A 57671-nucleotide genomic window follows, 5' to 3' on the forward strand; every position below is an offset into this window, starting at 1 on the left:
GCCGTTCTGTTTCCACCACAAAGCCAAGACTGGCTGCGTCGCCTACTTTGGCGGCAATGGCACCGCAAACAAAGGCACCTGCGTACCAAAGTGGGTTAAGCAGGCTCAGGTGTGAGCCGAGCTCACTAATCCGGTGCGCCGTCCAAGCCAAATGATCTTCTTCTTCGCGCCCGGCTTGCACAAATTGCAGCTGCAATTCTTTGCTATGCGAAAAAAGCCCTTGTGACTGATATAAGGCTTGCGCGCACACTTCACCAACATGGTTTACCCGCATTAAGCCGGCACTATGACGACGTTCTTTGTCATCAAGTTGGCTGTCCGCACTATTTTCTATTATTTTTTTAGCTGGATTTGGCCGGCTGTCTGTCGCCACGCCATTGACTACACGTAACGATTTGTCCAGCATCGCAATAAATAAATCAGTTTTATTTAACAAGTCATTACCTATCATTTTAATAATAAATTGTTGTCCAATAACAACGATTTGGTGGTTGGTTTGGTATTTTAATCATATTTCCTTTGCCCCGCGACAAGAATTTTGATGAAATAGCGGCCTTTGCAGGTTATTGCAGGTTATTACAGATAACTTTTATAAAACAGCAGACCGGTGGGGTTCAGGCTAAATAACTTTAGCCCAGTTTCAAACCACCCTAACTGCTTACGTAGTATTAACACTTTTTGGAAAATATTTCATGAAAAAATCACTTTTAGCCATCGCCGTTTTAGCTTCTTTTGCTGGTGCAGCATCTGCACAATCTTCTGTAACCGTATTCGGTACTTTAGACGCTGGCATGACATACGCAAACACTGGTACTCAAGCACCACTGAACACTGCTAACGACAAATGGTCTATGGACAGCGGCGTTTCACAAGCTTCATTCATCGGCTTCAAAGGCGTTGAAGATTTGGGCGGCAATTTGAAAGCTATTTTCCAATTAGAAGCTGGCATTCAAATTGACAACGGTACTAGCTCACAAGCTAATACATTGTTCAACCGTGCTTCATGGGTTGGTTTGTCTGGTGACTTCGGTACTGTAACTGCTGGTCGTCAATTCACACCATTGTATGAAGCAGTAAAAACTATCGATCCATTCCAATTGGGTATGGCTGGTTCAGCATCAAACTTGATGAGCACTGGTGGCGCGAGTATCGTAAACGGCGCAATTGTTGCCGGTAACTCAGTTACTAACGTTGCTCAAAACAACTCATTGCGTTATGCATCACAATCAGTAAGCGGTTTGTCTGCAATAGTTAACTACTCATTCGGCGAACAAGCTGGTAACACTAACGCTGGTCGCGATATCGGCGCTACTGTTAACTACGCAAATGGTCCATTGTCATTGTTGGTTTCTTACGATGGCGTAAAAACATTGGATGACACTACAACACTGCAAACAACTTTGTTGGGCGGCGTAGCTGACTGGGCACAATTCGGTTTCCCACTGAAAACTAGCATCGGTTATGCAATCAACAAGGGTTCGGATGTTGTTGGCGTTGCAGATGTTGATTCACGCGATTTGATCATTGGTTTGCGTTTGCCTATGGCTCAACATGAAGTGTTAGCTTCATTTGTTCACAAAGATGACAAAACTACTGCTGATTTGAATGCTGAACAATTCGCTTTAGGTTACACATATGCAATTTCCAAGCGTACTGTGTTGTACACATCAGTATCTAAGATGATCAACAAAAACGGTGCAGCTTACACAGTTGGCAATGCAAGCAACACTGGCTACGGCGTTAAAGTGTTTGATTTCGGTATCCGTCACTCGTTCTAATTTATTAAGAGACAAGCAACCTCGGTTACTTTAATCTTAATATGAAAAACGGCAGCTCAGGCTGCCGTTTTTTTATGGGTTAATCGTTTATTCAACGATCCCCAATATGAATAAAGTTTAATGAAAGCAATATCGCGCTCACACTATAATCCAATCTACCGTTAATGGCCTGAGGAAACACACTCATCGGCATTATCGGCAATTAGACTCTTTGTGATGAGGTATATAAATGCTTTGGTTTGTTCGAATCGCACTAAAACGCCCGTACACGTTTGTCGTGTTAGCGTTACTCATACTCATTTTCGGTCCGCTGGCAGCACTGCGCTCGCCGACCGATATTTTCCCCGATATTAAAATCCCCGTGATTAGCGCGGTGTGGACGTATTCAGGTTTATCACCTGAGGATATGTCGGGGCGGGTTGTTTATTACTATGAACGGCAGCTTAGTTCGACCGTGAATGATATCGATCACATTGAATCTCAATCATTGGCCGGCTATGGGATTGTGAAGATATTTTTTCAGCCGAATGTGGATATCCGTACCGCGACGGCGCAGGTTACTTCCATTTCCCAAACCGTGCTAAAGCAAATGCCGCCCGGCATTACACCACCCTTAATCCTGAATTACAACGCCTCGACTGTGCCGATCCTGCAACTGGCGCTGTCCAGCATTCAAGAAACAGAACAAAAACTTTTCGATTTTGGGCAAAACTTTATTCGTCCACAACTAGCCACCGTGCCAGGTACGACGATCCCATCGCCTTACGGCGGCAAAGTACGACAAATTCAGATCGACGTGAATCAGGAGGCGCTACAGGCCAAGCGTCTGTCGGCGGAAGATGTTGAAAACGCGTTAGCCGCGCAAAACCAGATTATTCCGGTCGGTACGCAAAAAATTGGCAAGTTTGAATACAGCGTCAAATTGAACAATAGCCCGGACGCCTTTGAAAAGCTCAGTGATTTACCGATTAAGGCTGTCGACGGCACCATTATTTACATGCGTGACATCGCCAGCATCCGCGACGGTAATCCGCCGCAAACTAATATTGTGCGGGTCAATGGCAGCCGTGCGGTGTTGATGACGGTGTTAAAAAGTGGTGCAGCTTCCACGCTAGATATCGTCAGCAACGTCAAAAAATTACTGCCTACGATTGAAGAAACTTTACCGAAATCAGTGCATATCAATGCGATTGGCGACCAGTCTATTTTCGTTAAAGCAGCTGTCAGCGGCGTAGCGCGAGAAGCGGTGATTGCCGCATTGCTAACCAGCTTGATGATTCTGCTGTTTTTGGGTAGCTGGCGCTCAACGCTGATTATTACTGCCTCGATTCCATTGGCGATTTTATCCTCCATTGCAGCGCTGTATGCAATGGGCGAAACGCTCAACATTATGACCTTGGGCGGGCTGGCATTAGCAGTCGGGATTTTAGTCGATGATGCGACGGTCACTATTGAAAACATCAACTGGCATCTGGAGCAAGGTAAAGAAGTGCGCACCGCAATTATGGATGGCGCACATCAGATTGTCGGCCCGGCGTTTGTGTCTTTACTGTGTATTTGTATCGTATTTATCCCGATGTTTTTCTTGAGCGGGGTAGCGCATTATCTGTTTGTGCCGATGGCAGAAGCGGTGATGTTTGCCATGATCGCCTCCTTCATTTTGTCACGTACCTTGGTGCCGACCATGGCGGCGTATTTGCTGCGCATGCATAGCATTGATGGCCATCCGTCCGGCGAACTACTCCAGATGATGCAGCCGAATCACATCACACCGTCTCATTCAAAAAACCCTCTGGTACGGTTTCAGCAAGCGTTTGAGCGCTTATTTATTCGAATACGCGATGTGTATTATGATTTTTTACGGCTGGCGATGGAAAACCAGCGCAAATTCGTGATTGGCTTTTTGAGCATTGTGTTGCTGTCATTTGCGCTGGTTCCATGGTTAGGCAGAGACTTCTTCCCTGCGGTCGATTCCGGTCAAATTAAATTGCATGTACGAGCGCAAATCGGTACCCGGATTGAAGAAACCGCCAAATTGTTTGATCAGGTTGAACAGCAAATCCGGACCACAATTCCAAAAGAAGAGCTGGGCAGCATTGTAGACAATATCGGTTTGACCGTCAGCGGTATTAACCAGGTCTACAACAATACCGGTACCATCGGCCCGCAAGACGGCGATATTTTAATTTCGCTCAATGAAGGTCATGCTCCTACTGACGACTATGTGACGAAGCTGCGCAAACAATTGAGTCAACAGTTCCCCGGTACGACCTTCTCGTTTTTACCTGCCGACATCATTAGCCAAATTCTTAACTTTGGCGCGCCAGCACCGATTGATGTACAGGTAATGGGGCCAAATGGCGAGGCCAATATGGCTTATGCACAAAAGCTGTTACGTGAGATCAGTAACATATCCGGCATTGCCGATACCCGGATTCAGCAAGCAAATAATTACCCGCAGTTGTTAGTGGATGTGGATCGCACCCGCGCCAAACAGATGGGTATTACCGAGCGTGATGTCACTAATAGTCTGGTTGTCACCATGGCCGGTAGCGGTCAAGTGGCACCGGCGTTCTGGTTGAATAAGCGTAACGGCGTGTCTTACCCGGTCGTGGCCCAAACACCTGAATACCGGATTCAAACTTTATCCGATCTGCAAAACATACCTATCGCTGGCGACAATGTGAAAGGCCCGCAAATTTTGGGCGGCTTAGCTACAATTACCCGCAGCAGCACGGCGGCGGTCGTTTCGCACTATGCCGTTCAACCGGCGATTGATATCTTCGCAACGCCGCAACATCGCGATCTGGGCGGTGTTGCTTCGGATATTGAACGCATACTCAAGGCCAATGAAAAAGACCGCCCTAAAGGATCCACAATCAGCTTGCGCGGCCAGGTGCAAACCATGAATACCGCATTTAGCGGCCTATTGTTCGGCTTGCTGGCGGCGGTTGTTCTGATCTACCTGTTAATCGTCGTCAACTTCCAGTCCTGGAGCGATCCTTTCGTGATCATCACCGCGTTGCCTGCGGCATTGGCCGGTATCGTCTGGATGTTGTTTGCCACGCACACCACGTTGTCGGTACCTGCTTTAACCGGCGCGATCATGTGCATGGGGGTGGCAACAGCCAATAGTATTCTAGTGATCAGCTTTGCCCGTGAACGCTTGCAACATACGGGTAACTCGACCAAAGCCGCATTGGAAGCCGGTTTTACCCGCTTCAGACCGGTGGTGATGACCGCGCTTGCGATGATTATCGGCATGGCACCGATGGCGCTCGGTTTGGGCGAAGGCGGCGAGCAAAATGCACCATTAGGCAGAGCCGTTATTGGTGGTTTAATGGCCGCCACGGTAGCTACTCTTTTTTTCGTACCTATTGTTTTCAGCATGGTACATAGACACTATCAACACACTCAATCGAATGAAAATACGTCGGACGGAGAAACAAATGAGTTCTAATGAAATCAAGACCCCGGCGCCCCGTCGTCTGCCAGGTAATTTAAAAGTAATCGCACTGATTATCGTCGCCATTGCAGGTGCAGTTGTGGCCTATGGGCTGATCAGCCGCTCCAGAGATAAGGCCGCATTGGTGAGCCAGGCTCAAGAACGCTTAATTCCAATAGTGAAGGTCATACAGCCAGCCAGCCGCGCGGATGCCCAACCGTTGACGTTACCGGGTACCTTGCAGGCATTTTATTCAGCCACCGTGTATGCAAGGGTCAGTGGTTATTTAAAACATTGGTCAGTGGATATTGGCGCGCCGGTTAAATCAGGACAACAACTGGCTGACATTGAAACGCCGGAACTCGATCAACAATTAAAGCAATCGGAAGCGAATCTGGAAACCGCATTGGCGAACGAGCGCTTAACTGAAATCACCAGTAAGCGCTGGCAGCATTTATTAGCCAGTGACTCGGTATCGCAGCAAGAAGCGGATGAAAAAAGCGGCGACTATGATGCAAAAAAAGCACTTTCTTCTGCTGCACGCGCCGATGTTGATCGGTTACGGGTGCTGGAGTCATTCAAACGTATTACCGCGCCATTTGACGGCGTCGTAACAGCCCGTAAAACCGATATTGGTGCCTTGATTAATGCCGGACATGATTCTGGACATGAATTATTTACCGTCGCAGACGTACACAAACTGCGCCTCTATGTGAACGTACCGCAAAGCTACGCCAATTTAATTCAGGTCGGCATGAAGGCCAAACTGGATGTACCGGAACATCCGGGGCAAACGTTTGATGCCTTGCTCGCCAATAATTCACGCTCAGTGAGCGAAGGCTCAGGAACCATCTTGGTTGAACTGGAAGTGGATAATAAAGACGGCAAACTGCTACCCGGCGAATATGGCAATGTGCATTTTGATCTGCCGCGTGACATGAAGGCAGTGCAAGTACCAGCCAGTGCCCTGTCGTTCCGCAAAGAAGGGTTAACGATTGCCACCTTAACGCCAGATAACCGCGTGGCATTCCGCGTAGTTAAGATCAGCCATGATTTAGGCACGGTAGTTGAAATTGACTCCGGCCTGGCCGCCACAGACCGGCTCATTGACAACCCGCCAGATTCATTGGAAAACGGTGATCAGGTACGTCCAGCAGCCGAGCCGGCTCCTTCATCAACTGCATCGGCAGGAGGAGCCAAGTCATGAGAGTTAAGCGCTGGACCGCAATGGCAGCAGGCGTCGCTATTTTAGGCGGTTGTTCGCTGGCTCCGGTTTATCAAACCCCGGCCGTGAGCATTGCCACCGATAGCTGGAAAGACCAGCCGTGGCAATCTGCCCAACCCGCCGACGATCTGCCGCATGGTCAGTGGTGGCAGATTTACGGCGACCCAACTCTGGATGCCTTAGAAGCCAAAATTGATCAGGATAATCCGACTTTGGCAGCTGCTCTGGCGCGCTACGACCAAGCCACAGCCTATATCCGCCAATCGCAAGCTGCTCAGTTACCAACGCTTGATTCAGGCGCCAGTCTGACCCATAACCGACAATCCGATCACCGGCCATTACGTGGCTCCAACCAACCTGACGTGTATTCAGCCAACACGATAGGCGTTGGCTTGAATTACGAGTTGGATGTATGGGGCCGGGTGCGTAATTTGGTGGAGTCAGCCAAAGCCGGAGCGCAAGCCAGCGCCGCCGATCTGGAAAGTGTTCGTCTAAGCTTGCATGCGCAGTTGGCCGACAATTATGTGCGCCTGCGCGGCGTGGATGCACAGGCCAAATTACTTAATGACACGGTGAGTGCGTACACCCGCGCGTTGAGTTTGACGCAAAACCGTCATGCAGGCGGCGTCGCTTCCGGGCTGGATGTGGCACGAGCAGAAACACAATTAAGTTCAGTACGGGCGCAAGCTGCGGATATTGCCTCGCAACGTGCGCTTTTTGAACACGCGATTGCCAGTCTGACCGGGCAACCGGCAATGAATTTTTCACTACCAATGTTATCCGGCACGATGGCGATTCCTCACACGCCGGTGGGAATGCCATCAACATTACTACAGCGCCGGCCAGATATTGCCGCGGCTGAACGGCGCACAGCAGCAGCCAATGCCAATATTGGCGTCGCCCGCGCAGCATATTATCCGAGCATTTCTTTGGGCGCTCTGTTTGGGGTGCAAAATACCGGCCAGGCAGGTTTGCTGAGTGCGCCGAATAATTATTGGACACTGGGCCCGTCAGTTGTTTTTAATCTGTTTGACGGTGGACTACGTGATGCTAAAGTAACGGAAGCGCGCGCCGCTCTAGACCAAACCGGTGCTGAATATCGTGCCACGGTGCTGGCCGCTTTTCAGCAGGTGGAAGATGATTTGTCGCGCCTGAAGTACGACCATGAAGGTGAACTTGATCAGAACGCCGCAGTCCAATCGGCGGAAAAAACGCTCACGCTGGCGTTTAACCGTTACCGCGAAGGGGCAGTCAACTACCTCGAAGTAGTGACCGCACAGGCAGCGGCGTTGGCTGCCGAACGTAGCGCGCTGGATTTACACACGCAACAATTACGCACCAGCGTAGATCTGATTCGCGCCTTGGGTGGTGGCTGGTCTCAAGAACCGGACCAAAATCAAGCGACGGCAAAAACAGCCATGCAACCCTAAACTACCAACTCGACCAACTTAGGATTCATCTCAACTATGGCAACCTCCGTGGCAAACCCACTCGCACTCCGAGTTCTCACGATTGAAGATGATCCGATTACGGCCGAAGAAATTGCGGCCGAATTGAGTGCGCATGGATTTTCCGTTGAGATTGTGAGCGACGGCACCATCGGTTTAGACAAAGCCTGCAAGGGCAACTATAACGCAATCACTTTAGACCGCATGTTGCCCGGCCTAGATGGCTTAAGCATCGTTACCCGCTTGCGCGCCGCGGGTATTAACACACCGGTATTAATGATCAGTGCACTCAGCGATGTCGATGAACGAGTGCGCGGCTTACGCGCTGGCGGCGATGATTACCTCACCAAACCCTTTGCCACCGATGAAATGTCGGCTCGCCTGGAAGTATTATTGCGACGCAGACAAACTCCCGCATTGGTCGTTACCTTGCAAGTCGCCGACCTTTCCATGAATTTAATGGAGCGCAGTGTGCGGCGCGGTGAATTAACTTTAGAATTAAAAACCACCGAATTCCGTTTACTCGAATACATGATGCGTAATTCAGATCAAGTGCTTACCCGCAGCATGATCTTTGAAGCGGTCTGGAATTACCACTTCGACCCTTACACCAACCTCATCGAAGTTCACATGGCGCGCTTACGCAAAAAAATTAACTTACCCGAGTTAACTCCACTGATCCATACGGTGCGCGGCTCAGGCTACTTACTTGGTGTGCGATGAAGAACACGCTGCTTGAACACTGGCGTGTCTCCACCTTCAGGCTGGCGATGCTATTTGGCGTGCTGTTTATTATCGGTAACGTCGCCTTACTCAACTTGATTTACTGGCAAACTTCCAGCTACCTGGTGCATCGTATCGACGATAGTATTTATACGATGTCGGCCAATTTTAAAAATTTATCACCGGAAAAAGTACTGATTCAAGTCAACGATGCACTGGAATACGATTTACGAAAATCAAATCTATACGGCTTATTTAGCGCCGATAAAAAAGTCATTTCAGGCAATATGGACTCCTTCCCCAACGGCTTGTCCGTGGATGGGAAAATTCATCAATTCGCCCACCGTGGTATTTCCCCTTACCTTCCGAATGGTGCTGCACCGGCCGACGTTACCAACTCAAATATCGGCTTAGCTCGCGCTCTGGTGCAGCGTTTGCCCAACAACGACATTCTGATCATCGGCCGCGACTTTACGCAACTCGCCGAAATTAAAGCGATTATCCTGAACGCCTTAATCGGCAGCGGTGCCGTCATTTTATTCATCGGCCTACTCAGTGGCTTTGCCTTAAGCCTCAGCCCGTTACGCAGAATTAATGCGATACGCACGACTAGCCGACGCATCATGCAGGGCGAGCTAAGCATGCGCATGCCGGTTTCAAATCGGCATGATGAGCTGGATATGCTGGCAACTATCGTCAATACCATGCTGGAAGAAATTGAACGTTTACTGACTGAAGTAAAAAGCGTCACCGACACCCTTGCGCACGATCTGCGCACGCCACTAACCCGGCTGCGTTTAATGCTGTACCGGGCACAGCAACAACTGCCATCGGACAATCCCCAGCACTATCTACTGGAAAATGCACTGACTGAAACGGACGCCTTGCTTGGACGTTTCCGCGCCCTGTTGCGCATTTCTGAAATTGAAAATCGCCACAGAAAATCAGGCTTTAAATCCATCAACCCAAGCGATGTGCTGCATCAACTGATCGAATTATTTGAGCCGTTAGCCGAAGATGCGTCAGTCACATTAAGCCTGCAATGCGACGCCACCGACAACATAGATGCCGACCCCGATTTACTGTTTGAAGCCATCAGCAATCTAGTCGATAACGCGATTAAATTTACGCCAGTCGGCGGCTCGGTACTCATTCAACTAAGCCAGCCGAACGACACGCCGCGCATTGATATTATTGACACCGGTTGTGGCATTCCCATTGCCGAGCGCGAAGCCGTATTACTGCGTTTTCATCGTAGTAATCAACCTGGTCTGCATCAAGAAAAAGAAGGCTATGGACTGGGGCTAAGCATTGTTGCCGCTGTCGTGCGTTTGCATGGATTTAGCTTGCAGTTTCAGGAAGCTGAAACTGGCACGCATTTGACGGTGTTGTGTACACGAGAATGACATTAATGACGGCAGGCGTATGCAAGCTAGCCGGTCCTCATCAAATCAAATACCGTCATTCCATCAAACTTCGTCATCCCCAAATGCTTTAGTCGGGGATCCAGTGCACTCGTGCAAAGCACGACTGGCCAAACCGCACTTTTTAGGGACACCGGGCACAAAATGCCTTCAATGCCCGATTAACGAGCTCCTGGATTCCAACCTGCGCAGTAATGACCGTTTATTAAGGTATAGCTTTTTAACGTGTTGAGCTTAACGGAACGGCGTTACCCACGACATAAAATAGCTGCGTTTCACCATAAAAAAATGCCGTTCAATTTACATTGAACGGCATTTTTAACGTTGTTGGCTTGTGAAAGCCATCAAATCATTATCAACAAATTAGAACTTTGTACGCAGACCAACAGCGTAGATGTAGTTACTTGTGTTGTAGATCAATGATGAATACGCATCACCTTTGTATTGTGAGTACAACACGCCAGCATAAACGTCAGTACGTTTAGTGAAGTGGTAGTCAGCTAACAAAGAGTATTCATAGATATTGCCAGATGGTTGAGTAGCAAAACCATTTACTTTGTTTGGCGCGCCAGTTGCTGACAAACCTGTAAAGTCTGAAGATGATTTTGACTGGATATCATAGAAACCAACAGCCAAGTTAAATGCTGAAGTGAAGTTGTAGTCACCACCAGCAAACAAAATGTCTGTAGTTTGGTTAGCTGCATTAAAGTCTGCAGTATTTGCCGCTGCAGTTGGGATGTTACCAATTGCATAGCCATTGATTGTTGTTGCGCCCAAAGCAGCTAAGCCATTTGACGGTGCTTTGAGTGTGAAGCTTTCATAGCCAGCACGTACAGTTGCGTCGCCGAATGCATATTTAGCAGCAACGAAATACGATGTTGTATCGTAGTTAGTTACGTTGATATCGTTAGCTGTTGCACTGTTAGTTTCTTTCAATGCATCTGTGTAAGCTTGGTATGCAGCGTCGATGCTGAAACCAGCAGCACTGTAGCCACCGAAAAATGCGTAGCCTGATTCTGCAGATGACTCACCAGCAACGCCGCCAACTTTGTACATAGCACCAATTCTGAAATCACCGATAGTGTTTTTGTATTTGATGCTGTTGTCTTGACGAGTATTTTCAGTAACACCACCGCCGCCACCGTAAGTTCCTGAGAAACCTAATGGTGAGAACAATTGCGCATTTTGTACTGGATCGTAAGCTACAGCCATATCGTAGATCGGAGCATAGTTACGACCTAAAGTGATAGTACCCCATGCTGCATCTGACAAACCAACGAAGGCTTGGCGGTTAAACAATTGGCCATTCAATGATGAAGGAGCTGAAACTGTACCGGTAGTACCGTTTCTGTTGTTTGCCAATGAAGCTGCAGCGTTGTTGATGTTACCAGTTGGTAAGTTGAAGCCTGATTCCAATGTGAAGATAGCTTTCAAACCGCCGCCCAGATCTTCAGAACCACGGATACCCCAACGTGAATCAGAGATACCGCCGTTAAACATACCGGAAGTTGAGTTATTTACACCTGGTGTAACAACGCCAGTTGCTGAAGTTTGTGGAATTTTAGTCGCGCTGATTGGATTTACAGTACCTGGGAAATTTGCATCGCCAGACAAAGAATGATTAACCGTACCGATAGCTGCATCTAATACGCCATACAATTCAACTGATGAACCGTTTGATGATTGCGCATACGCGCCATTTGCGGCAAACAGCATAGCAATGCTTAAGCCGATAATTTTCTTGTTCATTGTTCGTCCTTTAAGATGTGATGAGAAAGTAATTCGTTATTTTGTCTGGGCAATGCATGCAATCAGGTTTAGCTTGATCGCTACATTCCCTTTATGGAAACAGAGCTTAGTTAAAACCATTAATTAATTCGGTAGCAAGGCTAAAACGAGTCTACAAATTGGTGTTTCGCTTAGTGCAGGTCTGTTAATTCGGCCATTACTGAATCAAGGCTGAACTATAATAACCAATAATGACAACTCGATGACATTTGCGTTGCAACAAAACAACAATTTCTTTATGATATGTTAAACAATGCGATTACCTCTGCGCATCGCAGCAATCCTTAGAACATTCGAAAATAGTCATCTTATTTAAATATGAAATATGTCAGTTACATGACATGTGCACCGCAACAAAACGACAATGTAGTAATCAGTTTCATGACATGAATATGCTGTTTTCATTTCAAAAATGACAAATACGGCGTCACAATCGTTAAATTTTCCAAACCCACATACTCCCCCTGTTTTTTATAAAACTTAACGTACTGAATGCTTTCCCTGTCGATTAAAAAACTATTTTCGACAGTATATTTAAAGCTCGCTGTGAATATTTGAAGATTCACTAATTTATAAAAAATAATACCGGGGTATGCCAAATAATTATTCCACACTTTCGGCTAGCACTCATTCCCGCTCGATCGGGAATGAGGCTGTTTGTGTTTTGAAGGTCGGAGTAAAACCGCAATGACAATCTACGGTTTGATATTGAGGGGAAAATTAACTCTAATGCGCCTTATCCCAATTCGGCCCCACGCCCACTTCAGCGATTAAAGCCACTTTTAAGGTAGCAACCTGTGCCATCAGCTCAGGCAATTTTTGCTTAACCAGCGCCAATTCATCTTCCGGCACTTCCAGCACCAATTCATCATGCACTTGCATAATCATCTTGGATTTTAAGCTACTGGTTTCCAACCACTGCTGCACCGCAATCATTGCCAGTTTAATTAAATCAGCCGCAGTACCTTGCATTGGCGCGTTAATCGCCGCACGTTCAGCGCCTTGGCGACGCTGTCCATTGGATGAATTAATTTCAGCCAGCCACAAGCGTCGTCCAAACACGGTTTCGACATAACCCTGCTCACGAGCCTTCACCTTGGTCTCGGCCATATAGTGCGCAACACCGGGATAGCGGCTGAAATATTTGTCGATATAACTTTGCGCTGCCGCCCGTTCAATGCCTAAATTACCAGCCAGACCAAACGCGCTCATGCCGTAAATCAAACCGAAATTAATCACCTTGGCATAACGGCGCTGCTCACTACTTACTTCAGCTGGAGTAATCCCAAAAATTTCAGCGGCAGTAGCGCGATGCACGTCTTCGCCTTCGGCAAAAGAGCGTAACAAACTCGCATCACCAGAAATATGCGCCATGATGCGTAATTCAATTTGTGAATAATCCGCCGACACAATCACACTACCAGCCGACGCGACAAAGGCTTCGCGTATCCGCCGCCCTTCCACGCTACGAATCGGAATGTTTTGCAGGTTTGGATCATTCGACGCCAAACGTCCAGTAACGGCGACCGCTTGCGCGTAATTGGTATGCACCCGACCAGTGGTGGCATTCACCATTTTCGGCAATTTGTCGGTATAGGTGGATTTCAATTTCGCCAAGCCACGGTTTTCTAATAACACTTTGGGCAAGGGATAATTTTCCGCCAGTTTCTGCAGCACTTCTTCGTCCGTTGACGGCGCACCGGAAGGCGTTTTTTTAACAACTGGCAATTGCAACTTACCAAATAAAATCTCGCCTAACTGCTTAGGTGAATTCAAATTAAATGGCTGCCCGGCTAACTCATACGCCTGCTGCTCTAACTCCAATAAGCGCGTGCCAATTTGATTGGATTGGGTCGCCAATAATTGCGCATCAATCAGCACGCCATTACGCTCGATTTTTTGCAGCACCTGCGCAGTTGGCAATTCGATCGCCTTATATATATACAGCAGCTTGGCATCGTTTTCGACTTGTGGAAACATCGCCTGATGTAGTTGCAAGGTGATATCAGCATCTTCGGCAGCGTAGTTAGTTGCCAGAGCAATATCGACCTGGTCAAAACAAATCTGGTTAGCACCTTTGCCGCAGACTTCTTCAAAACTAATCGTTTTGCGCTCTAAATGGCGCATCGCCAGGCTGTCCATATCGTGTGATTTATGCGACTCAAACACGTATGATTGCAGCAGCGTGTCGTGCGCAACGCCGCGTAACGTTACGCCGTGATTGGCAAAAATATGACTATCGTATTTTAAATTCTGACCGACTTTACGTTGCGTATCATCTTCCAGCCACGACTTTAAACGTGCCAAAACAAAGTCACGCGACAACTGTTCCGGCGCATCGGCGTAACGATGCGCGACTGGGATATAAGCCGCATGACCCACTTCGCAACACAAGGAAATTCCCACGAGTTGCGCGGTCATCGGCTCTAAGGACGTAGTTTCAGTATCGATAGATGTCAATTCAGCTTGCTGGATTTTTTCCAACCACTGGTTCAATGCAGCTTCGGTCAAAATTGTTTCGTAATTAGTAGCAACAGCGGGCTTCACAGTCACTGGAGCTACTTGCGCTGAAACCTCAGGCACATTTGTTTTTTCTGAAGCGCTTACTTCTGCTCCCCCGGCTTGCTGCGCTGTCGCATCACGTAACCAGCTTTTAAATCCGTAGCGGGTGAAAAAATCAATCATGGCCGCGTTATCTTCAGGCTGCGCCACTAACGATTCAGTAATGGACTTGCTGTGCGCAGATAAATCGCAATCGGTTTTAACCGTCACCAACACACGCGCTTGCGGCAACCAATCTAAGGCCTGACGCAAGTTTTCACCCACCACGCCGCTGATTTCATTGGCATGCGCCATCACGCCATCCAGACTGTCGTACAAACCCAGCCACTTCAATGCTGTTTTAGGGCCGACTTTGGCAACGCCGGGTACGTTATCGACGGTATCGCCGATCAAGCTTAAGTAATCCACAATCCGGTTCGGCGGCACGCCAAATTTAGTGACGACACCAGCCACATCCAATTTTTCATTAGTCATGGTGTTAATCAACGTAACGTCCTGATTAACCAATTGCGCCAAATCTTTATCACCGGTGGAGACGATGCATTTCAAACCTAGCTTGACCGAATCGACTGCCAAGGTCGCAATCACATCATCCGCTTCCACACCTTCCACCATTAAAATCGGCCAGCCCATATTACGCACCACTTCGTGGATAGGAATAATTTGCGCTGCTAAATCTTCCGGCATGGAAGGACGCTGGGCTTTATATTCAGCGTATAAATCGTCACGAAATGTTTTTCCTTTTGCATCGAATACACAGGCCATGTATGCTGAAGGATAGTCGCTGCGCAGACGGCGCAACATCGAGATCATGCCGTAAATGGCACCAGTAGGCTGATTCGTTGCATTGCGTAAATCTGGCATCGCATGAAAAGCACGGTACAAATAACTGGAACCGTCGACTAACAATAAGGTTTTTTGCATAAGGTATCTAATGAGTGAGAATCGAAAAAATATTTTAAAGCTAAGACAAGTCACCGACCAGCAACGCTCAACAACCGTTAAAGCCAGTGAATCATGGAATTTGTTGACGATTATGGCAGAATTTATCGAGTCTACCGAGCGTTTATCTGAAGTCCGTCCGGCTGTTACTATCTTCGGTTCTGCGCGTACTAAACCCGATGATCCGTTCTATCTGAACTGCGTTGATTTATCCAGAAGGTTATCGGACGCCGGATTCTCCGTCATTTCCGGCGGCGGCCCGGGCATTATGGAAGCCGCTAATAAAGGTGCGTTTGCTGGAGCTTCATCGTCTATCGGGCTCAATGTTGAATTGCCTCGCGAACAAAAACCTAATCCCTGGCAAGACATTTCCATTTCATTCCGCCATTTTTTCGCTCGCAAAGTCGCCTTCGTGAAATATGCCGATGCGTATGTCATTTATCCAGGCGGTTTTGGCACCTTGGATGAAATGACGGAAGTGTTGACCTTAATTCAAACTGGAAAATCACGCCATATTCCAGTTATTTTAGTTGGCACTCAGTTTTGGAGCGGCTTGCTTGACTGGCTGCACAGTGCCTTATTAGGTAATCAGATGATCGCTGAAAAAGATTTAGAATTAATTCAGTTAATTGATGAGCCCAGTAACATCATTGATGCCATTTTTGCTTTTTATGAAGCGCAGGACATTGAAGCTGTCGATGATGGATTACATCGTTTATTGTAGGTTTATTGTAATTCTGAGTCTTTATTATCTGGGTACTTTGCTACAATGCAGCATAACTACTGCAAACAACCAAAAAATATTATGAAAACAACTTCTAAGTTAGTTTTAGCCCTGGCATTTTTTTGCATCGGCATGGCAGGTGTAGCGGTGGCAGCAGAGGCGCCACCGGCTGACACTCCGCCAAAAATGGATAATTTAGATGAGGGCGACCCTGCCGTCACCAACCTCAAAAAAGCCAACGTCAAACAGACTCAGCAAACTATCCAAAATGGTGAGCAGACTGAAGTTAAAGTCACCAACGGCATTGGAACCTATATAGTCAAACCAAACCAAGGCGTAGGCACGTCTTTGCCAGGTGACGCGTCAAGTAGCAGCAATCATGCAGCGCAATGGGTTATCAAAAGCTGGGGCGGAAGTAAAAATACTGAGCCTGCTGACGATGCGCCACCAACATTGCAACCTAATCCAAATGCGCCTCCGAGTAGCACACCCAAAAAATAATGGGTGCTCGACTAGTTCATTCTTACTTTCTAAATCTATCTCATGGCAGTATTTACTCCGGTCAGCTTAGCTGACCTAAGCGCTTGGTTGCTCCAATTCCCACTCGGACGCGCCCACGCTATCAAAGGCATTTCATCCGGCATTGAAAATAGTAATTTTTTCATTACAACCGATGCCGGTGACTATGTGCTGACGATTTTTGAAAATCTCAGCTTTGAACAGCTGCCTTTTTATCTGCATCTAATGGATCATCTGGCGCAGCGCGGCATTTTAGTCCCTGCACCGGTTGCCAATAATGCCGGTCAACTAGTCAGTCTGCTACATGGCAAACCCGCGGCAATTGTGAGTAAATTAAGCGGAACTAGCCAGATGGAGCCAAGCCCGTTGCATTGCGGAGAAGTAGGCACAATGCTGGCGAAAATGCATTTAGCCGGCCAAGATTATGATCTACAGCAAGACAATTTGCGCGGCTTAGCATGGTGGACCGAGACCGCACCGAAAGTTCGGGACTTTCTGAGTCCTGAGCAATTACAGTTATTATCAAGCGAGCTGCAACATCAGCAGACTTATGCAGCAAGCGCGCCGTACCAAACCTTAGCGCGCGGCCCCATCCACGCTGACTTATTCCGCAACAATGTCATGTTCGATGGAACCAGACTGACCGGTTTTTTTGATTTTTACTTTGCCGGCTGGGATACGTTAATTTTTGATTTAGCTGTCACGATCAACGATTGGTGTATACATTTAGAGTCCGGGGAACTCGATCCGGCGCGTGTATCTGCATTGCTGAATGCCTACCAACAAGTGCGCCCGTTAAGCACTGAGGAACAAAGCGCCTGGCCAACAATGTTACGTGGTGCTGCACTACGTTTTTGGCTATCGCGCTTATTTGATTTTTATCAGCCGAGAGAAGCGCATATGCTGACTCCGCATGATCCTGCCCATTTTGAACGAATTTTACGCAAACGTTGCGAACAATAATTATGAACAAACTTCCCGCAAATACCGGCTGGCTCTGGGTAAAACAAGGTTACCAGTATTTTAAGCAGCAACCGATGGAATTCTCTTTGCTCTTTTTGAGCTACCTGTTTTCAGTACTGATACTTGGATTTATTCCTTTCCTAGGGCAATTATTAGCCTTTATTTTCTTACCTTTATTTACCCTCTCGTTTATGCAAGCATGCAGGGAGATAGATCAAGGCGCACGGGTTCATCCCAGATTATTGCTTTTTGGATTTCGCTCACCGCAAGTAGTCAAATTATTGCAGCTTGGCATGCTGTATTTAATTGCAGCCGTCACCGCACTTGGCGCATCCACACTGATTGACGACGGCGTGCTTTGGCAAGTCGTTACTGGTCAAATGGAATTAACGGCAAAAAACGTGGAAGGCACTAATATGTCCGCCGCCATGCTGTTTGCCATGCTGATCTACATTCCTGCGCTACTGGCATTTTGGTTTGCCGGGCCGCTGATTGCATGGCAACAAATGCCTTTATTTAAGGCGATTTTTTATAGTTTTATTGCCTCAGTCAGGGCAGCACGTGCTTTTTTTGTGTATGGCATAGCCTGGTTTGCCGTGGGCGGAATCTTGCCCACGATATGTAGCGTGCTAATTGCCGCCATCATCGGCAATCCAAATATGATTTTTATGATCGTGATGCCATTGTCTATGGTACTCACCATCATTTTGTATTGCTCGTTTTACCCAAGCTATAAATCAATATTTGGTCAGGCCGATGCTATTGAATCATCCACTATTTCATAACTGTGGGTGATTTCAGCGGTTTTTTCCAACATGATCGACGCTGAACAGTATTTCTCGTGCGACAACTTAATAGCCCGCTCAACTGCACTGACCTTAATGTTGCTGCCAGAAACCGTAAAATGAAAATGAACCTTGGTAAATACCTTAGGTTCTTTTTCAGCGCGTTCGGCAGTTAATTTAACATCGCAATTGGTAATCGTCTGACCACCTTTACGCAAAATCAACACCACATCGTAAGCAGTACAGCCACCAGTACCCAACAAAACCATTTCCATTGGACGTGGCGCTAAATTACGGCCACCGCCATCTGGAGCGCCATCCATCGCTACGACATGACCAGAACCTGTTTCTGCTAAAAAAGTCATTCCCGACTGCCCGGTCCAACGCACTGTACATTCCATCGCCCTGTTTCCTCATGTAATTTGATCGAACTTTATTGTAGCTTATAGTTTCTTAGCAAATATTACTTTAGGCCTAATTCATCTAACGTTTGCGGCGTTGCAATATCTAATCCATAGAATGAAAATAATTGAGTTCCCCCTCTATTTAGCCAAAATATCTTGCGCTGCACAATTTCCTCACCTATACTCATTTCATCGCTAGTTTCTGTGAATGCCGGAACTAGCAAGCTTTGTCTCCTCCACCTCCAAAAGGTGGACTTCAACCCGAAATAAAACTATTTCGGGTTTTTTTTCGCCTATTTCCTGCACATTTTTTAAGCTTTCCTTGACACTAAGTCTTTGAAAAGATTATAATTTGCGGCTTTCCATCTCGCTTATGGGAAAAAGATACAAGGATGAGTCTGTAAATTGCTTATTATTTACGTTTTAAGCAAAAGAACAGAACCGCCATTTAAGCGAATTAACTTTAATTAGGAAGTCATCATGAAAACCTTCTCCGCAAAAGCACACGAAGTGCAGCGCGATTGGTTCGTGATTGACGCGACGGATAAAATCCTCGGACGTGTTGCCAGCGAAGTGGCACTCCGATTGCGCGGCAAACACAAACCAGAATTTACACCACACGTAGACACCGGCGATTTCATCGTTGTTGTTAATGCAGGCAAACTGCGCGTGACTGGTACTAAAGCTCTGAACAAAACATACTATCGCCACACTGGTTACCCAGGTGGTATCTATGAGACTAACTTCCAGAAAATGCAAGAGCGTTTCCCTGGTCGTGCTCTGGAAAAGGCTGTTAAGGGTATGTTACCTAAAGGCCCACTGGGCTATGCCATGATCAAAAAGCTCAAAGTGTACGCTGAGGCAACTCATCCACACTCTGCCCAGCAGCCTAAAGTACTCGAACTCTAAGGAATAGACATGATCGGTAACTTCAATTACGGAACCGGCCGTCGCAAGAGTGCAGTAGCTCGCGTCTTCCTGAAATCCGGCAGCGGCAAGATCGTTGTTAATGGCAAACCAGCCAATGAATATTTTTCTCGTGAAACTGGCTTGATGGTTATCCGTCAACCGTTGGAACTGACTAATCACCTCGAAACTTTCGATATCATGATTAATGTTCACGGCGGTGGCGAATCTGGCCAAGCTGGTGCAGTACGTCACGGTATTACTCGCGCGTTAATCGATTACGAAGCAACATTGAAACCAGAATTGTCAAAAGCTGGTTTTGTTACTCGTGATGCTCGCGAAGTTGAACGTAAAAAAGTCGGTCTGCGTAAAGCACGTCGCGCTAAGCAGTTCTCGAAGCGTTAATCTACCAACGCTACGCAAAAAGCCGCCAAGTTTCGACTTGGCGGCTTTTTTGCGCACTTTTTTTATTTTACAAATCAAATTAAATGCCGTAATGTCACCAAATCAACTTCATTTCAAGAAGTAAATCTCAAGCAACGATCAGTTTCTTGCTGTTAAAATTATGCAGAATTTTTTTGCTGGGAAAAAGACATGATTAAAGTAGGCATCGTAGGTGGCACCGGATACACAGGCGTCGAATTGTTGCGCATCTTGGCTGCGCATCCTGAAGTACAACTCACTGCAATAACCTCACGCAAGGAAGATGGTTTGCCCGTAGCGGAGATGTATCCGTCTTTGCGTGGTCGCGTGGCATTAAAGTTCAGCTCCCCTGACAAAGCCAACTTAACGGAATGTGATGTCGTATTTTTTGCCACGCCGCATGGTGTCGCCATGGCACAAGCACCGGCGCTGTTGGCGGCGGGCGTTAAGGTCATCGACCTGGCGGCAGATTTCAGGCTACAGGACGTCGCACAATTTGAGCAGTGGTATGGAATGCAGCATAGCTGCGCCGACCTGCTCAAAGAAGCTGTGTATGGACTTCCAGAACTCAATCGCGAGGCAATCAAATCAGCGCGGCTGATTGGTAACCCGGGCTGCTATCCAACCACGATGCAATTAGGCTTTTATCCTTTGTTAAAAGCTGGCATTATCGATGCGGATAATTTAATCGCCGATTGTAAATCCGGCGTTTCCGGCGCCGGCCGCAAAGCGGAGATTAGCCTGTTATTTTCAGAAGCCAGCGACAACTTTAAAGCCTATTCCGTCGCAGGACATCGCCACATTCCTGAAACAGTAGAGCAATTGCAAAAAATGAGTTCAACTCCGGTTGGACTTATTTTCACCCCGCATTTGGTGCCGATGATACGCGGCATGCACTCTACGTTATATGCAAAACTCAACACAACTATCGACAATGCGGCGCTTCAGGAATTGTTTGAAAAAACCTATCAAAACGAAGCCTTTGTGGATGTAATGCCATTTGGCAGCCACCCTGAAACACGCTCTACACGCGGTTCAAACACATTGAGAATTGCTCTGCACCGGCCGGGCAATGGAGCAACTTTAGTGATTTTAGTGGCGCAAGATAATTTAATGAAAGGGGCATCAGGACAAGCAGTGCAATGTATGAATTTAATGTTCGGTTTGCAAGAAACTTGTGGTCTAACTCAACTACCTATTCTGCCTTAATGCGAACTCACAATGAAAAATAATAGCTCACGATACAAAACCATTTCGACAATAAAAGTGGTGGAAGACAAAAACACATGGCTGCGATTTGCCATGATTGTTTTAGTTCTTCTTGGTTTGTTTGCGGCATTTTCTTTTTTCACTTATCAATTAGGCGGTACGATTAGCGGCACAGCGCCCGCCAAAGAACAGCTATCGGAATTAAAGCAACGCGTTGAAAAGTTAGACAGTGAACGCGAACAGCTGTCCAGCACGGCTAATAGTGCGGATAGCGAATTAAATATTGAACGCGCCACGCAAAAACAGCTAGCAACACAGGTACAGGCTCTCACCGCAGAAAATAATAAACTGAAAGAAGATTTAGCTTTTTTTGAAAATTTGATACCAGCGGCAAAGGGGCAAGAAGGGATACGAATTGGGGCGTTTAAAGCAGATGCTAGTAATCGCTTACAAGTCCAATATCGCATCTTGGTGATGCAGGGTGGGAAAAGTGTGCCGGACTTTGTTGGCGAATTGCAGTTCACCGCAACAGTATTGCAAGGCGGAAAAACTGTCACGCTTACGTTCCCAGAAGCAAAAGAAGGTGATGCAGGCAAGTTGAAATTATCTTTCAAATACTATCAACGTATGGAAGGTACGCTCACTCTTCCTGAAGGAGCCATCATCAAAACGTTACAAGCACGTATTTTGGACAAAGGGCAACTCCGCACCTATCAGTCCATTAATTTCTAGAGGAAGTTCATGTTTAACCGCAAAAACAAAAGCACGATTGACAGCTTGATCGGGCTTTCAACCAACATAGATGGCAATCTGTATTTTAAAGGTGGGCTTCGTATCGATGGCAGTGTTAAAGGTAATGTGATTGCTGAAGACGAGCATGGCAGTATGTTAATTATTTCAGAAAATGCCATGATTTGCGGCGAAGTTCGCGCGGCACATATTGTGGTAGATGGCTCAATCCTTGGCCCGGTATTTTCATCGGAATTGCTAGAATTACTACCTAAAGCACGTATTACTGGTGACGTACACTATAAAGCACTGGAAATGAATAGCGGCGCGACGGTAACTGGGCAATTAACCCATACACAAACTAGCAATAGCACCGAATCCGTGTTGCAACTTTCTTCATCGCAAGCGTAAAAATGAGCATAAGCAAGAGATGCAGCAACGCGCTATAATGACGAAGTCTATCGCGCATGAATGTTATTTTAAGCAATTAAATCATTTTGTGCCGTATTATTAGTTTAAGCAGAATTTAGTAGCTAAGGGAGTTATATATGAACGCCGTCACCGAAATGCCAGCACCGATTATTTTTTCGGATAGCGCGGCCCAAAAAGTTGCTCAATTAATCGAAGAAGAAGGCAACCCTGATCTCAAATTACGCGTCTTTGTGCAAGGCGGAGGTTGCTCTGGTTTCCAATACGGATTTACCTTTGATGAAATCGTCAATGAAGATGACACCACCATGACCAAAAATGGCGTGCATTTATTGATTGATTCAATGAGTTATCAATATTTAGTCGGTGCAGAAATCGACTATAAAGATGATCTTGAAGGCGCACAGTTCGTGATTAAAAATCCGAACGCCACCACCACTTGTGGCTGCGGCTCTTCTTTCTCGGCATAAGCCAGGTCAGTAGCTCAGTAGCAAATCAAAAAGGACGCAGCTGCGTCCTTTTTTTATGCCTTCACACTATTCAAACCGCGCTGATAACCAAACTGCCATTGCGCTTCGATCATCTGCACATAAGCCGCATAAGTTGGTGGCGTGACGATATCGATTTTATTTTTATACCAGATTATTTTTTGCCGAATCCGCTGATTTAAGAAAAACTCTTCCATGTCGGACGTATCTACCCACATTTCAGCAGGCTGTTGAAACACTTGATGCAAACGCTGATTGCCATCAAACCCCAACACTGTGCGAATAGCGGGCAAACCGTAGGTTTTATCGTAGCCAGCTTTTAATTCCATGATGACGTTTTCCGCCAGACAACCAGCCACTTCAATCGGGAATAAATCAATCACCCCACCGATGTAATCACCCGAGGTATGTGAATGGCAGCGGAAGTAAAACATGTCGGCAATCGAGGCACGTGCTGCGTCACCGATCGACATCGTCACGTCGGTGAGCAATTGCGGCGCAACCGCATTATCACCATACATAGGCGCGCTTAACGGGGCTTCGAGTTGCGACTGGTTTAATAATGCTGCGGCACGCTCATCACAAAAAATCACTTCAGAAAATAATTTGCGCTGACCACGCCGCTGCCCTACTTCATTTTCTGCATATAATAATTTACCGGCGACGATAGCTACGGCAACGTCTTCTTCTGCCTTATCTGACGTGCGCTCAGGAAGTGGTAACTGAGCCGGAATTTCAAACATATAATCGTTAAACAAATCAGGGATATGTTCGGCATTCCCGCCCAAAAAGCGTCGCTTCATCGCGCCAATAAAAGAGCCTGCAAGTGTCGCGTTTTGTTTTGATTTGAGCCCACGCCAAAATTGATACATTTGCGGTGCACTCAGCCACGCTTTACGTTCTGCGTCATCCGGCAATGCTTGGATAATGGCCGCAGCTATCGCGCCACCGCAACTAGCCAAAATCACATCTGGCGTTTTTTTTAATTCACGCATCGCGGCATACATACCGAGATAATAACCGAGATGAAAACCACCACCAGCCATGACCATACAACGTTGATATTTTTTTGATTGAGCCATTTTTTTAGATAAAAGCGTGATTAAATCACGCAGGTTGAATTTATTGTTTTGAAGAGCGAATAACAGGGTATTCTAAAATAAAAACTGCAAATCATTTCGCATTATTTGGATCGCTAGCCAGAGCGCCATTGTAGCGATATTAAGTAATTATTCTTATTCACTCACTTCCGCAAACGTAACAACTGGCTGGGCAAGTAATTGAATAGTTTGATTAACCACCGCATTTGCCATGGAAATATGCTGATGGCTAGCCGACGATGGATAGCGTCAACAATATATTCAACCGCCTTTTCCTCGGTCAAAATAAACGGTTTATGGCTCGCGTCACCATCATTCAACTGACGCAGTTTTTCCGTATCAACATAACCGGGAACAATGGCGGTGACAGCAATTGAAAACGGCGCTAGCGCAATTCGATACGTTTCACAAAGACTAAGCACGGATCGTTTGCATGCACTATAAAGCGACGCGCCCGGATAATCCTTGAGCAAACCGGCCACCGAAGAAATCGCCACTAAATGCCCGTTTTTTTTGCTCAGCATATGTTCTGCGGCAAGTTCAAATGCCGTGTTTAAGCCGGATACATTGGTTTGCAACATGCGCAGAGTGGTAGCAGCATCCAGTGTCTGATGTCGATCATTGAAATAAAAACCGGCGCTGACAATCAGCAAATCAAGACTTTCCTCAGCAAACACCTCAATTGCCTTGGCAAGCGCGACATTATCGGCAATATCCAACTGAGTACAACTGAGCATTGGGTAATGATGGTCGGACGTTAAGCGTTGCAAATCGCGGCCACACACCATCACATTGTGCCCGTCGCGTAAATAATGCTCTGCCAGCGCCCAACCAATGCCACTGGTTCCACCAATAATCATGATATTCATTTTATTCATTCACAAAAATTCAGCATGTTAGAATCATCGCCATTCATGACTCCACTACGCGAGAGCACCATTTGATAGCATCATCACCAATCACAGCAGCTACCTGGTCGCAGCGCTTGCGCCATCTGTTACTCAACCTACTGGTGTTTTCCCTTTGCTACCAAACCGCCAATTGGATGGCGGAATCTAACCATATTCAACGCAATATTGCTTTTAATTTTGAAACGCAAACACCTTTTATTGCGTGGATGATTATTCCGTATTTAAGCTCAGGCCTCTTTTTTATTGGAAGCTTTTTCTACGTTACGAGCTTTGGCGATCTACGAGTATTAAGCCATCGAATAGTACTGGCAACCGTCATTGCTACGCTAATTTTTATGGTTTATCCGCTGCAATTCAGCTTACTCAAGCCAATGATTAATACGCCGTTGTACGCTACATTATTTCAATTTTTATCGATTGCTGACCGACCGTATAATCAATTTCCTTCCCTGCATATTGCCTACTGTGTTATTTTTTGGCAGTCGCTCCATCCCAACTTACGCCAACGCCCCGCAAGAATAGCATTAGCGATGATACTTTTGCTGATTGCAGCATCCACGCTATTCACCTACCAGCATCATTGTCTGGATATTGTCGGCGGGCTTTTGCTTGGTTTAAGCACGCTGCAACTGATTCGATCAGATTCGCGGCAAACCAGCGTAGCGTTCTATTATTTCATTGCAGCCACTATCGTAGTGTTGATCGGCTCCCTAGCGCTAACTTATTGGTTTGCGTTATACATTAGCTTTTCTTTGTTATTAGTAGGCTGGGCATATCACCGTCACAATCGGCATTTTTTGCATAAGAAGGCAGGGCAACATCCCCTATGGATCTGGCTGTTATTTGCACCCTATCTGGCAGGTTACTGGATCACCTGGAAGCTCGTGCAGTACAAGGAAAGACAGCACCCTGCATTTACCCAATTTAGTCAGCAGCTTTGGATAGGACGTCGTTTAACACCACATGAAGCAAAGCAATTACCCAGCGACTGTGTAGTGTTCGATCTATCACCCGAGCTGAGTGAAGCCAGTTGTTTGAGCAAGCAACATTACTGGCATTTCCCTATCTTGGATTTAATACATCCGCCCACACAATTAATCGCTGAAATTGCAGCATCTATTCATCACGAAATTGCGCTTGGGCGCGTTGTATATCTACATTGCGCCATGGGTTATAGCCGTTGTAAATTAGTCGCCAACCACGTTTTCTCAGAGACAAAAGCCATCCAATGAAGTTTTCTATCTATCAAATCAAACCGCAATTTCAACGATTGCTTAGCCCTGTATTGAATACATTAATTTTCTGCCGGGTGACGCCCAACCAAATCACCGTATTGGCAATGAGTTTGTCGCTATTGTTCGGCGTAGCGTTAACCGTATTCCCCCAACATCGCTGGCTATGGTTTGCCTACCCTGCTTTTATGCTGCTGCGCATGATGCTAAATGCGATTGATGGGATGCTGGCAAATGCGACCGGACAAAAAACCAGCTTGGGCGCCATGCTGAATGAAATGGGCGACCAGGTCTCTGATGTTGCGCTGTATTTACCCTTTGCTTTCCTGGCAAATGTATCTGCGCAGCTGTCCGTCATGGTCGTCATATTGGCGTTGTTAGCAGAATTTGCCGGAGTTATTGCGATACTGACCGGCTCTACGCGCCGCTTTGATGGCCCGATGGGTAAAAGCGACCGGGCATTTTCATTTGGTGTGCTGGCGTTATTAGTCGCCTTTAACGCAGCATCATTTTGGCTGAACGGCGTACTCAGCCTGATGATGCTGCTGCTCGTGTGGACGATTTTTAATCGACTGCACCACCAAATTGTGCCACCGACACCGTAAAAATTCCGGAAATGCCAATTTGGGTATGCACTTTACGGCAACCGATAGCCGCTACCAGCGCATCCATTTCCACTTGCGGTCTTGGTCGCATCTGCCATGATTCACCCAAATGATTGTTGAGTGTTTTAGCAATCAACAACAACTGAGGATGCCAGGGTTGTCCCGTATAAATCACATGCCCACCTTTTTTTAATTGCTGACGTATTCCTTGCAGCGAACGCATAATCGGCGCATTTTCACTAAACAGTTCATAAAGGCCAGAAACGATAACGATATCGTAGGGCAGTTCAGATTCAGGGTAACTGTCACTGGAAAACGCATCCCGACACTGATATTGAATTGGTGTCGTCAAATGCAAATGCGTGGCAAGCTGCTTGGCCTGCTCTAAATTTTCCGGCACGAAATCACGCAAGGTTAATTGAATTTCTCTATCTTGAAAACGTTTGATAGTTTCCAGCACGTAGCGACCTCCACCGGCAGCAATGTCCAATATCCGTAACGGCTGATCTTGGGGATGTTGTGCGATCAATTTGGACAACGCTTGTTGCAAATGAATTTTACGTTGCCGAATACCGCGCCACCCTATCGCATCCAGATAACCCCGATCAATTGACTTACCTATCCCCAGCCGCCCACCAGCCTGATTACGATACACATAATCCAGCGATGAGCCGGAATCAAAACCATGCGTTAACCCTATCTTCATTCCATCACTTAATGGTCCCAACACACCCAGCATCATTTTTTGCATGCCATAAAACATATTCAGCAACGGCGACCCCAATTCGCCTTGCTGCAATGCCTGAAATTGTTGCGCACTAGCGCTGTGACTATCCGCTTTATGATGCTGCTGCACTGGCGCTGCCGGCAGCTCAAAACAGTCATTGATAAATTGGCGCGATGCCTGCATAGCCTGCTCCACTTCCTGCTCATAAAAAATGGCATGGAAACAGTTTTTGATTAATTCAAAGCGCTTTAATGGCGAAGCCAAACGATCAAAAAATTGACGCTGCGGCGTCAGTGCCACCACATAATCGTTCTCCGCCGCCAGCATTAATACCGGCACATCAATGGCGCTCGCATCATGCACGATGCGCTTGGCGGTATCGGCCAAACCGAGTAACACCCGTGCCGAAATACTTTTGGCGATCAACGGATCTTGATCGTACTGAGCCGCTTGCTGTTTCGAATGTGTGAGCATCGAAGACCGGATATAACTGGTGACAAATAAATCGGGTTTAAAGCAGGTCGCCAGGCGCAAACCGGCTTTAGCAAACGGAATATATAATTTGATTTCAAACGCTGCCGCCGCCATGATAACGCCGCGCACTTTTGGTGCGTAATCATGTAACCAGGTTGCCGCAATTACGGCGCCAACGCTGTTGGCAACGATCAGCATATTTTCCGGCTCAATGTGATACGTCTGCTGAATATACGCAATAAAAGCATTGAAATCTTGCACTAATAATTCAAAACTTGGCGCATCACCACGCTCGCCGGGCGAATAACCGTGCCCCCGCGCATCCCAGGCAAAAGCCCAGTCTTGCTGAAACCCGAACTGCTCGACCAAGGGTTGAATCCGTCCTGAGTGCTCATGCCCACGATGTAAAAATATCAGCGCGCGCTGGGCACCTTCAGCGCGTTTCGCAATAGGTTGCCAGCAACGATAAAACAAGCGGGTCTGATCCGCGCTATCAAAACCGGATTCAGAATTTAGCCAGGCTGCGCTCGAAGATGTCGCCAATGTCGTCATAAAAGAAATCCGTTTAGTGAGAAATAAATAGCTAAATAAAGTAATGGTGCGGTAATGGTCAGGCTATCAATCCGATCCAAAATACCGCCATGCCCAGGAATTAACTGAGAAAAATCTTTGATGCCTAAAAACCGTTTGGCAGCTGAAAATAGTAAATCGCCAGCAAAACCGCCCAGCGATAATAACAATGCCAACAACAATAAAAACGGGATATCCGCTAAATTTAAATAACGGCCTAACAGAACAGAAACCAACATGCTGATTAAAACACCGCCTATCAAACCTTCCCAGGTTTTGTTAGGGCTAATACGGCTGGCGATTGCATGGCAACCAAATAGTTTTCCGCTCACAAACTGAGCAATATCATTAAGTGCAGTCAGCGCGAATAAGTAAAATAACCAGGCTAAACCTGTGTCATCCGACAATGGCAAGTGCATCAGATTAATAACAAAACCGACGCAATAACAACAAAATAGAAACAGCAGCAATACCAATTGATTCGGGTCGCGCCGTCGCATAAAAAACAGCAATTGGAGAATTAACAGGCAGGGGAAAAACACGACGAAATGTGCGGAGTGATCTATCCAAAGAAATACAGCACAAACCAACACAAGACCACAGGCTAGCCAAAATATGTGTTGCGCGCCGCTAAAATGAGTTGCCAATTCACGCATCGATAAGCCGCAAATAAAAAGCATCAGCAACAGCGGGCCTAACGGATAAAAAAATAAGCTGAGGGTGACAATCGGGAATATTCGCCACCATGCAAACACTTGCTGTCGCAACTGGCTTACTGTCAACGCTCGGGTTTTGATCGCAATGACGGCTGAACTTATGCCCAAAATCGAATACAAGATCAGCATCGGATAAACGATGGAATACCCAATATGTAGGCTAGTTAGATCGAACAATCAGATGACTTTCTAGTTAAATTCGTTTTTTAATTAAGCACGGCACTGAATAAAAACAGAAGGTAGCAAAATTATCATTTAAATTTGGTTATAGCAACATAAATAGCGGCAATGCCCGTTTTTTCTACCTATTAAAAACTGCGTGCAATATCGGGGAAATTTAGATCGCTTTTGAAATTTCCAATTTTTTTGCATAATTTAACGTATTCAATGGTTCTTAGCGCGTCATAAAATTCATTTCTTGACAGCAGAGTTAACGCCCAAAATGTTTTTTAATTAATAATTTATTTTTCAAATAAACAGCCAAACATTCTCAAAGGAAAATTGCAAATTATCCTTTGCTATTGAACATGTATCGGCATGCCATTACAGTAACTTCCGCAAAGACAATCAGACATTGCCTTTCTGTATTTTCCGTATAAATTGAATAGGTTCTAACTCAAGTTATTGCATAGATATAATAAACCGATGGACACGGGAGTGTTGCATGGCTACATACGAACACCAGTGGAAAGAAGAACAATTTCGTCAAATCGTTGAAATGGCGCCTTATGCGATCGTACTGGTCAATGAACGCGGCATGATTGAAATGGTTAACAGACAAGCCGAAAAAATCTTCGGTTATCATCGGGAAGAACTACTCAAACAGTCCTTAGAAATGTTGCTACCAGAGCGGTTTCGCCGACAGCATACGGTGGATCGCAATGCTTTTTTCAGTCAACCGCAGCCGCGTGCAATGAGCGAAAGAGGCGAGTTGTTTGGCCGACGCAAAAACGGTACTGAATTTCCACTTGAAATCGGGCTTAATCCAATCCCAACCGACGAAGGCTCAAAAGTTATTGCGACCATTGTTGATATTTCCGAGCGTGTTCAACATCAACAGAAATTGTATGAGCTGACCGAATTGCAGCAAGCCATTTTTGACAGCACGAATTTTTCTATTATCTGCACCGATTCCAATGGGCTTTTTCAAATTTTCAACCATAGTGCGGAACGCTTGCTGGGCTATTCTGCCGAAGAAATGGTGGGCAAACAAACGCCTGTCATTCTTCACGATATGCTTGAAATTATTGAACGCGCCAAACAATTAACCGAAGAGTTAGGCACCCCAATTGAAACCGGCTTTGAAACTTTTGTTATCAAAACACGCCTGCTACGCACTCCAGATGTCAATGAATGGACTTACATCCACAAAGATGGCTCGCGCATTCCGGTTCTATTATCGGTGACAGCACTCTCCGATAAGCGCGGCGACGTGTCCGGCTATGTGGCTATTGCCATCGATTTGCGCGAGCAAAAATGGCAGCTCAGCCGCATTCAAGATAGCGAAGAATTATTTCGGGTTTTATACGAAAGCTCTGGCGATGCTCATATGCTGACCACGCCAGAGAAGGGCTTTGTCGGTGCGAATCTCGCGGCCGCTAAACTGTTTGGCTATTCCACCATCAATGAATTCACCGCGCAATCGCCTGCGACCGTCTCGCCTGAATTTCAAAAGGATAAACGCCACTCTAGCGAAAAAGCCTTGGAAATGATGCAGCTAGCATTGAAAAATGGATCGCATAAATTTGAATGGCTGCATAAACGCGCCGATAACTCGGAGTTTGATGCCGAAGTCATGCTGACTAGTATCAAAATGGGCGGCAAAACCATGCTGGAAGCGACGGTACGCGATATTACCGAACGCAATCGCGCGGAGCGAATCAAGAACGAATTTATTTCTACAGTCAGTCATGAACTGCGCACACCGCTGACTTCAATCAGCGGTGTGCTGAGCTTAGTCGGGCAAGGTGTATTGGGAGAAATTTCCGAGCAGGCCAAACCGATGATACAAATGGCGCACAGAAATAGCATGCGGCTTTCTGAACTGATTAATGACTTACTTGATATTGAAAAATTAGAAGCGGGCGAGACCACATTTAATTTTAAAATGTACGGCTTAATGGCGCTTATTAATCAATCCATCGATGCTATCAGCAACTTTGCCTCCCAATTTAATGTCACCTTCAACATCATTGCGCAAGAAGATGTACAGGTATTTGTGGATGATGGGCGGCTGATTCAAGTATTAAATAATTTCTTATCCAACGCCGCCAAATTTTCACCAACTGGCGGTCATGTCGATATCGCTGTACGCAAAATACATAGCGCAGAACATAGCACGGTGCGGGTAGAAATTATCGACCACGGTGCAGGTATTCCGACCTCGTTTAGAAATCGCCTGTTTAATAAATTCTCACAAGCGGATGCTTCCGATACTAAAAAGAAAAGCGGCACAGGATTAGGTCTGGCTATCAGCAAAGAACTCATCGAACGAATGAGTGGCGTGATTGGTTTTTATTCCTCGGTTGGAGAAGGAAGCTGTTTTTATTTTGAATTGCCGTTACCAAGCAAAGAGAAAATACGCTATTCGATGTTTGATATTTGAGGATATTGGTCGCCACATTTCAGTGAGGCAGCAAATTCAAGCCTTCTTTACTTATTCACCATTTACTTTATCAGGTTTGATAAGTGCATCCGACAAGGTTACAATTGCCACCTTTGGGAACGAATTGGGGACAATATCCTAACGCATCACTCCCGATTTAATCCATTCCCACCCTAACTGTGCGTTAAAAGCTCGTCCTCCTCGATCCGAGTTGACGTAAAAACAGCTAACCAATTGACACGAAAGATTTTATGGCACTCCAATGCGGCATCGTCGGCCTCCCTAATGTGGGCAAATCCACCCTGTTTAATGCCCTGACTAAAGCAGGCATCCCGGCAGAGAATTATCCATTCTGCACCATTGAGCCTAACGTTGGCGTAGTTGAAGTACCCGATCCACGTTTGGCGCAGTTAGCACATATTGTTAAACCTGAACGTATTCAAAACGCCATCGTTGAATTTGTTGATATCGCCGGCTTAGTAGCTGGCGCATCCAAAGGCGAAGGCTTGGGTAATCAATTTTTGGCGCACATCCGTGAAACCGATGCGATTGTGAATGTAGTACGCTGTTTTGAAGATGACAATGTAATCCACGTCGCCGGCAAAGTTAGTCCCTTAGATGATATTGAAGTGATTCAAACCGAGTTGGCCTTGGCTGATATGGGTACCGTAGAAAAAGCTATCCACCGTGAGCACAAAAAAGCCCGTTCCGGCGACAAAGACGCCGCCAAACTGGCCGAATTATTAGAACGCATCATGCCAGCATTAAATGAAGCCAAGCCAGTACGTGCAATGGGTTTAGATGCTGAAGAAATGCTACTGATTAAGCCGCTGTGCCTAATCACGGCCAAACCGGCCATGTATGTCGCCAATGTGTCTGACACCGGCTTCACGAACAACCCGTTGCTCGATCAATTAACCGCTTACGCTGCGTCGCAAAATGCACCATTGGTCGCAATTTGCGCGTCTATCGAATCTGAAATTGCCGACTTAGAAGACGAAGACAAAAAAGCCTTCCTGGAAGATATGGGCATGCACGAACCGGGCTTGGATCGCTTAATCCGCGCCGCCTTTAAACTGCTCGGCTTACAGACTTACTTCACTGCTGGCGTTAAAGAAGTGCGTGCCTGGACGATTCATGTCGGCGACACAGCACCGCAAGCTGCTGGCGTAATTCACACCGATTTTGAACGCGGCTTTATTCGTGCGCAAACGATTGCGTTTGACGACTTCATTCAATTTAAAGGTGAAGCTGGTGCCAAAGAAGCGGGCAAAATGCGCGCTGAAGGTAAAGAGTATGTAGTGAAAGATGGCGACGTGTTGAATTTCTTATTTAATGTCTGATCGACATTAATCCAGTAAAAAGCCCAGTTTTTAGCTGGGCTTTTTTGTTGCCTGTTATTACATGAGTACACACATATACAGTGAGGAAAATTTGCTAGTAATGAAGTCAATTTTGCGCGAAAATACACCAATAGTATGATCATATAATACTATTACTGCTATTTTAGGAGGCTACATCATGGGAACCGTGCGCAAAACAATTACATTAACCGATCAGCAAGACAACTGGATTAAAGCGCAAATTGACGCTGGGCATTACACCAACGACAGCGAATATATCCGCGACCTTATCCGACGCGAACAAGAACGCAATACCGAGATTGAAGTCATTCGCGCTGCGCTGATTGCCGGTGAATCCAGTGGCGAACCCAAGTCCTTTAACGCTGATGTGTTCAAGCAAAAGATGTTGACGTCGCATGGCTGAATATCGCCTTTCCCCGGCTGCCGAACATGATCTTGAAGTAATCTGGACACGCACCCGCCAGCAATGGAGCATAGAACAGGCTAATCGCTACATTGATCTCTTAACAGCCGCTTTTACTGAGTTAGCGCAGTCACCCAAAATAGCGCCTACATGTGAGCACATCCGGCCTGGCTATCGACGTCGAAATGTTGAGCGCCACATAGTCTACTTTCGCATCACGTCTTACGGCATTGCAATTATTCGCATTCTGCACGAACGCATGGATGCTCCTCGTCACTTGTGATCGATCATTGAGCAGAAATTAGTTATTAAGAAAGCCCAAAATGAATAAACTATTTTCAATCCGCCGTACGATACTTTTCAACTCACTGGCATTAGCTGGCATCGGACTACTATCAGCCAAACAAAGCAGCGCAGCTCAAAACAACAGCGACAGTTCAACCTTTAAAACTGTATTCCAAGTCAGTGATGCAGATCCGCAAAAATGGCAGCTCACGCTCGCCAATGCAAAAAATTTACAGATTGATCTGGGTGAGAAAAATGGCAGTATCGAAATCGTCGCTTATGGCCCGGGAATCGCCATGTTCAAAGCGGAATCAGAAGTAGCCCCACAGGTCTTGCAAGCAATGCAAGCGGGGGTATTAATTCGAGTGTGTGAGAACAGCATGCATGGGCAGCATCTAAAACATGAAGACATGATCAGCGCAGTTGGCTTTGTGCCTTCCGGAGTGGGAGAGTTAGTTAGGCGCCAAGCGGCTGGTTACGCGTATATCCGTTCTTAACTGCAACCAAGCCTACTATGACGGCTTGCCTGCCTCTGCTTGCAGCCGTTCGTATTTAGCTTGAAGTTGTTCTGGCGTTTCGCGCCAGGCCGGATTAAAGGGAATACACGCAACCGGACAAACCTGCTGGCATTGCGGCTCGCTGAAATGCCCTACGCATTCCGTGCATTTATTCGGGTCGATCTCATAGATTTCCGGCCCCATATAAATAGCGTCGTTAGGGCATTCAGGTTCGCATACGTCGCAGTTGATGCAGTCATCGGTAATAAGAAGTGCCATGCGTATGCCTAAATACCTTTATCCAAGTTCGCTGCCGCTTGTGCCGCCTGTACTTTTTCTTGCAACCAGCGATCAACCGATGGGAATACAAATTTGGATACGTCGCCACCAAACTGGGCGATTTCACGCACGATGGTGCCTGAGATAAATTGATATTGATCTGACGGTGTTAAAAACAAAGTTTCAACATCCGGCAACAAATAACGATTCATACCTGCCATTTGAAATTCATATTCAAAATCGGACACCGCACGCAGTCCACGCACAATTACGCGCGCATCGTTTTTGCGAACGAAGTCTTTTAACAATCCAGAAAAACTTTCCACTCGCACATTGGGATAATGCCCAAGTACTTCATTTGCAATACTTAGCCGTTCATCTAATGAAAAAAACGGTTTTTTGTTTTTGCTATCAGCGACACCAACCACCAAAGTGTCAAAAAGGCCGGAAGCGCGACGCACTAAATCTTCATGTCCACGTGTGAGTGGATCAAAAGTTCCCGGATAAACTGCTGTAACCATTGCTACCCCTAGAAATAAGCTAAGAATGAAACCGCATTATGCCTGAATTTGTTACCAAATTTCGACTGCTGTTACACTATCTACTGCGCTGCAGCAAATGAAAAAAGACTTTTCCTGCTCGATCACAGCGGATTACTTGCCAATTACTTAAACATTCCGGCAAATCTTCGGATGTCAGTGCTTTTTCGGCTTCCAAATACAAAACTCCATCCGGGTGCAACAACGTCAAACAAATCGGCAAAATTGAAACCAGCAAATCGCGGTGAAACGGCGGATCAAGAAAAATGACATCAAATACATCTCCTTTTGCCGCCAGCTTTTGCGCCACGATCTGCGCATCGCCACGAATAATCTGTATTTGCTGCGCTTGCAGCTTGTCCCGACTTTTTTCTAACAAAAGCACCGCAGGTGTATGCGCCTCAACTAGCGTCACTTGCGCAGCGCCGCGGCTAGCTGCTTCAAAGCCCAAAGCGCCGCTACCAGCGTATAAATCCAGGCAGCGTATCGCGGACCAGTTACTTTGAAATAGAAAATTTAGCCAGTTAAATACGGTTTCGCGCACCCGGTCTGGCGTCGGACGTAATCCCGGTGCATCAAGCACAGTTAACGGTGTACGCTTCCAAATACCGGCGATGATGCGAACCTGTTGGGGGGCAGATTTTTTTTGCATGTTTAATACAATGTTAAGTAAAGAGGGAATGAAGCCGGAGCGAGTCGCCGCTCTCTGCTAGAATGACGCACATTGTAGCTTGACTCAGCTCTTATTCTTCGCACTTACTCATACTTTCCCCATGTTTAGTTTCTTCAAAAAAAAACCAAAAACCGACGAAGTGGCGAACATTCCCGCTTCTGCTCCACAGCCTGCTTCTCAGCCTGACTCTCAGTCTGCGTCTCAGCCGATTCTTCAGCCAATTCTTCAGCCGCACCCAACCCCTATTTCAACTCCCGATGAAATTTTGCCGCCGCCAGAAAGCCATAGTGCAAAACAATCTTGGCTGACTCGCTTAAAAAATGGCTTGTCCAAAACCTCGAATAACCTCACCAGTTTATTTGTTGGTGCCAAAATTGATGACGATCTGTACGAAGAATTAGAGTCGGCCTTACTGATGTCGGACGCTGGTATGGAAGCTACGTTGTATTTATTGGATGAATTAAAAAAACAGGTTAAACAGCAAAAACTAACCGATTCCGAACAAGTTAAAACGGCATTAAAAAACATCTTCATCGAACTGCTCGCGCCGTTAGAACGATCATTAGAATTAGGCCGCCATCAACCGATGGTGATGATGATTGCCGGTGTAAATGGCGCAGGTAAAACTACTACTATCGGCAAACTCGCAAAGCATTTGCAGGCTCATCATCAATCCGTATTGTTAGCCGCTGGCGACACATTCCGCGCTGCAGCGCGTGAGCAATTAACGGTGTGGGGTGAACGCAATAACGTTACGGTTATTTCCCAGGAATCTGGCGACCCCGCGGCAGTGGCGTTTGACTCCGTTAACTCTGCCATTGCCAAAGGCATTAACGTCGTCATGGTCGACACTGCCGGTCGTTTACCTAGCCAGTTGCACTTGATGGAAGAACTTAAAAAGATCAAACGGGTAGTGACGAAAAGCATGGAAGGCGCACCGCACCAAGTTATATTGGTCATCGACGGCAACACCGGGCAAAATGCGTTAGCGCAGGTGAAAGCCTTTGATGATGCGTTGGGTTTAACCGGCTTAGTTATCACCAAATTAGACGGAACAGCCAAAGGTGGTATTTTGGCGGCAATTGCTAAAACCCGACCAATTCCGGTATATTTTATCGGCGTCGGTGAAAAAATCGAAGACTTGCAACCGTTTAATGCGCGTGAATTTGTTGAGGCCTTGCTGGGTTAATTAATTCATGACTAGCCCAGAAATTCAAATCAGCAGCGACAAAGCTAAATTAAATATCGACTTTATTCACGCTGAATTGGCGTGCAAATATTGGTCGATCGGTATTCCACGTTCTATAGTAGAAACCGCCATCGCACATTCTTTATGCTTCGGTGTGTATCTGAATGAAAGCCAAATCGGTTTTGCGCGCGTCACCAGCGACGTGGCGACCTTTGCTTATTTGTCGGATGTATTTATTCTGGATCAATATCAGGGACAAGGTTATGCGAAGCGTTTAATATCTGAAATTCAAGCGCATCCGCAGTTACAAGGCTTGCGACGCTGGATGTTAATGACGCAGGATGCGCACAGTTTATATACACAGTTTGGATTTAAGGCGCTAGCTCATCCTGAGCGTGCGATGGAAAAAAACCAACCCAACATTTATCAAAAACAATGATCGAATTTAAACAGGTCAGCAAACATTTCCCTCCCGGTATCTCGGCACTATCGGATATTTCATTTTCTATCGGACGTGGTGAACTGGTCTTTTTGGCTGGGCCATCCGGAGCGGGCAAATCCACTATTTTAAAAATGATTGCGGCCATGGAACGCCCGAGTAGCGGCCAGGTTTTGGTGAATGGTCAGGATATTACCCGCTTAAAATCGGCCAGCTTGCCTTACTTCCGGCGCAATTTAGGTTTGATTTTGCAAGATCACGCGCTGCTGCTGGATCGCACCGTGGTGGCGAATGTAATGTTGCCGTTATTGATTAGCGGCGCATCCCGCGATGACGCGCTGATGCGTGCAACTACTGCGTTAGAAAAAGTGAATCTAGCCGACAAAGCCGAGGCCTATCCACTGGCCTTATCTGGTGGCGAACAACAACGCGTCGCCATCGCGCGCGCCATTGTGAACCGGCCGCAGCTTATTTTGGCGGATGAACCGACCGCTTATCTGGATCGAGATAACGCCACACAAGTGATGAATGCGTTACAGGCTTTTCAAGCGGCGGGTGTGACCTGTATTATTTCCAGCCACGATGAAGAATTTTTGGGTAGTGCAAGTCGCGTGATTTATTTGAATCAAGGCAAACAGAGTCAAACCTGGCAATCCGCAGCAATGGCAACATCGTCAGCAGCCTAATTCACTTCAAACTATAACAATACTCCTCATGAAAACTTGGTTACGACAACATGCTGCAGCCAGCGTCGATGCAGCAAAACAGATTCTTAGTGCACCGGGCAATTTCTTTTTTAATGTGCTGGTGACGGCGTTTGCCTTGTCCTTGCCGATTGCCGGACTGACCTTAATTGAAAATGTACGACCGATTTCCAGCCAGTTGTCCATTGCGCCTGAGTTAAGCCTGTTTTTGAAAACCGACCTGAGCCGCAGCAATGCCACGGCGTTCGCCGATACCATCAAAAAACTCATTAAAACCACGCCAGCTAAAGTAGTTTTTATCCCGCGTGAAACGGCGCTTGCTGCATTGCAAAACAGTTCGGGGTTAGGCGATGTACTGACAACATTAGGCGACAATCCCTTGCCTGATGCTTATGTGCTTAGTTTTGAGGAGCATTTTGAACTGACGACCCAGCAATCCAGCCCAGAAAAAATCGAAGCCTTAGCAGCACAACTACAAAAACTACCTGAAGTTGATCATGTGCAGATCGATTCCAACTGGATCAAACGTTTGGCGGCATTAATGCATCTGGCGCAATTTGTTTTGGCAGCGCTGGCCATTGCATTAAGTGTGGTCGTGATTACGGTGGTGTTTAATGCCACCCGCTTGCAAGTACTGTCGCACCGCGCTGAAATTGTGGTGATTCGCCTGTTAGGTGCAACCAGTCAATACATACGGCGCCCTTATTACTATACCGGTGCCTTATTAGGCTTAGCCGCTGGTTTAACTGCATTAGCCATTGTTGCTGCCGCATTGCAACCGATGAACCAGGCAATTGTAGAATTTGCCAGTTTGTACGGATCAGAGTTTCATTTAACGCCGTTAAACCTCACTTTTAGCGTGTATTTACTGGTTTCAAGCGCCTTATTGGGCTTATTCGGCGCTTTTCTATCCGTACGGCATCAAGTTAAGCAGCTTAATTAGCGTTTAAGCTGCATCCTTTGCAAATACCCCACTCTTCTTATCTAAAAGTTCAATTAAATTCATTCCGATACAAGTTTTTACAACAAAACTAGATCATTAGCACTCATTGCAAGAGAGTGCTAATATAATGGCTGAAGCATTTCTGTTTAGCTTTATTAATTGACAGCAACACTACTGATTGGAACAACGCATGAACCATTCAACAAACGCATTACCACTTACTTCATCCAACACCGCATTAGCATTGGGCTTTACCGGTACACTCGGTAATATTGATGCCTACATTTCTGCGGTCAATCGCTTACCAATGCTGACTCACGAAGAAGAAATCAGATTAGCTACGGCCTTGCGCGATGAAAATGATCTGGCTGCAGCGCAACAAATGGTTATGTCGCATTTACGTTTAGTGGTTTCCATTGCTCGCGGTTATTTGGGCTACGGCTTGCCGCATGCTGATTTAATCCAAGAAGGCAATATTGGCTTGATGAAAGCGGTTAAGCGTTTTGACCCTGATCACGGTGTACGTTTGGTTTCTTACGCCATGCATTGGATTAAAGCCGAAATGCATGAATACATTTTAAAAAACTGGCGCTTGGTGAAAGTTGCTACAACTAAAGCACAACGCAAATTATTCTTTAATTTACGTAGCCACAAGCTCGGTTTTGAAAGCATGACTCAAAGCCAGATTGATAACTTGGCCGAAACATTGAATGTAAAACGCGAAGAAGTCATTGAAATGGAAATGCGTTTAGCTGGTCGCGACATGGCCTTAGATGCACCGACCGACGATGACGATGATAAATTTGCGCCTATCGCATACTTAGCTAGCGACAACAATGAGCCGACCAAAGTATTGGAAGCGCAGCATTATGATCAGTTGCAAACAGTTGGTTTGGAAACGGCGTTAGAGAATTTAGATGCGCGTTCACGCCGTATTATCGAAGCACGCTGGTTGGCAAATGACGATGGCAGCGGCGCAACTTTGCATGACTTGGCAGCTGAATTCAGTGTTTCTGCTGAGCGGATACGCCAGATTGAAAGCGCAGCTTTGAAGAAAATGAAAGGTAGTTTAGCGGCTTACGCTTGACGCTAAATCTTAATTTTCAGTTGTAATAAAAAAACGCTCTTCGGAGCGTTTTTTGTTTTCAGCATACCGCAGCATATATTTTTAAATAGATCTTGCACTAGGCTGAACAACCAAGCGCTGACTAGCCCGCCAAGTTGCATCAATTGGCAAACAAATAGGCTCGGCAATCGCAGCAGCTTCCACGCACAACATCCGCTCATAGCCATTTGGCTCTAAATCCGCCAAGGTACGCCCTAATTCAGCGCCGGGGTTCCAGACAACAGCATCGGCAAATCCATTACTAAACACGGCCAAACGTTGTCTAGCTTGCTGTACATCCAGTCTGGTTGGTGCATTCATGTAAATGCGATCAACCTGACCATGAATTGTTAGTACTTCATCCATTTCTACGCAATTTTCCACGCCGATAACTGAATCACGATAATGCGTACCCTGCAAACCAATTACCCGCACTTGTTCAATATGCTCAACACGTAAATAGGTATGTAGCGCGCAGGTAAAAGAGAATTCGGTGTTGCCAGTATTGTGGATCGCCAATTCAATTTCCAACTCGGCGCCGGACAACGTAACGGTCAATTCAGCCCAAAATGCGTGCGGCCAGATTGCTCGTGTGATTTCGTTATCACGCAATTCAAACACGGCGCGATCAGGATGATCTGATGCGCGTTTATGCCACAACTGGGTGCGGGCAAATCCGTGTTTGGGTAACAAACCCAAACTGGCGAATTGCGGAAAAATGACAGGAACGCCGCCGCGCAGCGCGGCACCGGCATCGCTAGATGAGGTTTTACTTAGAAATAACTGTTCTGGCTGATTAGCCGGAATCCAAGAGATTACCTGCGCACCGTTGTGGGCGATTTGTACCTGAGCCCCATCGGCAGTGCGCAGAGTCGTTATCATCTTGCTGTACAGATTAATTATTAAGCAGTAGTTTCAAATCATGCGCAATCGGTGCTGGGCCCTGATTAAAGCGCGCGAACAAACGGATATGGCCTTCTTTATCAAACACATAGCTACCGGCGCTATGGTCTATGGTGTAGCTGCCAGGCGTTTTACCTGGAACTTTTTCATAGAAAATTTTGAAGTCATCAGCAATTTTTTTAGTGGCGGACGCGTCGCCAACCAAACCTAAAAAGCGCTTATCAAAGGCAGGCACATATTGCGATAATATTTTTTTGGTATCGCGTTCAGGGTCCAAACTCACGAATAACACTTGCACCTGATCTGACAATGGCCCTAACTCTTGCATCACCGTTGACAGTTCTGCCATTGTAGTTGGGCATACATCGGGACATTGGGTATAACCAAAAAACATCACAACAACTTTGCCTTTGAAATCAGATAAATGACGCATCTTGCCATTGAAGTCGGGCAGACTAAAATCATTCGCATAGGCCAAACCAGTCACATCGGTATTTTTAAAATCAGGTTTGGCGTTCTGACTGCATGCGCCAAGAGAAAGCAATAATCCGAAAAGAATAATGAGTTTTTTCATGGGAGTTTCAGTATTTAAAATAATGGTCGACTAACAAAGCCGCAAATAATAACGATAGATAAATGATAGAAAAAGTAAAGGTTTTTCTAGCTAATTTATCGCTGTAATTTCGATGGATTTGCCAGGCGTAATATAAAAATATGGCGCCTAATAGCATAGCGCTCACCAGATAAATCAGACCACTCATTCGAACCGCAAACGGCAGCGTGGTAGTGGCGACTAAAGCGATAGTGTACAGCCAGATATGCAAACCGGTAAATTTCATGCCATGAGTAATCGGCAGCATCGGCAAGCCAGATTTGGCGTAATCATCGCGACGGTACAAAGCTAATGCCCAGAAGTGCGGCGGGGTCCAGACAAAAATAATTAATACCAATAACCAGGCTTGCATCGGCACGTCATTGGCAATCGCAGCCCAACCGAGCGCTGGCGGCATGGCGCCAGATAAGCCGCCAATCACAATATTTTGCGGCGTCGCAGGTTTGAGTAAAACAGTATAAATAACGGCGTAACCGATGAAGGTGACAAGGGTCAGCCACATGGTGAGCGGATTCACCAGAAAGTATAAAACCAGCATTCCGGCGCCGCCGATGATGGCGGAAAACACGCAGATTTGTTTAACCGAAATTTCACCTTGCGCCGATGCACGCCGTGCGGTGCGCGCCATCAATGCATCAATCTCACGTTCCATCAAGCAATTTACCGCAAAGGCAGCACCGGCCAATAACCAGATACCAATGGAAGCTGCTAGCACGATGTGCCAGTCAGGCATATCCGGGGTAGCTAAAAACATCCCGATCACGGCGCAAAATACGGCTAATTGCGTCACACGTGGTTTGGTTAAAGCCAGATACTGCGAAAGTCGACTGGGTTGATCGATCATGGTATTCATACGTTCCTGAGTTTTACTTCAATTTTACTAATTAATTTCACTTCAACTTGACTAGCGTCGACGCAGATCCACAGGAATCTGGACTCGATAGTTTAACACGGTCAACAAGCCCAAGAGCAGCGCAGCGCCGCCGTTATGTAATACGGCTATCCCTAACGGCCAGTTAAATAAAATGTTGGCCAAACCGGTGCAGAACTGCACTAGCAATACCAGCATTATCGCTTTTGCGACTTTACTCACGCCCATCATATTGCGCGCCCGAAACGCGACATAGCCGGAACTAATTACCACCAGCAATGCAAAATTTCTGTGTACCCAATGGATGGCGGTAAGCGCGGCGAATGACAAGTAATCGCCATTCGCGGTCTTGCCCAATTCACGCCACAGGCTAAAGCCATGTTCAAAATCCATCGGTGGGATTAACGCGCCCTGACACATCGGATAATCGGTGCAAGCCAGCACCGCGTAGTTAGTACTAACCCAACCTCCGAGTGCGATTTGTATCAGCAAAATCAACCACGCCGCACGTGCCAGCCATTTCAGTTTTAAGGCCTCATGTGCAACCCGAATCGGCACAGTTTCAATGCGTGCCGCCAACCATGCCAGCATCACGAGCAGCCCCATTCCCAATAGCAAATGTGTGGTGACGATAATCGGTTGCAATTTTAAGGTCACCGTCCACATACCAAACGCGCCTTGCAAACAGACAAATAAAAACAATACCGTGGCGTAGACTGGCGCGCCTTCAAATTGCTTGCGCTTGATCCAGGCAATAATCATTTGCGCCACAATCAGCACGCCTACCGATGCGGCCAAATAACGATGGATCATTTCCACCCAGGCTTTAAAGTGGGTAACAGGGCCTTCTGGCATAGCGGTTTGCGCTGCACTAATCGCAGCGTGCGAGATGAACGGATTCGCCGCGCCATAACATCCAGGCCAATCAGGGCAACCTAAACCGGAATCGGTTAAGCGCGTAAAACCGCCAAACATAATTAAGTCAAAGGTTAAAAATAACGTTACTAAAACTAGTTTGCGGTATTTATTAGCGTCGCTGGAAACCCAGACGATAGTAAGCGGCAATGCGGCAACCAATAGCGCGGTCAGAACAATTTGAATCCACATGTTATTAGCCGATGCTGGAAGCTTTGAGTAATTTATCGAGATCTTTTTTGATTTTATACGGATCTGCATCGACGCTGTAACGCATCATCAAATTACCTAAGGGATCAATTAAATATAAACGATCTTGCATCGTGCTGCCCTGCTCTGCTGGCAACCACGCTTCTACGTTTTTTGCATCGGCACGTAACACATGAGTGCCGTCGTATTCACGCAGCAAACTGGTCTCCATCGGATTTTGATCCGTTATAACTAACACGCGCTCGATTCTATCCATGTCTTTGCCTTGCATTAAGCGCAGTTGGCGCATATTGAGCAAACTCTTTTTGCATGCAGCCTGACAATCGGAAGCACTCACTTGCAGCATGATCCACTTACCTTTATAGGCATCCAGTTCTTGCGCGCCAGAGCCTTGCAATTGGCTGTCTAGTTTAGGCATTGGATACAAACGCGGATCAAGCAACGTGCCGTAATTGGTGCGGCCAGTCGGTTTGATCACATAGTAGGTCAGGTAAGAAAAAAACAGCGGCGACGCGCAAATAGCGATCACCAAATACAATTTCCATCTACCGCGATGAATTTGTTGCGGCGTATGTTCATTCGCTGATTTATTCACGGGGTTAGTCATTGTGTCGCTCACTTTTTCGTTCACTTTATTTTCCGCCTTATTTTCCACGCTTTAAACCTGTCACTAAATAAAATAATAACGCCATGCCAGCTAATGCCAGCCACTGAAATGCATAGCCGCGATGCCGTTCCGAACCCATTGAAGCACGTGGCCAGTCACGCAACAAGCCATCTTCCGGGCCTTTAGTTTGCTCGACGATAAACGGATAAGTCGGCAACTTGCTGGCTGCTATAAACGCATTTACTTCCAAATTTTGAATCAGTGCATTCGGCTGCAGAGTGGCACTTTGTCCTAATTGTAAAACATGACCGCTATTTGCCTTGAGCGTTCCCTCAATTTGAATTAGGCCTGAAGGTGTTTGGTACTTTTTAATTGCAGCTCGATCTAGCGAATTTCTGGGTAGCCAGCCACGGGCAATTAATACATAGCTGGATTGCCCCTGTAGCTTAAACGGCATCATGACTACAATGCCAGCCATGCCATTCATGGGTCGGTTATCTAAATATACAGGCCAGTCTTTGACGAATTCGCCCGTCAAAACAACCCGAGTGTATTCTATCTGATTAATATCTTGCGAGGACGGCAACGGAATTGCTGGCGTATTTTCCCGAGCTAGCAACTTCGCTTCGATGGCCTCTTTTTGATGGGCTCGTTGCGTTTGCCAATATGACAGCGAGCATCCTAGCGCAACTAACAGCAGCGTAGCGATGAAAGGAACTAGTCTAAAACGAAAGGTAAGCATTACAATAGGAACTCATTCATATGCGCAACGCGCCATTAAATAACATGAAAATCTTCGTTGCCATCGCCTTCATTCTCATCATTGCCAGCCTCGGTTCCGCACTGATTTATTTAATGAAGGATAAGGGGCAAAGTATGCGCACCGTCAAAGCCCTGGCGTTCCGCGTCGGCTTTTCAGTCGCCTTGTTTATTTTGATCCTGATTGCTTATCATTTCGGCTACATACAGCCTACCGGAATTTAATATCTTAACCCAAACAAAAAACCGCACCTAAAAGTGCGGCTTTTTTATTGGCCAACGCGGTATTACAACCAATACACCACGACATACAAACCCAACCAAACCACGTCCACAAAGTGCCAGTACCAAGCAGCACCTTCAAACGCAAAATGATGCGTTGGCGTGAAGTGACCTTTTAAGTGGCGGTACAACACAACCGACAACATAATTGCACCCATCGTCACGTGGAAACCATGGAAACCGGTCAGCAAGAAGAAGGTTGAGCCATAAATACCTGAAGTCAGTTTCAAATTCAGTTCAGTGTAGGCATGCATATATTCATAGCCTTGCAAGCCCATGAAGGTTGCGCCTAACAAAATGGTCGCAAATAAGAACAACGAGGTTTTTGCACGATGACCAGCAATCAACGCGTGATGCGCGATGGTTAGCGTAACGCCGGAAGAAAGCAGTAATGCTGTGTTAATCGTTGGAATTGGGAACGGGCCCATTAACTTGAATGTTTCGATCGTTCCGGCTGGACCGATATTACCCCAATGCCCCACAAAATCAGGCCACAGGACTTTGTTGTCCAGGTCAGCCAGCCAAGGCATGGAAATAGAGCGGGCATAAAACAACGCGCCAAAGAATGCGCCAAAGAACATCACTTCTGAGAAGATAAACCAGCTCATGCTCCAGCGATAAGAAAGATCAACGCGCGCGTTATATTGGCCGCCTTCTGATTCCTTAATCGCATCGCCAAACCAAAAATACAAAACAACCAGAGTGAGGAAAATACCGGCAAAATTAACGTACATCGCATACGGCAAACTATTCACCCAGGCAGCAGCGCCTAACATCGTCAGGAGCAAAGTAGCTCCTGCTAAAAATGGCCACTGTGAAGGACCTGGAACAAAATAATATGGCGCTTTGGCGTGCCCTGAACTCATTTTTATCTCCTGAAACAAAACTTGACGATCAAATTATTATTGGTTTGCCACAACACTTTTCACAATTAAGATCAGTGTTGCGATGAATATTGCTGCAACTGAAATTCCTGCAATAACCACATAAATAGGATTTAATTTTGCGGCATCTTGCTCATACGAGCTTTTTTTACGTAGGCCAACAAACGACCAGCAAACTGCTTTAATTGTTGCGAAAAACGAGAGCTTACGTTGTGACGCATCTTTTAAATCCGACATAGAACCTCTTATGTATTCAGACTACCAAACTAAACAGGTGCTTTTACGGTATTCCCGCCAACCTCAAAAAACGTATACGACAAGGTAATCGTCGTCACATTTTTAGGCAATTTAGGATCAATAAAAAATACGACCGGCATTTGTCTAGCTTCATTAGGTCCCAACGTTTGCTGCTTAAAACAAAAGCACTCCACTTTCTTAAAGAAAGGGGTAGCTTCCTGTGGCGCATAACTGGGTATTGCTTGCGCATCCATTTTACGTGGCTGCGAATTCACTACTTCATAAACAACTTGTGTCATCTCGCCAGGATGGATTTTCATGCTACTGACCACGGGTCTAAAGCGCCAGGGGCCGGTCGTGTTTGCATCAAACTCCACCGTCACAACACGGCTTTTATCTATTTGGGAATTAACTGGGACGGTTACTTTATCATCCTTGGTCGTGAGAATATTCACTCCCGTTAACTCGCAAATTTGTTTATAAACAGGAATTAATGCAAACCCAAAACCAAACATTAATACGGCAACTACCACCAACTTACCTAGCATTACGCTATTGATTTTTGCCAGTAGTTTTCCTGCTTTTGAATTTTTCATTGCCTAAACCAAATTTGCTTAACAAATATACCGACGAAAAACACCGCTACTACAGTAGCCAGAATGAGCGCTGTTTGAAGATTTTTTGATTTTTGACTTCGCATGGCAATCGCAATAAGGGGCATTAGCCCCCTACTTCCTATTTGACGGTTGGTGGTGTTTCAAACGTGTGGAATGGCGCTGGACTTGGGATTGTCCATTCCAGACCCTCTGCACCTTCCCAAGGTTTGTCGCCAGCAGGTTTTCCACCACGGTAGGCAGGAATTACCACAAACAGGATGAAATACAGCTGTGTGAAACCAAAGAAAAACGCACCAACACTGGCCAACATGTTGAAGTCAGTAAATTGCGCTGGATAATCAGCATAACGACGTGGCATACCTGCTAAACCCAAGAAGTGCATAGGGAAGAAGGTAACGTTAAACCAGAATAATGAGCTCCAGAAGTGAATTTTTCCGCGAGTTTCGTTGTACATGAAACCTGTCCATTTTGGACTCCAGTAGTAGAAGCCGGCAAACAGACCAAACAGGGAACCAGCAACCAATACGTAGTGGAAATGTGCCACTACATAGTAGGTATCTTGCATCTGAATATCAATTGGAGTTACCGCCAAAATCAGTCCGGTAAAGCCGCCGATAGTAAATACGAAGATAAAACCGATTGCAAACAACATTGGAGTTTCAAATGTCATCGAACCTTGCCACATGGTCGCAATCCAGTTAAACACTTTTACACCGGTTGGAACCGCAATCAACATGGTTGCGTACATGAAGAACAGTTGTGCTGTTACCGGCATACCCGTTGTAAACATGTGATGCGCCCAAACGATGAAGGACAAAATCGCAATAGAAGCCGTTGCATAAACCATCGACGCATAACCAAACAAAGGCTTACGCGCAAAGGCGGGAATAATCTGGGAAACGATACCGAATGCAGGAAGAATCATGATGTATACCTCTGGATGTCCGAAGAACCAGAAAATATGTTGATACATCACAGGATCACCGCCACCGGCAGCATTAAAGAATGAAGTACCGAAATGACGATCAGTCAACGTCATGGTAATAGCACCCGCCAACACCGGCATAACCGCGATCAGCAAGTAGGCAGTAATTAACCAAGTCCAGCAGAACATCGGCATTTTCATCAAGGTCATGCCAGGAGCGCGCATGTTCAGGATGGTGGTAATGATGTTGATCGAACCCATAATGGATGAAGCACCCATGATATGAATCGCGAAAATCGCCATATCCATTCCAGGGCCCATTTGCGTTGACAGCGGCGCGTACAGTGTCCAGCCAGCGGCAGTTGCGCCACCAGGAACCCAGAACGAACCCATCAACAGAATTGCGGCAGGAGGCAATAACCAGAATGAAAAGTTATTCATCCGCGCAAATGCCATATCGGAAGCACCGATTTGCAGAGGAATCATCCAGTTTGCGAAGCCAACGAAGGCAGGCATAATCGCACCAAACACCATTACTAAACCGTGCATGGTGGTGAGTTGATTAAAGAATTCAGGCTGCATAAATTGCAGACCCGGCTGAAATAATTCAGCACGAATCATCAGTGCCATCGTGCCACCAGCAAACAGCATGGTGAGCGCGAAGATCAAATACAAAGTACCGATATCTTTATGGTTGGTAGCAAACAACCAGCGACGAAATCCGTGCGGATGATCATCATGCGCGTGGTCGTGAGAGTGATCAGCGGCGTGTGCGTGATCCATTGTGGTGTTACTCATTAGTATCTCCTATGAATTACTTACGCGCAGCCAGAATTTCTGCTGGTTGAACAATATTTTCTTGTGCCTTGTTAGACCAGTTATTACGGGTAAAGGTAATAACCGCAGCGATGTCTGTGTCTGACAAAACATTTTTCCAAGTTGGCATGGCGTTTTTACCATTCATCACTATATGCATTTGCGCTTCTTTTGGGCCGGCAACAATCGGCGAACCATCCAACGCTGGGAATGCACCCGGAACACCTTTACCATTAGCTTGATGACAAACTATGCAGTTCGCTGAATAGACTTTTTCGCCGCGTTGTTTTAACTCATCCACAGTCCACACTTTGTTTGGATCATCTGCCAGTGCAGCCATTTCTTTTTTCTTGCCATCTACCCATTTAGTGTAATCAGCTTCACTGACTACATTAACTACTACTGGCATAAACGCGTGTTCTTTACCGCATAACTCAACGCATTGACCGCGATACTTACCTATTTTTTCTGCCTTGAACCAAGTGTCGCGAACAAAACCAGGAATAGCATCTTGTTTGATACCAAAAGCAGGAATTGTCCAGGAATGGATAACGTCATTAGCGGTAGTAATAATGCGGATTTTTTTGTTGACTGGCACAACGACTTCGTTATCTACCTCAATCAGATAATTTTCACCGCGTGCTTGTGTTGGTGGCTTACCTGGCCCGCCGATTTGCTCTCTTGGTGTGGACAGATTGGACAGGAAAGAAATGCCTTCGCCTTCACCTTTGAGATAGTCGTAACCCCATTTCCACTGCATACCAGTGGCTTTAATAGTGATGTCTGAATTGGAGGTGTCTTTCATGGCGACCACTGTTTTAGTCGCTGGCAATGCCATGGCAATCACGATGATGAATGGCACGATAGTCCATGCAATTTCAACGGTGATGCTTTCATGAAAAGTCGCTGGTTTATGACCCAACGATTTGCGGTGTTTTAATATGGAGTAAAACATCACTCCGAACACGATGAGGAAAATAACCATGCAAATGATCATCATCAAAGTGTGAAGATTGTAAATTTGTTCTGCTATCTGTGTCACTGGCGGCTGAAAATTCATGCCACGTACTGCTGGACCACCTTTACTGTCAACAACTTTATCAACAACTTGTTGCGCCCATGATGATACTCCCGCCATCATCATTAAGGAACCAAGCATTAACGATGGCAATCGCTTTGCATATTTCATGTTTTCCCCAAAAACCAATTAGAATTCTTTTCACAAGGCAGTATGTTTTAGCACTAAAAATTGTAATAATTTTGCATGCAAACTTCATACTTCTTACTATGTATTTACTAACTGTTTTAAATAGTTGTTTGTCTCCGCTTATATTTATTGTACCGACCTATATATAGTCAAATAACTAAGCGCCATTCACAGTCACGAGAGTATATGTCGGAAACTAACTTGTTATCAAGCACTATGCGGCCCAAATCCCACGGATTTGACTAAAGTCAAGTGGTGCTCTCAAAAAATATGCTTTAACTTATATTAACTTAGACTATTTATTTTTTTAAGTGCTCAAACTTAATAATGCTTTCGCCGGGATTACCTCGTTTCGGGGCAGGTTTGAATGCATGACCATAAATTATCTCCAGCGTGAGCGGAATCAAGCCATCTTCGTTGCGCAACTGCTCCAGTTTGTTGCACATATGCTGCCACGCCATTTTACCGATTAATCCCTTGCCTCGCGTTTGCAAGGGATTGCCTCCCATCGAACGCACCTCAGCCAGCAATTGCGCGGCAGTTGAATACGTTAAGGTAATCACTTCCATATCCATTACCGGCGTTGCAAATCCGGCACCCACCAACATATCGCCAAAATCGTGCATATCAACAAAAGGTAATGTGTGCGGCGTTTGATCTATGTCATTGAATGCATGGCGAATTTCTTTTAAGCTATCAGGCCCAAAGCAAGAAAACATGAGCAAGCCATTTACTCTTAATATGCGCCGCCATTCTTTAAAAACCTGATCCGGCTCGGGATGCCAATGTAGCGCCAAATTTGACCACACCAAGTCCGTTGCCTGATCAGCCAAAGAGGTGCGGCAAAAATCACCATTAATCAAGTTGCTGTTCTTTTTACCCGAAAATAACCATTTAGACAGCAAACCTTGCATCGACAACGCTGTCGCCTTCGGCTCTTGCAAAGCCAGTTGCAGCAATTCCTGCGAAGCATCAATGCCGATTATTTGCGCATTCGGATAGTTATTTTGCAAAACACCCACTTCGGCACCGCGACCACAACCAGCATCCACCACTTGTGCAGGATCAAGCCGCACCAATTGCAAACGCTCTAACATTCTGGCGGCAATTTCCCGATTAATAAAATCGGCAGCCTGCAATGCTGCTGGCTGACTAAATAGCTGGCGAACACGGTTTAAATCGATTGGAGCGCTTTGCATAAAACACATCACTATAAATGAGACAATGTCGCAGTTTACACGCTGATTGGGTGCCATGTTACGGAAATTACTTCATGCCAACGTAAGAAGCCTTAAAAGCACAGTAGCCGCGGGCATTGCCAAACTTATCCCATCAACCTGCCTACTTTGCGGACTGGAAAATGAACACATTATTTGTTGTGCATGTTCTGCCCAGTTTTTTTCAGGCAACCCAAAACGCTGTATTAGCTGCGCACTCCCCATCCTAAAACATGACACACATTGCGGTGCCTGCTTAAAAAAACCACCGGCTTTTGATCACACCACGGTTGCTTGCGATTATGTCGCACCGCTTGATCAACTTATTTTAGCGCTTAAGTTTGGACATCGATTAGCAATAGCGCCCGCACTCGCTGAGTTGTTAGCCAATGCCGTGCATGATATTCCCGAGTTATTAATTGCGGTGCCGCTAAGCAGGGAAAGACTGGCGCAGCGTGGCTTTAATCAAGCGCTGGAAATAGCCAAACCACTAGCGCACAAACTGCAACGCCCGATTTACCCACGCCTGCTGCTACGGGTGCGCGACACTGAAGCGCAAACGCTACTGCATCCAGACCAACGCCATGAGAATATCCGGTATGCATTTTCCCCGAATGATGGCTATGCAGATAAAATACGGGGTCGGCATATAGGCGTAGTAGATGACGTGATGACAACGGGCTCTACCTTGCAAGAAATTGCCGCTTGTTTAAAACGGCATGGGGCAAAGCGAGTTAGTAATATAGTTTTTGCACGTACGCCGCCACACTAATTTTTTCAGGAGAATGTTTTGTTTCATGTTGTTTTGGTTGAACCTGAGATCCCGCCGAATACCGGCAATATTATCCGCCTGTGCGCCAATACCGGCGCGCAATTGCATTTGATTGAACCGCTCGGCTTTCCCTTGGAGGACAGTAAATTAAAACGCGCCGGGCTGGATTACCATGAATACGCCAAAATGCGCGTACACCCCAATTGGCAGGCATTTATAGATCAATTAAAGCCTGATCCAGCGCGGATGTTTGCGCTCACTACGCATGGTTCTGCCCTGTTCTCTGAAGCGCGTTTTCAGCCGGGCGATGTCTTTGTATTTGGCTCGGAAACAAAGGGCCTGGACCCTGCTTTGCGCAACTCGTTTGCCAGCGAACAGCGCATACGTCTACCGATGCAACCGGACAATCGCAGCTTGAATTTATCGAACACGGTTGCTATCGTAGTCTTTGAGGCTTGGCGCCAAAATGGCTTTTTGGGTGGATCTTGATTAAAATGCCACACTTACACACACAAGGAATGATCATGCTCAAACGCAACTTACTTATTCTTCTCAGCGCACTGGCGTTGACCAGCGCGGTACAGGCACACGAATTTAAATTGGGTGATATTCAAATCGGCCATCCGTATGCGCGCGCAACGGTACCGCAGCAAACTTCCGGCGGCGCTTTTCTTGCCCTTGAAAATACTGGCAAGACAGACGACAAGCTCATCAAAGTTGAATCCAGCATGGCAAACTCGGTTGAGATTCACAACATGGAAATGGTGGGGGATGTGATGAAAATGCGTGAAGTCGATCTAATCGACCTCAAAGCCGGCAGCAAAATCAGCATGAAACCCGGTGGTGGATATCACATCATGCTGATCGGCTTAAAGAAGCAACTCAACGCGGGCGATAAATTTCCGCTGACTTTACAGTTCGAAAAAGCCGGAAAAATTGAAGTCATGGTTTTTGTTGAAGCGAATACCAATACCACCCCTGCCGCTTCCGACATGCATGACCATCACTAATTACGTACTTTAGCCAGCAATTTAGAAGTCGAACGGTCATGTAAAAAATTGATCGCTTCGACTTTTCCGCCATACGCCAATACCGCACGGCCCTCTGGAATAGCGTCCATTTGATAATCACCGCCTTTGGCGTAAATATCTGGGCGACCTGCCTGAACTACCTCTAACGCCGTATCTTCATCAAACGCAATCACTAAACTGACTGATTCCAACGCAGCCAGTACCGCCATGCGATCTTCGCAATTATTAATCGGACGGTCATCGCCTTTGCCCAGTCGTTTTACTGAAGCATCGGTATTCACCGCCACCACTAATGAAGCGCCGAGTGCGCGTGCCTGCGCCAAATAAGTAACATGGCCGCGATGCAAAATATCAAACACGCCATTGGTCAACACCACGGGTTTTGGTAAGGCACTAATGCGTTGTTGCAGGGCGGCGGCTGTGGTGATTTTTTCTTCAAACATACACGAACTCCAAAGATTTTTAGCGGATAACTTAGTGGCGAATTTTACCAGCAGAAAAAATGACTATTTACTCGTTTTTATAAAAACAGGCTTACAAATACTTTGTGATTTCTTTAAATTCACTCACTATCTCACCCGAATTACGCGAGCCTTTTTTAACGGCATTTTCTAGGCAATGATCAATATGGTCATGTACCAGCACTTTCTTGGCATTGGCAATCGCTTTTTCTACTGCCTGTAATTGCTGGACGATTTCAAGACATTCACGATCACTTTCCAGCATATCGATAGTGCTTTTCAAATGGCCGGCTGCGCGTTTTAAGCGCTTGATAATATCAGGGTGTGACGTATGTGTGCTCATGGTTTTATGGTATCCCCCCGGTTAGGATATTGCGAGAGTCATTAATTTAAACAATTTATAGATTTATTACGATTTTTTTACTTGACGGCAATCAATCGGACATCTAAACTGCGCGTCATTGTATATCAGGGAATTTTATATTTTGGACAGTTATTGTTGTATTTATCCAAGTCGGTCAATTAATTAACGAGTTTCTCGGCATTCCCACGCCATCTTCTTGTTAATTAAACGAGAAGGTGCGCACCAGTAGTTCACGCATTTTCCCACATTGATCTTTTATAACGTTAGTAAATGCCGCCATGCAGTCTGTTAAGCATTAATGACATGTCATTAGCCTGTCAATTATGCTACTTATCATGCTTCAGCACAGCATTTCCCATCGTTTCACCTCGCTTTTTGTCAATAATCTGTCAATAAGCGAGTAATCTGAATTTCGGCACACTACGACCCAACCAGATCCAGCAAAGAGTCACAACATGCAAATCAAGCACTCAGCGTCAACTACGCCTAAAAAAACACTCGCTATTACCGTCATTGTCATTCTAGCGATTGCCGCCTCCTTTTATTTTGGCATATCACGCTCGAATGAAAACAAGAAAACGGTGGAAGCCGACGTACCGATGTTTACCGTGCAAGCCGACAAGCTACTGGTTCCGCCTGAATCACCATTACGTAAACGTTTAGTGGTCGCCGCCGTTAGTTCCGCCTCACCTGTTCACAGCATTGATATACCGGGCGTAGTAGAAGCTGACCCAGCTAATACCGTAAATATTTTACCGCCACTGTCGGGCCGCTTAATCGAATTAAAAGTGAAATTAGGCGACGCTGTTAAAGCCGGACAAGTCGTGGCGATAATCAGTTCGTCCGATCTGGCACAAGCCTATTCCGATGCGGACAAGGCGCGTGATGCGCTGGATCTGGCGCAACGCGCTTTGCAGCGCGGCGAAGGCGTCAATAGCGCAGGAGCGAATGCAGCAAAAGACCTGGAGCAAATTAAAAGCAATCACAACCAGGCTCAAGCTGAGTTTAATCGCGCCGAACAACGCTTAAAAACTTTGGGCGTCGCTAATGACAGTAACCGAGACAGCAAAAATCGCGTACTCACAATTAGCACACCGATCTCAGGTACCGTTACCGTGCTCAATAACGGCGCAGGTTCCTATATTAATGACGCAACAGCATCCATCATGACGGTCGCCAATTTAGATCACGTTTGGGTAACGGCGAATGTGCCGGAAAGTTTAGTATCCACGCTGCATAAAGGGCAAAACGCGGAAATTACGCTGGCCGCTTACGCAGGTGAAACCTGGCAAGGAAAAATCAGCACAATTAGTGCCATTTTAGAACCGGATACGCATCGTAATAAAGCGCGCATCATCTTTAGCAATACCGATGGTCGCCTAAAACCGAATATGTATGCCAACGTCAAACTGGCTACCGCACAAGCTGGAAAATTAATGATTCCTACATCGGCATTATTAATGAATAACGACAGCATTACCGTGTTTGTAGAAACAACTCCGTGGACATTTGTACGCCGCACAGTATCCATCGGTAGCGAAGATGGCGATCAGGTAAGTGTGTTGTCCGGCTTGGCCGCTGGCGAACGCGTCATTGTTCGTGGCGGAGTACTCATCAATGATTAATCAATTAATTTCAATTTGCTTTCGACGCCGTTATTTAGCTTGGGTACTGGCGATTCTGATCGTCATTTACGGCTATGTATCCTGGACCAATATGGCGGTGGAAGCGTATCCCGACATTAGTGACGTTACCGTACAAGTAACCACGCAAGTGCCGGGCTTGGCTGCTGAAGAAATTGAACAGCAGATCACCGCACCGCTAGAACGTGCACTCTCTAACACGCCCGGCCTGGTGACCATGCGTTCTTCCAGCACATTTGCCTTGTCGCTGATTACCTTAGTATTCAAAGACGGCTCTGAAGATTACTTTGTTCGGCAACGTGTCTTAGAACGAATTGCCACGGTTACCCTACCCACCGGCGTGCAACCATCGCTTGATCCAATTAGCGGTGCTGCCGGTGAAATTTATCGTTACACCTTAGAGTCCGACAGCAAAAATTTGATGGAACTGTCCGAGATTCAAAAGTGGATAGTGATTCCCGCTTTAAAACAAGTTCCCGGTATTGCCGACGTGGCTAACTTCGGTGGTTTTACCAAAGAGTTTCAATTAGAACTTAACCCGACCCAACTGCAACGCTATAACCTGGCGTTAGCAGATGTGGTCACGGCAATTAACAACAATAGCGCAAACGCAGGTGGTGGTCGGATTTCACGTGGCGAGCAAAGTTATGTGATCCGCGGCATTGGTCAGATTCATTCTTTAGATGATCTAGGTGCCGTCGTTGTCACGCAAAACAATGGCAGCCCAGTATTATTGCGCGACTTGGGCAAGCTGCAATTTGGCCATCAGGAACGTGAAGGTATTTTAGGTAAAGACAATAATCCAGATACGCTGGAAGGTATCGTCTTGATGCTGAAGTATGAAAATCCATCGATGATACTTCAGGGCGTTCACAGCAAACTGGCAGAGTTGAAGAAAAAACTCGATCCGATGGATGTCAAAATTGTTCCTTATATTGATCGCGATGATTTGGTCAAACTGACGGTGCATAAAGTTTCACATACGGTCTTGGAAGGTATCGGTTTAGTCTGCATTGTTCTCATTCTTTTTTTAGGCAGCCCACGCAGCGCGATTGTGGCGGCAGTGGCAATTCCGATTGCACTGGTGACGGTATTTATCATCATGCATGCTACCAAAATGCCAGCCAATTTATTTTCACTGGGCGCAATTGACTTCGGGATTATTGTCGATGGTGCGATTGTGGTGATGGAAGCGATTTTACGGCGGCGCGAAGAAAACCCTCACGTAGAATTAACCGAAAACGATATTCTCGAAACCTCCAGCCAAGTAGCACGTCCGATCTTTTTCGCGACCTTGATTATTATCGTTGCCTACTTACCGCTGTTTGCATTCGAGCGCGCTGAAGGTAAATTATTTACCCCTATGGCGTACACCGTTTCCTATGCTTTATTAGGCGCGTTGTTATGCACATTAATGCTGATTCCTGGACTGGCGTATACCGCCTTGCGCATGCCACGCAAAATTTTCCATAACAAGCCACTCGCTTGGTTGACAGCACGCTATCGCGCCACGTTAGGACATTTATTAGAGCGTCCTTGGATTGCCTACATCCTTGCCAGCATCGCCTTGGTTTCCGTATTGATTTTAGGTGCTACTGCCGGACGTGAATTTTTGCCGGAACTGGATGAAGGTGCGCTGTGGTTGCAAGTACAAATGCCAACTGGATTATCGCTGGAAAAAGCCAGTGAAATGGCGTCTGAATTACGTCGCGAAATCAAATCTTTTCCTGAAGTGTCTTACGTTATTTCACAGCTGGGCCGTAACGATGATGCGACAGATCCATGGACACCTTCTCACATTGAAATGCCGGTCGGTTTGAAGCCTTACGACCAATGGCCTTCAGGTGAATCCAAAGCCGAACTCATTAACCGGATGAATGAGCGCTTTAAGAACATGCCGGGCTTTTCGATTGGAATCAGTCAGCCGATTATTGATGGTGTCAACGACGCCATCGGTGGAGCGCATAGCCCGTTAGTGTTGCGCGTGTATGGCAGCGATTTAAAAGAAGATCGCCGCATTGCCAGTCAGATTGTTGACATTCTTGGCAGCATACGCGGCACGG

General features: G+C 46.3%; 61 protein-coding genes (2 of these 61 running past the window's edge). 34 read left to right on the top strand and 27 right to left on the bottom strand.

Annotation, left to right across the window (positions count from 1 at the left end; translation table 11 throughout):
- A protein-coding gene (gene coq7 / locus S2091_RS08195) for a 2-polyprenyl-3-methyl-6-methoxy-1,4-benzoquinone monooxygenase (RefSeq protein ID WP_105531313.1) crosses the window boundary here: on the bottom strand, positions 1 to 451 show its 5' portion. Its footprint begins 206 nt before the window's first position; the window shows 451 of its 657 coding nt (coding positions 1-451); its start codon is at positions 449 to 451; its stop codon lies off the left edge, out of view.
- 241 nt (positions 452 to 692) lie between these two features.
- Here coq7 and S2091_RS08200 point away from each other — a divergent pair, with 241 nt between their 5' ends.
- The 6 genes from S2091_RS08200 to S2091_RS08225 all read left to right on the top strand — a co-directional run bounded on the left by S2091_RS08200 (position 693) and on the right by S2091_RS08225 (position 10025).
- Positions 693 to 1778, top strand: coding sequence for a porin (locus S2091_RS08200; protein WP_105531314.1), 1086 nt, complete (start codon positions 693 to 695; stop codon positions 1776 to 1778).
- Positions 1779 to 2007: 229 nt separating this feature from the next.
- Positions 2008 to 5238: an efflux RND transporter permease subunit gene (locus S2091_RS08205; protein WP_105531315.1), complete on the top strand. Its 3231-nt coding sequence runs from the start codon at positions 2008 to 2010 to the stop codon at positions 5236 to 5238.
- Complete coding sequence (locus S2091_RS08210; protein WP_105531316.1) at positions 5228 to 6430, top strand: efflux RND transporter periplasmic adaptor subunit; 1203 nt, start codon at positions 5228 to 5230, stop codon at positions 6428 to 6430. The genes S2091_RS08205 and S2091_RS08210 overlap by 11 nt, the downstream gene beginning before the upstream one ends.
- On the top strand, positions 6427 to 7878 hold the full coding sequence (locus S2091_RS08215; protein ID WP_105531317.1) for an efflux transporter outer membrane subunit: 1452 nt from the start codon (positions 6427 to 6429) through the stop codon (positions 7876 to 7878). Before S2091_RS08210 ends, S2091_RS08215 begins: the two co-directional genes overlap by 4 nt.
- A 48-nt stretch (positions 7879 to 7926) precedes the next feature.
- Positions 7927 to 8619 (top strand): response regulator transcription factor, encoded by a 693-nt coding sequence (locus S2091_RS08220; RefSeq protein WP_243405353.1) that lies wholly within the window; start codon positions 7927 to 7929, stop codon positions 8617 to 8619.
- The gene (locus tag S2091_RS08225; RefSeq protein ID WP_105531319.1) at positions 8616 to 10025 is read left to right on the top strand and encodes a sensor histidine kinase; all 1410 of its coding nucleotides are present in this window, start codon (positions 8616 to 8618) and stop codon (positions 10023 to 10025) included. Before S2091_RS08220 ends, S2091_RS08225 begins: the two co-directional genes overlap by 4 nt.
- A 381-nt stretch (positions 10026 to 10406) precedes the next feature.
- Here the strand turns inward: S2091_RS08225 and S2091_RS08230 are convergent, their stop codons facing one another.
- Both S2091_RS08230 and polA read right to left on the bottom strand, forming a co-directional pair.
- Positions 10407 to 11792, bottom strand: a complete 1386-nt coding sequence (locus S2091_RS08230) for a porin (RefSeq protein ID WP_105531320.1) — start codon at positions 11790 to 11792, stop codon at positions 10407 to 10409.
- A 765-nt stretch (positions 11793 to 12557) separates the two neighbouring features.
- On the bottom strand, positions 12558 to 15317 hold the full coding sequence (gene polA / locus S2091_RS08240) for a DNA polymerase I (protein ID WP_105531322.1): 2760 nt from the start codon (positions 15315 to 15317) through the stop codon (positions 12558 to 12560).
- Positions 15318 to 15327: 10 nt separating this feature from the next.
- Between polA and S2091_RS08245 the strand changes: the two genes are divergently transcribed.
- From S2091_RS08245 to S2091_RS08260, 4 genes are all read left to right on the top strand, one after another.
- Positions 15328 to 16059 carry an LOG family protein gene (locus tag S2091_RS08245; RefSeq protein WP_105531323.1) on the top strand — a complete coding sequence of 244 codons (732 nt, stop codon included), beginning with the start codon at positions 15328 to 15330 and terminating at the stop codon, positions 16057 to 16059.
- 81 nt (positions 16060 to 16140) lie between these two features.
- Positions 16141 to 16560: a hypothetical protein gene (locus S2091_RS08250; RefSeq protein ID WP_133166881.1), complete on the top strand. Its 420-nt coding sequence runs from the start codon at positions 16141 to 16143 to the stop codon at positions 16558 to 16560.
- Positions 16561 to 16602: 42 nt separating this feature from the next.
- Positions 16603 to 17541, top strand: coding sequence for a homoserine kinase (locus S2091_RS08255; RefSeq protein WP_105531325.1), 939 nt, complete (start codon positions 16603 to 16605; stop codon positions 17539 to 17541).
- Between the two features lie 2 nt (positions 17542 to 17543).
- Positions 17544 to 18326, top strand: a complete 783-nt coding sequence (locus S2091_RS08260; protein ID WP_105531326.1) for a BPSS1780 family membrane protein — start codon at positions 17544 to 17546, stop codon at positions 18324 to 18326.
- On the opposite strand, the gene S2091_RS08265 is transcribed toward S2091_RS08260, so the two are convergent.
- Both S2091_RS08265 and S2091_RS24010 read right to left on the bottom strand, forming a co-directional pair.
- On the bottom strand, positions 18290 to 18727 hold the full coding sequence (locus S2091_RS08265) for an OsmC family protein (protein ID WP_105531327.1): 438 nt from the start codon (positions 18725 to 18727) through the stop codon (positions 18290 to 18292). The two genes, S2091_RS08260 and S2091_RS08265, sit on opposite strands and share 37 nt — an antisense overlap.
- A gap of 62 nt (positions 18728 to 18789) precedes the next feature.
- On the bottom strand, positions 18790 to 18954 hold the full coding sequence (locus S2091_RS24010; protein ID WP_165794949.1) for a hypothetical protein: 165 nt from the start codon (positions 18952 to 18954) through the stop codon (positions 18790 to 18792).
- Positions 18955 to 19210: 256 nt separating this feature from the next.
- Between S2091_RS24010 and rplM the strand changes: the two genes are divergently transcribed.
- The 6 genes from rplM (at position 19211) to erpA (ending at position 22896) form a co-directional block, all read left to right on the top strand.
- Positions 19211 to 19639, top strand: a complete 429-nt coding sequence (gene rplM / locus S2091_RS08270) for a 50S ribosomal protein L13 (RefSeq protein ID WP_105531328.1) — start codon at positions 19211 to 19213, stop codon at positions 19637 to 19639.
- A gap of 9 nt (positions 19640 to 19648) precedes the next feature.
- Entirely contained in the window at positions 19649 to 20041 is a 393-nt protein-coding gene (gene rpsI, locus S2091_RS08275) for a 30S ribosomal protein S9 (RefSeq protein ID WP_105531329.1), read from the top strand.
- Between the two features lie 189 nt (positions 20042 to 20230).
- Positions 20231 to 21268 carry an N-acetyl-gamma-glutamyl-phosphate reductase gene (gene argC / locus S2091_RS08280; RefSeq protein WP_105531330.1) on the top strand — a complete coding sequence of 346 codons (1038 nt, stop codon included), beginning with the start codon at positions 20231 to 20233 and terminating at the stop codon, positions 21266 to 21268.
- A 12-nt stretch (positions 21269 to 21280) separates the two neighbouring features.
- The gene (locus S2091_RS08285) at positions 21281 to 22000 is read left to right on the top strand and encodes a DUF6776 family protein (protein ID WP_243405354.1); all 720 of its coding nucleotides are present in this window, start codon (positions 21281 to 21283) and stop codon (positions 21998 to 22000) included.
- Between the two features lie 9 nt (positions 22001 to 22009).
- Positions 22010 to 22408 (top strand): bactofilin family protein, encoded by a 399-nt coding sequence (locus S2091_RS08290; RefSeq protein WP_105531331.1) that lies wholly within the window; start codon positions 22010 to 22012, stop codon positions 22406 to 22408.
- 137 nt (positions 22409 to 22545) lie between these two features.
- Positions 22546 to 22896, top strand: coding sequence for an iron-sulfur cluster insertion protein ErpA (erpA, locus tag S2091_RS08295; RefSeq protein WP_105531332.1), 351 nt, complete (start codon positions 22546 to 22548; stop codon positions 22894 to 22896).
- Between the two features lie 53 nt (positions 22897 to 22949).
- Here erpA and S2091_RS08300 read toward each other — a convergent pair whose 3' ends face one another.
- Positions 22950 to 23996, bottom strand: a complete 1047-nt coding sequence (locus S2091_RS08300) for a patatin-like phospholipase family protein (protein WP_105531333.1) — start codon at positions 23994 to 23996, stop codon at positions 22950 to 22952.
- Between the two features lie 161 nt (positions 23997 to 24157).
- Positions 24158 to 24883 (bottom strand): SDR family NAD(P)-dependent oxidoreductase, encoded by a 726-nt coding sequence (locus S2091_RS08305; RefSeq protein WP_165794950.1) that lies wholly within the window; start codon positions 24881 to 24883, stop codon positions 24158 to 24160.
- 71 nt (positions 24884 to 24954) lie between these two features.
- On the opposite strand from S2091_RS08305, the gene S2091_RS08310 reads away from it, so the two are divergent.
- Complete coding sequence (locus S2091_RS08310; protein ID WP_105531335.1) at positions 24955 to 26157, top strand: phosphatase PAP2 family protein; 1203 nt, start codon at positions 24955 to 24957, stop codon at positions 26155 to 26157.
- Complete coding sequence (locus S2091_RS08315) at positions 26154 to 26762, top strand: CDP-alcohol phosphatidyltransferase family protein (RefSeq protein WP_105531336.1); 609 nt, start codon at positions 26154 to 26156, stop codon at positions 26760 to 26762. Before S2091_RS08310 ends, S2091_RS08315 begins: the two co-directional genes overlap by 4 nt.
- On the opposite strand, the gene S2091_RS08320 is transcribed toward S2091_RS08315, so the two are convergent.
- The gene (locus S2091_RS08320; protein ID WP_105531337.1) at positions 26722 to 28515 is read right to left on the bottom strand and encodes a bifunctional alpha/beta hydrolase/class I SAM-dependent methyltransferase; all 1794 of its coding nucleotides are present in this window, start codon (positions 28513 to 28515) and stop codon (positions 26722 to 26724) included. The two genes, S2091_RS08315 and S2091_RS08320, sit on opposite strands and share 41 nt — an antisense overlap.
- The gene (locus tag S2091_RS08325) at positions 28512 to 29426 is read right to left on the bottom strand and encodes a phosphatidate cytidylyltransferase (protein ID WP_133166882.1); all 915 of its coding nucleotides are present in this window, start codon (positions 29424 to 29426) and stop codon (positions 28512 to 28514) included. The genes S2091_RS08320 and S2091_RS08325 overlap by 4 nt, the downstream gene beginning before the upstream one ends.
- Before the next feature lie 487 nt (positions 29427 to 29913).
- Here S2091_RS08325 and S2091_RS08330 point away from each other — a divergent pair, with 487 nt between their 5' ends.
- From S2091_RS08330 to S2091_RS08350, 5 genes are all read left to right on the top strand, one after another.
- Positions 29914 to 31854, top strand: coding sequence for a PAS domain S-box protein (locus tag S2091_RS08330; RefSeq protein WP_105531339.1), 1941 nt, complete (start codon positions 29914 to 29916; stop codon positions 31852 to 31854).
- Positions 31855 to 32105: 251 nt separating this feature from the next.
- Positions 32106 to 33197, top strand: coding sequence for a redox-regulated ATPase YchF (gene ychF, locus S2091_RS08335; RefSeq protein ID WP_105531340.1), 1092 nt, complete (start codon positions 32106 to 32108; stop codon positions 33195 to 33197).
- A 178-nt stretch (positions 33198 to 33375) separates the two neighbouring features.
- Entirely contained in the window at positions 33376 to 33621 is a 246-nt protein-coding gene (locus S2091_RS08340) for a type II toxin-antitoxin system ParD family antitoxin (protein ID WP_105531341.1), read from the top strand.
- Positions 33614 to 33904, top strand: coding sequence for a type II toxin-antitoxin system RelE/ParE family toxin (locus tag S2091_RS08345; protein WP_105531342.1), 291 nt, complete (start codon positions 33614 to 33616; stop codon positions 33902 to 33904). The genes S2091_RS08340 and S2091_RS08345 overlap by 8 nt, the downstream gene beginning before the upstream one ends.
- Positions 33905 to 33944: 40 nt before the next feature.
- Positions 33945 to 34403 carry a DsrE family protein gene (locus S2091_RS08350; RefSeq protein ID WP_105531343.1) on the top strand — a complete coding sequence of 153 codons (459 nt, stop codon included), beginning with the start codon at positions 33945 to 33947 and terminating at the stop codon, positions 34401 to 34403.
- A 15-nt stretch (positions 34404 to 34418) separates the two neighbouring features.
- On the opposite strand, the gene S2091_RS08355 is transcribed toward S2091_RS08350, so the two are convergent.
- The 3 genes from S2091_RS08355 to rsmD all read right to left on the bottom strand — a co-directional run bounded on the left by S2091_RS08355 (position 34419) and on the right by rsmD (position 35873).
- Positions 34419 to 34682 (bottom strand): YfhL family 4Fe-4S dicluster ferredoxin, encoded by a 264-nt coding sequence (locus S2091_RS08355; RefSeq protein WP_105531344.1) that lies wholly within the window; start codon positions 34680 to 34682, stop codon positions 34419 to 34421.
- Positions 34683 to 34690: 8 nt separating this feature from the next.
- Positions 34691 to 35203, bottom strand: a complete 513-nt coding sequence (gene coaD, locus S2091_RS08360; RefSeq protein ID WP_105531345.1) for a pantetheine-phosphate adenylyltransferase — start codon at positions 35201 to 35203, stop codon at positions 34691 to 34693.
- Positions 35204 to 35279: 76 nt separating this feature from the next.
- Positions 35280 to 35873: a 16S rRNA (guanine(966)-N(2))-methyltransferase RsmD gene (rsmD, locus tag S2091_RS08365; protein ID WP_105531346.1), complete on the bottom strand. Its 594-nt coding sequence runs from the start codon at positions 35871 to 35873 to the stop codon at positions 35280 to 35282.
- A 121-nt stretch (positions 35874 to 35994) separates the two neighbouring features.
- On the opposite strand from rsmD, the gene ftsY reads away from it, so the two are divergent.
- From ftsY to rpoH, 5 genes are all read left to right on the top strand, one after another.
- A complete protein-coding gene (ftsY, locus tag S2091_RS08370) occupies positions 35995 to 37083 on the top strand; it encodes a signal recognition particle-docking protein FtsY (RefSeq protein ID WP_105531347.1) in 1089 nt (362 codons plus the stop codon).
- A 7-nt stretch (positions 37084 to 37090) separates the two neighbouring features.
- Entirely contained in the window at positions 37091 to 37522 is a 432-nt protein-coding gene (locus tag S2091_RS08375) for a GNAT family N-acetyltransferase (protein ID WP_105531348.1), read from the top strand.
- On the top strand, positions 37519 to 38208 hold the full coding sequence (locus tag S2091_RS08380) for a cell division ATP-binding protein FtsE (protein ID WP_105531349.1): 690 nt from the start codon (positions 37519 to 37521) through the stop codon (positions 38206 to 38208). The genes S2091_RS08375 and S2091_RS08380 overlap by 4 nt, the downstream gene beginning before the upstream one ends.
- A gap of 28 nt (positions 38209 to 38236) precedes the next feature.
- A complete protein-coding gene (locus S2091_RS08385) occupies positions 38237 to 39169 on the top strand; it encodes a cell division protein FtsX (protein ID WP_105531350.1) in 933 nt (310 codons plus the stop codon).
- A gap of 190 nt (positions 39170 to 39359) precedes the next feature.
- Positions 39360 to 40256 (top strand): RNA polymerase sigma factor RpoH, encoded by an 897-nt coding sequence (rpoH, locus tag S2091_RS08390; RefSeq protein ID WP_105531351.1) that lies wholly within the window; start codon positions 39360 to 39362, stop codon positions 40254 to 40256.
- Between the two features lie 81 nt (positions 40257 to 40337).
- Here the strand turns inward: rpoH and S2091_RS08395 are convergent, their stop codons facing one another.
- The 6 genes from S2091_RS08395 to S2091_RS08420 are packed head-to-tail and all read right to left on the bottom strand — an operon-like array spanning position 40338 to position 45135.
- Positions 40338 to 41156, bottom strand: coding sequence for a D-hexose-6-phosphate mutarotase (locus tag S2091_RS08395; protein WP_105531352.1), 819 nt, complete (start codon positions 41154 to 41156; stop codon positions 40338 to 40340).
- A 13-nt stretch (positions 41157 to 41169) separates the two neighbouring features.
- Positions 41170 to 41751 carry an SCO family protein gene (locus S2091_RS08400; protein WP_105531353.1) on the bottom strand — a complete coding sequence of 194 codons (582 nt, stop codon included), beginning with the start codon at positions 41749 to 41751 and terminating at the stop codon, positions 41170 to 41172.
- A gap of 7 nt (positions 41752 to 41758) precedes the next feature.
- Positions 41759 to 42643 (bottom strand): heme o synthase, encoded by an 885-nt coding sequence (gene cyoE / locus S2091_RS08405; RefSeq protein WP_105531354.1) that lies wholly within the window; start codon positions 42641 to 42643, stop codon positions 41759 to 41761.
- Positions 42644 to 42694: 51 nt separating this feature from the next.
- The gene (locus S2091_RS08410; protein ID WP_105531355.1) at positions 42695 to 43768 is read right to left on the bottom strand and encodes a COX15/CtaA family protein; all 1074 of its coding nucleotides are present in this window, start codon (positions 43766 to 43768) and stop codon (positions 42695 to 42697) included.
- Positions 43769 to 43772: 4 nt separating this feature from the next.
- The gene (locus S2091_RS08415) at positions 43773 to 44417 is read right to left on the bottom strand and encodes an SCO family protein (protein ID WP_341476991.1); all 645 of its coding nucleotides are present in this window, start codon (positions 44415 to 44417) and stop codon (positions 43773 to 43775) included.
- Positions 44418 to 44430: 13 nt separating this feature from the next.
- Entirely contained in the window at positions 44431 to 45135 is a 705-nt protein-coding gene (locus S2091_RS08420; RefSeq protein WP_105531356.1) for an SURF1 family protein, read from the bottom strand.
- Between the two features lie 44 nt (positions 45136 to 45179).
- Between S2091_RS08420 and S2091_RS08425 the strand changes: the two genes are divergently transcribed.
- Entirely contained in the window at positions 45180 to 45377 is a 198-nt protein-coding gene (locus tag S2091_RS08425; RefSeq protein ID WP_105531419.1) for a twin transmembrane helix small protein, read from the top strand.
- Between the two features lie 62 nt (positions 45378 to 45439).
- Here the strand turns inward: S2091_RS08425 and S2091_RS08430 are convergent, their stop codons facing one another.
- The 7 genes from S2091_RS08430 to S2091_RS08455 form a co-directional block, all read right to left on the bottom strand.
- Complete coding sequence (locus S2091_RS08430; protein WP_105531357.1) at positions 45440 to 46300, bottom strand: cytochrome c oxidase subunit 3; 861 nt, start codon at positions 46298 to 46300, stop codon at positions 45440 to 45442.
- A 36-nt stretch (positions 46301 to 46336) separates the two neighbouring features.
- Entirely contained in the window at positions 46337 to 46555 is a 219-nt protein-coding gene (locus S2091_RS08435) for a DUF2970 domain-containing protein (RefSeq protein ID WP_105531358.1), read from the bottom strand.
- 29 nt (positions 46556 to 46584) lie between these two features.
- A complete protein-coding gene (locus S2091_RS08440; protein WP_243405355.1) occupies positions 46585 to 47151 on the bottom strand; it encodes a cytochrome c oxidase assembly protein in 567 nt (188 codons plus the stop codon).
- Complete coding sequence (locus S2091_RS24450) at positions 47148 to 47276, bottom strand: cytochrome oxidase small assembly protein (RefSeq protein WP_341476992.1); 129 nt, start codon at positions 47274 to 47276, stop codon at positions 47148 to 47150. Before S2091_RS24450 ends, S2091_RS08440 begins: the two co-directional genes overlap by 4 nt.
- 14 nt (positions 47277 to 47290) lie before the next feature.
- Positions 47291 to 48895 (bottom strand): cytochrome c oxidase subunit I, encoded by a 1605-nt coding sequence (ctaD, locus tag S2091_RS08445; protein WP_105531359.1) that lies wholly within the window; start codon positions 48893 to 48895, stop codon positions 47291 to 47293.
- A gap of 16 nt (positions 48896 to 48911) precedes the next feature.
- Positions 48912 to 50102, bottom strand: coding sequence for a cytochrome c oxidase subunit II (gene coxB, locus S2091_RS08450; protein ID WP_105531360.1), 1191 nt, complete (start codon positions 50100 to 50102; stop codon positions 48912 to 48914).
- Between the two features lie 317 nt (positions 50103 to 50419).
- Positions 50420 to 51319: a methyltransferase domain-containing protein gene (locus S2091_RS08455; RefSeq protein ID WP_243405357.1), complete on the bottom strand. Its 900-nt coding sequence runs from the start codon at positions 51317 to 51319 to the stop codon at positions 50420 to 50422.
- A gap of 55 nt (positions 51320 to 51374) precedes the next feature.
- On the opposite strand from S2091_RS08455, the gene S2091_RS08460 reads away from it, so the two are divergent.
- The 3 genes from S2091_RS08460 to S2091_RS08470 are packed head-to-tail and all read left to right on the top strand — an operon-like array spanning position 51375 to position 53119.
- On the top strand, positions 51375 to 52109 hold the full coding sequence (locus S2091_RS08460) for a ComF family protein (RefSeq protein WP_105531361.1): 735 nt from the start codon (positions 51375 to 51377) through the stop codon (positions 52107 to 52109).
- An 18-nt stretch (positions 52110 to 52127) separates the two neighbouring features.
- Positions 52128 to 52598 (top strand): tRNA (uridine(34)/cytosine(34)/5-carboxymethylaminomethyluridine(34)-2'-O)-methyltransferase TrmL, encoded by a 471-nt coding sequence (trmL, locus tag S2091_RS08465; protein ID WP_105531362.1) that lies wholly within the window; start codon positions 52128 to 52130, stop codon positions 52596 to 52598.
- A 35-nt stretch (positions 52599 to 52633) separates the two neighbouring features.
- On the top strand, positions 52634 to 53119 hold the full coding sequence (locus S2091_RS08470; RefSeq protein ID WP_105531363.1) for a copper chaperone PCu(A)C: 486 nt from the start codon (positions 52634 to 52636) through the stop codon (positions 53117 to 53119).
- Here the strand turns inward: S2091_RS08470 and rfaE2 are convergent.
- On the bottom strand, positions 53116 to 53583 hold the full coding sequence (rfaE2, locus tag S2091_RS08475; protein ID WP_105531364.1) for a D-glycero-beta-D-manno-heptose 1-phosphate adenylyltransferase: 468 nt from the start codon (positions 53581 to 53583) through the stop codon (positions 53116 to 53118). The two genes, S2091_RS08470 and rfaE2, sit on opposite strands and share 4 nt — an antisense overlap.
- A 91-nt stretch (positions 53584 to 53674) precedes the next feature.
- Entirely contained in the window at positions 53675 to 53944 is a 270-nt protein-coding gene (locus S2091_RS08480; RefSeq protein ID WP_105531365.1) for a metal-sensing transcriptional repressor, read from the bottom strand.
- 476 nt (positions 53945 to 54420) lie between these two features.
- Between S2091_RS08480 and S2091_RS08485 the strand changes: the two genes are divergently transcribed.
- Positions 54421 to 55590 (top strand): efflux RND transporter periplasmic adaptor subunit, encoded by a 1170-nt coding sequence (locus tag S2091_RS08485; RefSeq protein ID WP_105531366.1) that lies wholly within the window; start codon positions 54421 to 54423, stop codon positions 55588 to 55590.
- On the top strand, positions 55583 to 57671 hold the 5' portion of the coding sequence (locus S2091_RS08490; RefSeq protein WP_105531367.1) for an efflux RND transporter permease subunit. 1007 nt of this gene lie beyond the right edge of the window; only the first 2089 of its 3096 coding nucleotides appear in the window; the start codon lies at positions 55583 to 55585; its stop codon lies beyond the right edge, outside the window. Before S2091_RS08485 ends, S2091_RS08490 begins: the two co-directional genes overlap by 8 nt.

Origin of the sequence: Solimicrobium silvestre, from assembly GCF_002976435.1 — a bacterium.
GTDB lineage: Bacteria > Pseudomonadota > Gammaproteobacteria > Burkholderiales > Burkholderiaceae_D > Solimicrobium > Solimicrobium silvestre.

Bases quoted from the DNA above. Each gene is read 5' to 3' on its own strand.
- S2091_RS08250 (WP_133166881.1), top strand. From the start codon at position 16,141: ATGAAAACAACTTCTAAGTTAGTTTTAGCCCTGGCATTTTTTTGCATC.
- S2091_RS08290 (WP_105531331.1), top strand. From the start codon at position 22,010: ATGTTTAACCGCAAAAACAAAAGCACGATTGACAGCTTGATCGGGCTT.
- S2091_RS08210 (WP_105531316.1), top strand. From the start codon at position 5,228: ATGAGTTCTAATGAAATCAAGACCCCGGCGCCCCGTCGTCTGCCAGGT.
- S2091_RS08355 (WP_105531344.1), bottom strand. From the start codon at position 34,682: ATGGCACTTCTTATTACCGATGACTGCATCAACTGCGACGTATGCGAA.
- rpsI (WP_105531329.1), top strand. From the start codon at position 19,649: ATGATCGGTAACTTCAATTACGGAACCGGCCGTCGCAAGAGTGCAGTA.
- rpoH (WP_105531351.1), top strand. From the start codon at position 39,360: ATGAACCATTCAACAAACGCATTACCACTTACTTCATCCAACACCGCA.
- S2091_RS08340 (WP_105531341.1), top strand. From the start codon at position 33,376: ATGGGAACCGTGCGCAAAACAATTACATTAACCGATCAGCAAGACAAC.
- S2091_RS08230 (WP_105531320.1), bottom strand. From the start codon at position 11,792: ATGAACAAGAAAATTATCGGCTTAAGCATTGCTATGCTGTTTGCCGCA.
- S2091_RS08425 (WP_105531419.1), top strand. From the start codon at position 45,180: ATGAAAATCTTCGTTGCCATCGCCTTCATTCTCATCATTGCCAGCCTC.
- S2091_RS08245 (WP_105531323.1), top strand. From the start codon at position 15,328: ATGAGTGAGAATCGAAAAAATATTTTAAAGCTAAGACAAGTCACCGAC.
- S2091_RS08420 (WP_105531356.1), bottom strand. From the start codon at position 45,135: ATGCTTACCTTTCGTTTTAGACTAGTTCCTTTCATCGCTACGCTGCTG.
- S2091_RS08255 (WP_105531325.1), top strand. From the start codon at position 16,603: ATGGCAGTATTTACTCCGGTCAGCTTAGCTGACCTAAGCGCTTGGTTG.
- S2091_RS08225 (WP_105531319.1), top strand. From the start codon at position 8,616: ATGAAGAACACGCTGCTTGAACACTGGCGTGTCTCCACCTTCAGGCTG.
- S2091_RS08330 (WP_105531339.1), top strand. From the start codon at position 29,914: ATGGCTACATACGAACACCAGTGGAAAGAAGAACAATTTCGTCAAATC.
- S2091_RS08430 (WP_105531357.1), bottom strand. From the start codon at position 46,300: ATGAGTTCAGGGCACGCCAAAGCGCCATATTATTTTGTTCCAGGTCCT.
- ychF (WP_105531340.1), top strand. From the start codon at position 32,106: ATGGCACTCCAATGCGGCATCGTCGGCCTCCCTAATGTGGGCAAATCC.
- S2091_RS08380 (WP_105531349.1), top strand. From the start codon at position 37,519: ATGATCGAATTTAAACAGGTCAGCAAACATTTCCCTCCCGGTATCTCG.
- S2091_RS08470 (WP_105531363.1), top strand. From the start codon at position 52,634: ATGCTCAAACGCAACTTACTTATTCTTCTCAGCGCACTGGCGTTGACC.
- S2091_RS08260 (WP_105531326.1), top strand. From the start codon at position 17,544: ATGAACAAACTTCCCGCAAATACCGGCTGGCTCTGGGTAAAACAAGGT.
- S2091_RS08345 (WP_105531342.1), top strand. From the start codon at position 33,614: ATGGCTGAATATCGCCTTTCCCCGGCTGCCGAACATGATCTTGAAGTA.
- ctaD (WP_105531359.1), bottom strand. From the start codon at position 48,895: ATGAGTAACACCACAATGGATCACGCACACGCCGCTGATCACTCTCAC.
- S2091_RS08435 (WP_105531358.1), bottom strand. From the start codon at position 46,555: ATGTCGGATTTAAAAGATGCGTCACAACGTAAGCTCTCGTTTTTCGCA.
- S2091_RS08315 (WP_105531336.1), top strand. From the start codon at position 26,154: ATGAAGTTTTCTATCTATCAAATCAAACCGCAATTTCAACGATTGCTT.
- S2091_RS08265 (WP_105531327.1), bottom strand. From the start codon at position 18,727: ATGGAATGTACAGTGCGTTGGACCGGGCAGTCGGGAATGACTTTTTTA.
- argC (WP_105531330.1), top strand. From the start codon at position 20,231: ATGATTAAAGTAGGCATCGTAGGTGGCACCGGATACACAGGCGTCGAA.
- S2091_RS08200 (WP_105531314.1), top strand. From the start codon at position 693: ATGAAAAAATCACTTTTAGCCATCGCCGTTTTAGCTTCTTTTGCTGGT.
- rsmD (WP_105531346.1), bottom strand. From the start codon at position 35,873: ATGCAAAAAAAATCTGCCCCCCAACAGGTTCGCATCATCGCCGGTATT.
- erpA (WP_105531332.1), top strand. From the start codon at position 22,546: ATGAACGCCGTCACCGAAATGCCAGCACCGATTATTTTTTCGGATAGC.
- cyoE (WP_105531354.1), bottom strand. From the start codon at position 42,643: ATGAATACCATGATCGATCAACCCAGTCGACTTTCGCAGTATCTGGCT.
- S2091_RS08350 (WP_105531343.1), top strand. From the start codon at position 33,945: ATGAATAAACTATTTTCAATCCGCCGTACGATACTTTTCAACTCACTG.
- S2091_RS08480 (WP_105531365.1), bottom strand. From the start codon at position 53,944: ATGAGCACACATACGTCACACCCTGATATTATCAAGCGCTTAAAACGC.
- coxB (WP_105531360.1), bottom strand. From the start codon at position 50,102: ATGAAATATGCAAAGCGATTGCCATCGTTAATGCTTGGTTCCTTAATG.
- rplM (WP_105531328.1), top strand. From the start codon at position 19,211: ATGAAAACCTTCTCCGCAAAAGCACACGAAGTGCAGCGCGATTGGTTC.
- S2091_RS08205 (WP_105531315.1), top strand. From the start codon at position 2,008: ATGCTTTGGTTTGTTCGAATCGCACTAAAACGCCCGTACACGTTTGTC.
- S2091_RS08395 (WP_105531352.1), bottom strand. From the start codon at position 41,156: ATGATAACGACTCTGCGCACTGCCGATGGGGCTCAGGTACAAATCGCC.
- S2091_RS08440 (WP_243405355.1), bottom strand. From the start codon at position 47,151: ATGAAAAATTCAAAAGCAGGAAAACTACTGGCAAAAATCAATAGCGTA.
- S2091_RS08320 (WP_105531337.1), bottom strand. From the start codon at position 28,515: ATGACGACATTGGCGACATCTTCGAGCGCAGCCTGGCTAAATTCTGAA.
- S2091_RS08215 (WP_105531317.1), top strand. From the start codon at position 6,427: ATGAGAGTTAAGCGCTGGACCGCAATGGCAGCAGGCGTCGCTATTTTA.
- S2091_RS08400 (WP_105531353.1), bottom strand. From the start codon at position 41,751: ATGAAAAAACTCATTATTCTTTTCGGATTATTGCTTTCTCTTGGCGCA.
- rfaE2 (WP_105531364.1), bottom strand. From the start codon at position 53,583: ATGTTTGAAGAAAAAATCACCACAGCCGCCGCCCTGCAACAACGCATT.
- S2091_RS08485 (WP_105531366.1), top strand. From the start codon at position 54,421: ATGCAAATCAAGCACTCAGCGTCAACTACGCCTAAAAAAACACTCGCT.
- S2091_RS08455 (WP_243405357.1), bottom strand. From the start codon at position 51,319: ATGCAAAGCGCTCCAATCGATTTAAACCGTGTTCGCCAGCTATTTAGT.
- ftsY (WP_105531347.1), top strand. From the start codon at position 35,995: ATGTTTAGTTTCTTCAAAAAAAAACCAAAAACCGACGAAGTGGCGAAC.
- S2091_RS08460 (WP_105531361.1), top strand. From the start codon at position 51,375: ATGTTACGGAAATTACTTCATGCCAACGTAAGAAGCCTTAAAAGCACA.
- S2091_RS24450 (WP_341476992.1), bottom strand. From the start codon at position 47,276: ATGCCCCTTATTGCGATTGCCATGCGAAGTCAAAAATCAAAAAATCTT.
- S2091_RS08375 (WP_105531348.1), top strand. From the start codon at position 37,091: ATGACTAGCCCAGAAATTCAAATCAGCAGCGACAAAGCTAAATTAAAT.
- S2091_RS08410 (WP_105531355.1), bottom strand. From the start codon at position 43,768: ATGTGGATTCAAATTGTTCTGACCGCGCTATTGGTTGCCGCATTGCCG.
- polA (WP_105531322.1), bottom strand. From the start codon at position 15,317: ATGCAAAAAACCTTATTGTTAGTCGACGGTTCCAGTTATTTGTACCGT.
- S2091_RS08305 (WP_165794950.1), bottom strand. From the start codon at position 24,883: ATGAATATCATGATTATTGGTGGAACCAGTGGCATTGGTTGGGCGCTG.
- S2091_RS08300 (WP_105531333.1), bottom strand. From the start codon at position 23,996: ATGGCTCAATCAAAAAAATATCAACGTTGTATGGTCATGGCTGGTGGT.
- coaD (WP_105531345.1), bottom strand. From the start codon at position 35,203: ATGGTTACAGCAGTTTATCCGGGAACTTTTGATCCACTCACACGTGGA.
- S2091_RS08385 (WP_105531350.1), top strand. From the start codon at position 38,237: ATGAAAACTTGGTTACGACAACATGCTGCAGCCAGCGTCGATGCAGCA.
- S2091_RS08285 (WP_243405354.1), top strand. From the start codon at position 21,281: ATGAAAAATAATAGCTCACGATACAAAACCATTTCGACAATAAAAGTG.